Annotated in this window: 47 protein-coding genes and 3 pseudogenes (2 of these 50 running past the window's edge); 37 read left to right on the plus strand and 13 right to left on the minus strand. The window is 53.8% G+C overall.

The genetic code is table 11. The features are described from left to right. The 11 genes from HRQ63_RS22480 to HRQ63_RS22530 all read left to right on the plus strand — a co-directional run. Window positions 1-615 carry the 3' portion of a lantibiotic dehydratase C-terminal domain-containing protein gene (locus HRQ63_RS22480; protein ID WP_172247399.1) on the plus strand. The gene continues 219 nt to the left of window position 1, outside the view, so the window shows 615 of its 834 coding nt (coding positions 220-834); the start codon falls outside the window, past its left edge; it ends in the stop codon at window positions 613-615. Beyond that, window positions 602-1,333, plus strand: coding sequence for a SagB family peptide dehydrogenase (locus tag HRQ63_RS22485; protein ID WP_172247400.1), 732 nt, complete (start codon window positions 602-604; stop codon window positions 1,331-1,333). The genes HRQ63_RS22480 and HRQ63_RS22485 overlap by 14 nt, the downstream gene beginning before the upstream one ends. Continuing rightward, the gene (locus HRQ63_RS22490; protein ID WP_172247401.1) at window positions 1,334-2,152 is read left to right on the plus strand and encodes a hypothetical protein; all 819 of its coding nucleotides are present in this window, start codon (window positions 1,334-1,336) and stop codon (window positions 2,150-2,152) included. 19 nt (window positions 2,153-2,171) lie between these two features. Further along, window positions 2,172-3,071: an ABC transporter ATP-binding protein gene (locus HRQ63_RS22495; RefSeq protein WP_172247402.1), complete on the plus strand. Its 900-nt coding sequence runs from the start codon at window positions 2,172-2,174 to the stop codon at window positions 3,069-3,071. Then, on the plus strand, window positions 3,064-3,822 hold the full coding sequence (locus HRQ63_RS22500; protein WP_172247403.1) for an ABC transporter permease: 759 nt from the start codon (window positions 3,064-3,066) through the stop codon (window positions 3,820-3,822). The genes HRQ63_RS22495 and HRQ63_RS22500 overlap by 8 nt, the downstream gene beginning before the upstream one ends. 125 nt (window positions 3,823-3,947) lie before the next feature. After that, on the plus strand, window positions 3,948-4,118 hold the full coding sequence (locus HRQ63_RS22505) for a thiazolylpeptide-type bacteriocin (protein ID WP_172247404.1): 171 nt from the start codon (window positions 3,948-3,950) through the stop codon (window positions 4,116-4,118). A 67-nt stretch (window positions 4,119-4,185) separates the two neighbouring features. After that, window positions 4,186-4,356 carry a thiazolylpeptide-type bacteriocin gene (locus HRQ63_RS22510; RefSeq protein ID WP_172247404.1) on the plus strand — a complete coding sequence of 57 codons (171 nt, stop codon included), beginning with the start codon at window positions 4,186-4,188 and terminating at the stop codon, window positions 4,354-4,356. A gap of 60 nt (window positions 4,357-4,416) precedes the next feature. Further along, complete coding sequence (locus HRQ63_RS22515; protein ID WP_172247405.1) at window positions 4,417-4,875, plus strand: hypothetical protein; 459 nt, start codon at window positions 4,417-4,419, stop codon at window positions 4,873-4,875. A 316-nt stretch (window positions 4,876-5,191) separates the two neighbouring features. Further along, window positions 5,192-6,406: a Bcr/CflA family efflux MFS transporter gene (locus HRQ63_RS22520; protein WP_172247406.1), complete on the plus strand. Its 1,215-nt coding sequence runs from the start codon at window positions 5,192-5,194 to the stop codon at window positions 6,404-6,406. A 623-nt stretch (window positions 6,407-7,029) separates the two neighbouring features. Further along, window positions 7,030-8,412: an amino acid permease gene (locus HRQ63_RS22525; protein WP_172247407.1), complete on the plus strand. Its 1,383-nt coding sequence runs from the start codon at window positions 7,030-7,032 to the stop codon at window positions 8,410-8,412. A gap of 367 nt (window positions 8,413-8,779) precedes the next feature. Then, window positions 8,780-10,501: a methyl-accepting chemotaxis protein gene (locus tag HRQ63_RS22530; RefSeq protein ID WP_172247408.1), complete on the plus strand. Its 1,722-nt coding sequence runs from the start codon at window positions 8,780-8,782 to the stop codon at window positions 10,499-10,501. Window positions 10,502-11,029: 528 nt separating this feature from the next. Here the strand turns inward: HRQ63_RS22530 and HRQ63_RS22535 are convergent. Continuing rightward, entirely contained in the window at window positions 11,030-12,004 is a 975-nt protein-coding gene (locus HRQ63_RS22535; protein WP_172247409.1) for a hypothetical protein, read from the minus strand. Between the two features lie 389 nt (window positions 12,005-12,393). Here HRQ63_RS22535 and HRQ63_RS22540 point away from each other — a divergent pair, with 389 nt between their 5' ends. From HRQ63_RS22540 to HRQ63_RS22560, 5 genes are all read left to right on the plus strand, one after another. Beyond that, on the plus strand, window positions 12,394-13,035 hold the full coding sequence (locus HRQ63_RS22540) for a helix-turn-helix transcriptional regulator (protein ID WP_172247410.1): 642 nt from the start codon (window positions 12,394-12,396) through the stop codon (window positions 13,033-13,035). 18 nt (window positions 13,036-13,053) lie between these two features. Then, complete coding sequence (locus tag HRQ63_RS22545) at window positions 13,054-13,863, plus strand: pyruvate, water dikinase regulatory protein (protein WP_172247411.1); 810 nt, start codon at window positions 13,054-13,056, stop codon at window positions 13,861-13,863. Between the two features lie 164 nt (window positions 13,864-14,027). After that, window positions 14,028-15,032: a class II fructose-bisphosphatase gene (gene glpX, locus HRQ63_RS22550; RefSeq protein WP_172247412.1), complete on the plus strand. Its 1,005-nt coding sequence runs from the start codon at window positions 14,028-14,030 to the stop codon at window positions 15,030-15,032. Window positions 15,033-15,413: 381 nt separating this feature from the next. Beyond that, window positions 15,414-16,283 (plus strand): cation diffusion facilitator family transporter, encoded by an 870-nt coding sequence (locus HRQ63_RS22555; protein ID WP_172247413.1) that lies wholly within the window; start codon window positions 15,414-15,416, stop codon window positions 16,281-16,283. Between the two features lie 154 nt (window positions 16,284-16,437). Beyond that, window positions 16,438-17,673 carry an FAD-dependent monooxygenase gene (locus tag HRQ63_RS22560; RefSeq protein WP_172247414.1) on the plus strand — a complete coding sequence of 412 codons (1,236 nt, stop codon included), beginning with the start codon at window positions 16,438-16,440 and terminating at the stop codon, window positions 17,671-17,673. A gap of 168 nt (window positions 17,674-17,841) precedes the next feature. Here HRQ63_RS22560 and HRQ63_RS22565 read toward each other — a convergent pair whose 3' ends face one another. Together HRQ63_RS22565 and HRQ63_RS22570 are read right to left on the minus strand one after the other, a co-directional pair. Beyond that, complete coding sequence (locus HRQ63_RS22565) at window positions 17,842-19,074, minus strand: MFS transporter (RefSeq protein ID WP_172247415.1); 1,233 nt, start codon at window positions 19,072-19,074, stop codon at window positions 17,842-17,844. 36 nt (window positions 19,075-19,110) lie between these two features. Continuing rightward, window positions 19,111-19,707: a TetR/AcrR family transcriptional regulator gene (locus HRQ63_RS22570; RefSeq protein ID WP_172247416.1), complete on the minus strand. Its 597-nt coding sequence runs from the start codon at window positions 19,705-19,707 to the stop codon at window positions 19,111-19,113. Between the two features lie 288 nt (window positions 19,708-19,995). Here HRQ63_RS22570 and HRQ63_RS22575 point away from each other — a divergent pair, with 288 nt between their 5' ends. From HRQ63_RS22575 to HRQ63_RS22590, 4 genes are read left to right on the plus strand one after another with little or no spacing between them, the layout of a single operon-like run. Then, window positions 19,996-20,748 carry a spermidine synthase gene (locus HRQ63_RS22575; protein ID WP_244966351.1) on the plus strand — a complete coding sequence of 251 codons (753 nt, stop codon included), beginning with the start codon at window positions 19,996-19,998 and terminating at the stop codon, window positions 20,746-20,748. 13 nt (window positions 20,749-20,761) lie between these two features. Next, on the plus strand, window positions 20,762-21,406 hold the full coding sequence (locus HRQ63_RS22580) for a histidine phosphatase family protein (RefSeq protein WP_172247418.1): 645 nt from the start codon (window positions 20,762-20,764) through the stop codon (window positions 21,404-21,406). A 30-nt stretch (window positions 21,407-21,436) separates the two neighbouring features. Continuing rightward, entirely contained in the window at window positions 21,437-22,327 is an 891-nt protein-coding gene (locus HRQ63_RS22585; RefSeq protein ID WP_172247419.1) for a hypothetical protein, read from the plus strand. A gap of 39 nt (window positions 22,328-22,366) precedes the next feature. Continuing rightward, window positions 22,367-22,756 (plus strand): hypothetical protein, encoded by a 390-nt coding sequence (locus HRQ63_RS22590; protein WP_172247420.1) that lies wholly within the window; start codon window positions 22,367-22,369, stop codon window positions 22,754-22,756. Between the two features lie 121 nt (window positions 22,757-22,877). On the opposite strand, the gene sstT is transcribed toward HRQ63_RS22590, so the two are convergent. Beyond that, window positions 22,878-24,110 carry a serine/threonine transporter SstT gene (sstT, locus tag HRQ63_RS22595; RefSeq protein ID WP_172247421.1) on the minus strand — a complete coding sequence of 411 codons (1,233 nt, stop codon included), beginning with the start codon at window positions 24,108-24,110 and terminating at the stop codon, window positions 22,878-22,880. Between the two features lie 224 nt (window positions 24,111-24,334). Here sstT and HRQ63_RS22600 point away from each other — a divergent pair, with 224 nt between their 5' ends. After that, window positions 24,335-24,718 (plus strand): hypothetical protein, encoded by a 384-nt coding sequence (locus HRQ63_RS22600; RefSeq protein WP_172247422.1) that lies wholly within the window; start codon window positions 24,335-24,337, stop codon window positions 24,716-24,718. A 429-nt stretch (window positions 24,719-25,147) separates the two neighbouring features. Here HRQ63_RS22600 and HRQ63_RS22605 read toward each other — a convergent pair whose 3' ends face one another. Genes HRQ63_RS22605 through HRQ63_RS22620 form a run of 4 tightly spaced genes read right to left on the minus strand, consistent with a single transcriptional unit; the run spans window position 25,148 to window position 29,063 of the window. Next, window positions 25,148-25,900, minus strand: a complete 753-nt coding sequence (locus HRQ63_RS22605) for an iron ABC transporter ATP-binding protein (protein ID WP_172247423.1) — start codon at window positions 25,898-25,900, stop codon at window positions 25,148-25,150. Then, a complete protein-coding gene (locus HRQ63_RS22610; protein WP_229714162.1) occupies window positions 25,897-26,952 on the minus strand; it encodes an iron chelate uptake ABC transporter family permease subunit in 1,056 nt (351 codons plus the stop codon). Before HRQ63_RS22610 ends, HRQ63_RS22605 begins: the two co-directional genes overlap by 4 nt. Before the next feature lie 5 nt (window positions 26,953-26,957). Then, complete coding sequence (locus HRQ63_RS22615; RefSeq protein ID WP_172247425.1) at window positions 26,958-27,983, minus strand: ABC transporter permease; 1,026 nt, start codon at window positions 27,981-27,983, stop codon at window positions 26,958-26,960. Window positions 27,984-27,998: 15 nt separating this feature from the next. Continuing rightward, a complete protein-coding gene (locus HRQ63_RS22620) occupies window positions 27,999-29,063 on the minus strand; it encodes a siderophore ABC transporter substrate-binding protein (protein WP_172247426.1) in 1,065 nt (354 codons plus the stop codon). 409 nt (window positions 29,064-29,472) lie between these two features. Here HRQ63_RS22620 and HRQ63_RS22625 point away from each other — a divergent pair, with 409 nt between their 5' ends. Then, on the plus strand, window positions 29,473-33,126 hold the full coding sequence (locus HRQ63_RS22625; RefSeq protein WP_172247427.1) for an S-layer homology domain-containing protein: 3,654 nt from the start codon (window positions 29,473-29,475) through the stop codon (window positions 33,124-33,126). Between the two features lie 298 nt (window positions 33,127-33,424). Here HRQ63_RS22625 and HRQ63_RS22630 read toward each other — a convergent pair. Both HRQ63_RS22630 and HRQ63_RS22635 read right to left on the minus strand, forming a co-directional pair. Further along, window positions 33,425-34,161, minus strand: a pseudogene (locus HRQ63_RS22630) (DUF711 family protein); the annotation flags it as partial. 22 nt (window positions 34,162-34,183) lie between these two features. Then, window positions 34,184-34,420: an ACT domain-containing protein gene (locus HRQ63_RS22635; protein ID WP_172247428.1), complete on the minus strand. Its 237-nt coding sequence runs from the start codon at window positions 34,418-34,420 to the stop codon at window positions 34,184-34,186. A 490-nt stretch (window positions 34,421-34,910) separates the two neighbouring features. On the opposite strand from HRQ63_RS22635, the gene HRQ63_RS22640 reads away from it, so the two are divergent. Then, the gene (locus tag HRQ63_RS22640; protein ID WP_172247429.1) at window positions 34,911-39,707 is read left to right on the plus strand and encodes an S-layer homology domain-containing protein; all 4,797 of its coding nucleotides are present in this window, start codon (window positions 34,911-34,913) and stop codon (window positions 39,705-39,707) included. Between the two features lie 739 nt (window positions 39,708-40,446). Next, window positions 40,447-41,142 (plus strand): hypothetical protein, encoded by a 696-nt coding sequence (locus tag HRQ63_RS22645; RefSeq protein ID WP_172247430.1) that lies wholly within the window; start codon window positions 40,447-40,449, stop codon window positions 41,140-41,142. 107 nt (window positions 41,143-41,249) lie between these two features. Here the strand turns inward: HRQ63_RS22645 and HRQ63_RS22650 are convergent, their stop codons facing one another. After that, window positions 41,250-41,900 (minus strand): TetR/AcrR family transcriptional regulator, encoded by a 651-nt coding sequence (locus HRQ63_RS22650; RefSeq protein WP_172247431.1) that lies wholly within the window; start codon window positions 41,898-41,900, stop codon window positions 41,250-41,252. 188 nt (window positions 41,901-42,088) lie between these two features. On the opposite strand from HRQ63_RS22650, the gene HRQ63_RS22655 reads away from it, so the two are divergent. The 8 genes from HRQ63_RS22655 to HRQ63_RS22690 all read left to right on the plus strand — a co-directional run bounded on the left by HRQ63_RS22655 (window position 42,089) and on the right by HRQ63_RS22690 (window position 48,974). Next, window positions 42,089-42,847 carry an SDR family oxidoreductase gene (locus tag HRQ63_RS22655; protein ID WP_172247432.1) on the plus strand — a complete coding sequence of 253 codons (759 nt, stop codon included), beginning with the start codon at window positions 42,089-42,091 and terminating at the stop codon, window positions 42,845-42,847. Window positions 42,848-43,018: 171 nt separating this feature from the next. After that, the gene (locus tag HRQ63_RS22660) at window positions 43,019-43,501 is read left to right on the plus strand and encodes a DUF2975 domain-containing protein (protein WP_172247433.1); all 483 of its coding nucleotides are present in this window, start codon (window positions 43,019-43,021) and stop codon (window positions 43,499-43,501) included. Window positions 43,502-43,511: 10 nt separating this feature from the next. Then, window positions 43,512-43,736 carry a helix-turn-helix domain-containing protein gene (locus tag HRQ63_RS22665; RefSeq protein WP_172247434.1) on the plus strand — a complete coding sequence of 75 codons (225 nt, stop codon included), beginning with the start codon at window positions 43,512-43,514 and terminating at the stop codon, window positions 43,734-43,736. 178 nt (window positions 43,737-43,914) lie between these two features. Further along, on the plus strand, window positions 43,915-44,190 hold the full coding sequence (locus tag HRQ63_RS22670) for a DUF7660 family protein (RefSeq protein ID WP_172247435.1): 276 nt from the start codon (window positions 43,915-43,917) through the stop codon (window positions 44,188-44,190). Window positions 44,191-44,877: 687 nt separating this feature from the next. After that, window positions 44,878-46,398, plus strand: coding sequence for a 23S rRNA (uracil(1939)-C(5))-methyltransferase RlmD (gene rlmD / locus HRQ63_RS22675; protein ID WP_229714161.1), 1,521 nt, complete (start codon window positions 44,878-44,880; stop codon window positions 46,396-46,398). Between the two features lie 164 nt (window positions 46,399-46,562). Continuing rightward, a complete protein-coding gene (locus tag HRQ63_RS22680; protein ID WP_172247436.1) occupies window positions 46,563-47,561 on the plus strand; it encodes a tRNA dihydrouridine synthase in 999 nt (332 codons plus the stop codon). A gap of 125 nt (window positions 47,562-47,686) precedes the next feature. After that, window positions 47,687-48,241, plus strand: a complete 555-nt coding sequence (locus HRQ63_RS22685; protein ID WP_172247437.1) for a PadR family transcriptional regulator — start codon at window positions 47,687-47,689, stop codon at window positions 48,239-48,241. Between the two features lie 4 nt (window positions 48,242-48,245). After that, window positions 48,246-48,974, plus strand: a complete 729-nt coding sequence (locus HRQ63_RS22690; protein ID WP_229714138.1) for a CPBP family intramembrane glutamic endopeptidase — start codon at window positions 48,246-48,248, stop codon at window positions 48,972-48,974. 198 nt (window positions 48,975-49,172) lie between these two features. On the opposite strand, the gene HRQ63_RS26400 is transcribed toward HRQ63_RS22690, so the two are convergent. Further along, on the minus strand, window positions 49,173-49,256 hold the full coding sequence (locus HRQ63_RS26400; protein WP_371873213.1) for a putative holin-like toxin: 84 nt from the start codon (window positions 49,254-49,256) through the stop codon (window positions 49,173-49,175). Between the two features lie 256 nt (window positions 49,257-49,512). Here HRQ63_RS26400 and HRQ63_RS22695 point away from each other — a divergent pair, with 256 nt between their 5' ends. From HRQ63_RS22695 to HRQ63_RS22705, 4 genes and pseudogenes are all read left to right on the plus strand, one after another. Continuing rightward, complete coding sequence (locus HRQ63_RS22695; protein WP_172247525.1) at window positions 49,513-51,012, plus strand: DEAD/DEAH box helicase; 1,500 nt, start codon at window positions 49,513-49,515, stop codon at window positions 51,010-51,012. A 249-nt stretch (window positions 51,013-51,261) separates the two neighbouring features. After that, a pseudogene (locus HRQ63_RS26070) lies at window positions 51,262-53,127 on the plus strand (rhamnogalacturonan lyase); the annotation flags it as partial. Window positions 53,128-53,469: 342 nt separating this feature from the next. Further along, window positions 53,470-54,570 (plus strand): annotated as a pseudogene (locus HRQ63_RS26075) (cohesin domain-containing protein); the annotation flags it as partial. A gap of 135 nt (window positions 54,571-54,705) precedes the next feature. Further along, window positions 54,706-55,413: a DNA alkylation repair protein gene (locus HRQ63_RS22705; RefSeq protein ID WP_172247439.1), complete on the plus strand. Its 708-nt coding sequence runs from the start codon at window positions 54,706-54,708 to the stop codon at window positions 55,411-55,413. A gap of 288 nt (window positions 55,414-55,701) precedes the next feature. Here the strand turns inward: HRQ63_RS22705 and HRQ63_RS22710 are convergent, their stop codons facing one another. Then, window positions 55,702-56,595 carry a hypothetical protein gene (locus HRQ63_RS22710; protein WP_172247440.1) on the minus strand — a complete coding sequence of 298 codons (894 nt, stop codon included), beginning with the start codon at window positions 56,593-56,595 and terminating at the stop codon, window positions 55,702-55,704. 727 nt (window positions 56,596-57,322) lie between these two features. On the opposite strand from HRQ63_RS22710, the gene HRQ63_RS22715 reads away from it, so the two are divergent. After that, window positions 57,323-57,671: the 5' portion of a WD40 repeat domain-containing protein gene (locus tag HRQ63_RS22715; RefSeq protein WP_172247441.1), read on the plus strand. 272 nt of this gene lie beyond the right edge of the window; 349 of the gene's 621 nt are visible here — the first part of the coding sequence; it begins with the start codon at window positions 57,323-57,325; its stop codon lies off the right edge, out of view.

Below are 57,671 nucleotides of genomic sequence, written 5' to 3' on the forward strand. Positions count from 1 at the left end.
GGCTTTCTTGAAACGGAAACGGTTCGGCTGATCGATTATGAGCGGTTTTATACGCCGGAGATGCTGAAAGGCGAAGGGATCCGGCAAACCTACTGGAAGCGGCACGGCAGCGTCGAACATGTCCCTTACGAACCGGAAATCGAACGTTACGGCGGCGAAGGCCGCATGGAGCGTTCCGAAGAAGTCTTCTGTATAAGCAGTCAAATGGCGACGAAGCTCAATACGATGGCTTTTCCTTACCGGATTTTAGCTGCTGCCGAACTTCTGTATTGGACGGTTCGGTTGTTGAAACAAAAGGGCGAAGCCGCCGAGGATGATCATGCTCGATACGCGTGGTTATGGTCGGGTTACCGTCGGCAAGAGTCTTCGGCGATCGACGAAAGGCTTTGGCGCCATATCGAAAGCCGAACGGCTCAGGCGGCCGCTTCGGCAACGGCGCCGCAATTGTATCGCGAGTATTTGGATCATGTCGTTCAATTGGCTGATTTGCCTCAAGGCGTAATCTTTTCGCATATGCATATGACGAATAATCGAATCGGCGTTCATCCTGAACTCGAACATGAGCTGGCAGCGTTTTTGTCGAACTCGAAGGAGGTCTTGCATGGAGAAGGATGACCGCCTTGCAAGATATGAAGAGTCCTGGTGGCAGCCCGAGCCGGATCGATCAGAGCTGCGCAAAAAATTTCACCGGGTCAGCGTTTCCAGAAAGGATCGGACATCGGTTCAAATCAAAAAAGTGCGTTCGATCAAAAAATGGGAGCTGTTGGAGGGGATCGTTCTTCCCCGCGTCGAAGCGGACGGACAGACGGAGCGTCTTTTAGTAAGCCGCAGGACGCGCCGAATACGTTCCGAAGCGAAATTGGATCTGGATTTGTTGGCCAGGCTGCTGCAATTTTCCGTCGGCGTCACGGATGAAAACAACGGGTACTTCGCTTATCCTTCTCCCGGCGCCCTGTATCCTTGCACGTTGTTCGTAGCCGCCGATCTTCCGGGACTCGAAGGCGATGTGTATCGCTACAATCCGTATCGACATATGCTGGAGCGATATTCGAAAGACCCGAGCAAGCATTTGGATGCCGCGGTGATCGACCCCGGATTGGCCGAATTTCCGATCAAATTGTTTTTCGCCAGCGACTACCAATTGTTGGAAGAAAAATACGGAGAATTATCCTATCGGCTGCTCAATCAGGAAATCGGACATATGGCTCAAAACTTGTCGCTATGCGCCGAACTCATGGGTTTGAACTCGGTATGCATCGGAGGATTCTATGAAGAAGAATTCCAACGGGCGGTAAGCGATTACGACTTACTTTACGTGATGGTGGTGGGATAAATGATCTGTGCTTTGCGGGCCGAAAATCGGCTGGTGCGCGACAGGCAAGAACTTTACATGGAGCACATTTTCGACAAAAGCATCATTCAAGTAAGACTTGGAGATCAAGTGGATTACAATCGGCTGCAAAATATGCTCTATGAAGGGATCGATCTTGATCGGGCAAAGCCGGGCAGATCGGAAGAAACGAAGCTGCTGCTCGGCCTGCTCAAGTCGGCGCCGGAAAAGTTTCTGTTGTCGAAAAACAGGGAATCGCTGAACAAGGAATTGAATGTACGAAACGTGTTTCATTTATGCGAACGTACCGGAACCCCGAACGAAGAATTGGCACGATATCGGCAGGCGCTGGATCAAACGAATATTCGCGTATTGGGAGACGTGAACGGCGTCTTGACCGCACTGCTGATCAACAACGGGTTTCAGGTAAACGGCATGGAAGATGCGGCAGCCGTCGATCCTGCGCGCCGAACCATCGTTGTAGCGGAAAGGCTGTATCTGAATCGTGAGGATTCGATCCCCGATTGCAGCTGCATCCTCCCTTATTCGGTAGACGAAATGACGCTCGGCCCCTGCGCCTTTTCGAAGCAAGAGCAAATCGACCTAACCGGGTATTCGGCAGTTGTCCATTCCGGTTCGGATACGCCGACGCGGCCGTCTTATGCCAATCTGCTCACGGTTTACTCTTTGTTAGTCAATAATCTGTTGTTTTTGATCAACGATACCCATCGCAAATTATACGTAGACGCAGCCTTATCGATCAACCGCATATTCCGCTTTACTTTGCCGGAGATGAAAATGACGGCCAGCCAAGCTTTTTGAATGAAAAGGAGGGATTCGCATGAGCATGATTAAATTGGATCGGTTAACGAAAACGTACGGCAGCAAAAAGGCACTCCGGAATGTAAGTTTCAATGTTGAACGCGGAAGCATAGTGGCCGTATTGGGCCATAACGGTGCCGGAAAAACAACGTTGATTAATTCGATCATGAATATCGTGAAGTACGAAGGTCATATCGAATACGGATTCGATCGCAAGCTGCTGTACCGCAAAGTCGGATATCAGATGCAATCTTCGTCTTACGAGAGCGAGGCCAAAGTATACGAAGTATGCAAACTGTACCGTAAAATCTTGAAAAGTTCGGCCGATCTCGATCAACTGCTGCAAGACTTCGGCTTGGCTGAATTCAAAGGAGCTTATGTCAAAAGCCTATCGGGAGGACAACGCCAAAAATTATCGATTCTGCTGACGTTGATCGGAGAACCCGAACTGATCATTTTCGACGAATTGTCTACGGGATTGGATTCGATGGCGCGTCGGCAAATCTGGGATTACGTGAAGCGATTGAACGAGGAAAAAGGAGTCACCATTATTTTGACCAGCCATTTCCTTGACGAAGTCGAGTACCTGGCCGACGAGGTCGTCATTTTGGACAAAGGAGAAATCAGCCGAATCGGCAAAGTGTCCGCAATCATTCGCGAAGAATTCGAAAGCACGAAGAAAATCGAATTCCGAACGGATGACAAAGAAGCGTTCGGCAGCTGTTTCGGCAGCAAGCTCTCGAATCACGGAGGCGTGCTGTGCGTCAGTTACCAAGAAGACTCGGAAGAAGAAATCTATCGCAAAGTCAAAGGATTGGGCGGTTACGATATCGCCATTAAAAACTATACGTTCGAGGACGCTTTCCTGAAAATGCTTGGTTATACCTTAGTGAAGAATGGAGAGATCTCACATGGATAATTTAATCGCCCTGTCGGGCTACCAGATCAAATTGCTGATGCGCAATGCCAAAAGCTTGATTCTTGGCTTCTCGCTGCCGATCGCCATGTTCTTCATTTTCAGCAATCTGCTTGCAGGTTACAAGGTAGACGGAAACATTCCGCTTACCGATCTGCTCGTGCCGGCGTATATCCCGATCATTATCGTCAACGGCGTATTGGTGATCTACGGTCAGACCTTCATGCTGTACAAAGAACAAGGCAATTTGTTGAAATTCAAGCTGCTGGGCATTTCCGGATTAACCGTATCGTCCGGATTATATATCGCGACTTTCCTGTTCCAAATCGCAGCCTCCATGCTGCTGATGGCTTTTGCCGCAGTCGCGAAAGGCGTGGTCATCCCGTACGAAAGCCTGCCGAACATCGCTGCCGCTTTCTTGCTGATCAACGTGTACCAATTTGCGCTCACCTACTTCCTGACCTCGCTCATCAACAAAAGCGTCACGTATCAAGGCGTCTCCCAGCTCGTGTTTTATTACCAGATTTTCCTGGGCGGCCTCACGTTTCCGCCGGAAATGTTCCCGAGTTTTCTGCGCGAATTCGTGTACATCTTCAATCCGATCGTGTATGGGCTTGAGATGATGCGCGGACTGTGGTCGGGCACGGGGAATCTGCTCGATTACGGAAAAGAAGCCGCTATCCTGATCGTCGTTTCGGCAGTATTTGTCGGAGCCGGCATCATGGTCCAGAAGAAGTTCGGGAAAATCGCCTAGTAGCTTGTCTGAAATAGCTGCCGGTTCTTTTAAATTCGATAATGTTCGGCTGCGGAATCTGCGCCATAAATCTTGCACCCGTGCCGCTCATCATAAATCACTAGATGCCAAAGGAGCGAATGAACATGGAAAAAGCAAACAACAAGCTGGTCGAGGAACTGTTTTCGGATATCGAGGATTTGGATTTCGTGGAGATCAGCGAAGCGACGGCTTTGCCGGAAACGGCAGCGACCAGCGGATCGATGATCAGCAACGGCTGCTCGACGTGCGGTTCCAGCTCGTGCTGCTCGTCGTAATCGCTCCGCATTCTTGACGGAAGCAACTCCAGTAAAAAATAAAACAAAATCAAAGGAGACGTTAAACATGGAAAAAGCAAACAATAAGCTGGTCGAGGAACTGTTTTCGGATATCGAGGATTTGGATTTCGTGGAAATCAGCGAAGCAACCGCTTTGCCGGAAACGGCAGCGACCAGCGGATCGATGATCAGCAACGGCTGCTCGACGTGCGGTTCCAGCTCGTGCTGCTCGTCGTAATTTCTGACATAACATCCTTTAGATCAAATACTTTTACAAACGTGAAGGGAGGAACTGGCGGTGGAAGAGTTGTTGGGTAAAAAGTTGGCTAAATTGGATTTGAATTTCTTAGAACGTCTTAGTCGGGAAGCTTGTACGGACGACACGCTATATTTATTGTTCGAAGCGGAGGCTGAGCACAACTTGCGGTACCCGGGCGAAACATTGCTGCGTTTCTTATTCTTTAACGAAGGTAAAGTGTTTGTTCGATCGGATACCAGCAAGGATATCCATATCTATGAAAACGAACAATTCGCTATACCTGCCGACACGTCGCAGTGCATCCTTTTACTCGGGGCTGACGGGGCCGAATCGCGCCGAGAAGAAGTCGAACAGCTATACGACAAACTATTAAAAGTGTTAAATCGCAAACGCGTCGAGTATCGAACAATGGAACAAAGCGCATTTTCCGGCAGAAGTCGCCGCCTGCACGTATTGCGTGCCGCGTCAGTCAGAATCGGAGCGAATACAGTATTGTGAACTTGGAATGAAGGAACTTCTCTTTTATAGAGAGGTTCCTTTTTACGCTTTCACGCAGAGCAAAGGAAACACTTCGCATTCGTTCATTCAATGCCTGGTCAACGAACGAGCAAATGCTCGGCATTTATAACCACGCGCGGCGAAATCGGCTTCGGCTGCAACCGCGCGGACGATATCCCGGCATCCGAGGTGTTGGCAGACGGCTAATTAATTTTTTTTTGAAAAGGACATGCGTCGTTGACACCCTTTTCCGTGGCTTATACAATTCCTTCTATGAATATACATCGCTTGTACGGAAAAGGAGAACCATTCAACCATGCTGCATAACCCCACGGGCCGCGAGCGGCTCGGACTTGCGCTGCTTCTGTCCACGCTCGGCATTCTCGGTCCGCTCAACATCGACATGTACCTGCCCAGCTTCCCCGGGATCGCTTCCGATCTGGGCGCGCAAGCTTCGCTCGTGCAGCTCAGTCTCACCGCCTGCCTGATCGGCCTTGCGATCGGCCAGATCATCGTCGGTCCGATCAGCGACGCCCGCGGCCGGCGGGGGCCGCTGCTGATCTCGCTGCTTCTGTTCGCCGCATCTTCGGTCATGTGCGCGCTGTCGACCAGCATCGAGATGCTGATCGCGGCCCGTTTCCTGCAAGGCCTGACCGCTTCGGGCGGCATCGTGCTGTCCCGAGCCGTCGTGCGCGACGTGTTCAGCGGCCGCGAACTGACGCAGTTCTTCTCGCTGCTGATGGTCATCAACGCCGTCGCGCCGCTGCTCGCCCCGATCATCGGCGGAGCCGTGCTGCTGCTGCCGGGTTCGAGCTGGCACACCATTTTCTACGTGCTCGGATTGCTCGGCTTCATCATTTTGCTGATCGTCGGCTTCCGGCTTAAGGAGACTTTGCCGCCGGAAAAAAGACAGCCGAGCTCGATCGGTCATTCTCTACGCACGATGGGCAGCCTGATGAAAGACCGTTCGTTCATGGGCTATGCCCTGACGCTCGGATTTATCCACGGCGGCAGCTTCGCTTATGTATCCGGTACGCCGTTCGTGTATCAGGATATTTACGGCGTATCGCCGCAGGCATTCAGTATCCTGTTCGGCATCAACGGCATCGCGATCATTCTGGGCAGCTTCATCATCGGGCGTTTCAGCAGCTTCGTGCCCGAGCGAAATCTGCTTCGGATCGGCGTCGTTACGGCAGCGAGCGCCACGCTTGTGCTGCTGATATCTTCGATCATTCAAGGGCCTTTGTACACGATCGTCGTTCCGCTATTCGTCTACATGATCACGATCGGGATCACGGCAACCAGTACGTTCACGCTCGCCATCGCGCGCCAAGGCCATCGGGCCGGCAGCGCCAGCGCGGTGCTGGGATTGTTCCCGCTGCTGATCGGCTCGATCGTATCGCCGCTCGTCGGATTGGACGAGAGTACGCCGGTCCCGATGGGCGCGATCTTGTTCGTGACGGCTTTGCTCGGCGCGACAGCTTTCTTTATGATGACGCGCCCCGAGAAAGAAGAATCGGTCAAATCGTAAGAACGATCCTATTTAAAACTCCTGCACGGACTTAGGTCCAGACAGGAGTTTTGTTTTTTATCCCGGAATCTCGTGCGGGATAACGATATTTAATTTTCCTTTCCTTCCCGCCCTAGAAAAATCCGGATTGGATTTAGGCGCATTAGCGGAGGGAGAAATTCAGTGAAAGACGCCTTTGAAGTCGTAAAGCTGAAAGCTTTATGACTGAGACAGCATCTTGTGAAGCATTTCGAAGAAATGCACTTCGGAAGCATATGCTGGTAATTTCTCCCGCAGCGCCTCAAGCGCCTAATCCTTCCCCGATCCGACTTTTTCACAAAAATTCATAATCTTTTTTTGTCCTTTTTAACGAGACATCTGCTCTGAACGCTTTTGCCCGGATGCCTGATTCTTTTTCTTTCCGAATGAATGTTTGTCCTTCATAGGCGTACTACAGTCCCCCTAACATACCGTAACCGTGTCAGAGCCGTGAGATTTCCTGTTGTTTTTTCAAAACGATTGGCATAGAATTTGCTGGTGCGATTCTGCGACGCTTTAACGTACGATGAAATTAACTTTTCATGCACAGCAGAGCCGATTCATGCGAAAAATAAGAAACAGTGAGAATTTTGGAGGCGTTGGTTGTGGAAGAGAAACAATTAAGCCGGGGGCTTAAAGCCCGGCATATCGAGCTGATCGCGCTGGGGGGAACCATCGGAGTCGGCCTGTTCATGGGGTCCTCAAGCACGATACAATGGGCGGGACCGTCGGTGCTGCTGGCGTACATGCTGGCGGGACTCGTGATGTTCCTTGTCATGCGAATTATGGGAGAGATGCTGATTGCCGAGCCGGTCACGGGATCTTTCGCCACGTTCGCGCATAAATATATCCATCCGGTCGCGGGTTATTTGACGGCTTGGAGCTATTGGTTCCTGTGGGTAACGGTCGGCATGTCCGAAGTGACGGCGATCGGGATCTACTTCGGTTACTGGTATCCGGATATCCCGCAGTGGATTCCGGCTCTGGTCGGTGTCGGAATTATCGCGGCAGCCAATATGGCGGCAGTGAAATTCTACGGCGAATTCGAATTCTGGTTCGCCATGATCAAAGTCGTCGCGATCGTGGCCATGCTGATTCTCGGTACGGGCCTGATCTTTTTCGGATGGGGCAACGGCGGCGTTCCGATCGGCTTCGCGAATCTGTATGAACACGGCGGATTTTTCGCGGGCGGGCTGAAAGGCTTCCTGTTCGCGCTCTGTATCGTCACCGCCGCTTACCAGGGCATCGAGATGATCGGGATCACGGCGGGCGAAGCGGAGAATCCGAAAGTGACGCTGCGAAGAGCGATCAAAAACATCGTGTGGCGGATTCTCGTGTTCTACGTCGGCGCGATCTTCGTGATCGTGACTATCTATCCGTGGAACGAAGTCGGCGTGACGGGCAGTCCCTTCGTATTGACCTTCGCCAAGGTCGGCATCGTCGCGGCGGCGGGCATCATCAACTTCGTCGTATTGACGGCGGCGATGTCCGGCTGCAACAGCGGCATTTACAGCGCGGGACGCATGCTGTTCACGCTGGCGGAGAACGGTCAAGCGCCGAAGTTCTTCGGGAAAATTTCCAAAAGCGGCGTGCCGCGCAACAGTATCATGACGACGATCGCTTTGCTGCTGATTGGCGTGCTGCTCAACTATCTGATGCCGGATTCCAAGCTGTTCTTGTATATCTACAGCGCGAGTATCCTGCCGGGCATGGTGCCGTGGTTCGCAATGGCGATCGGCCAATTCCGGTTCCGCCGCGAGCATGCGAGCGAGATGGACAGCCATCCGTTCAAGTCTTTGTTCTTCCCGGCGGCGAATTACTTCGTAATCGTCTTCCTGCTGCTGGTGCTGGTCGGCATGGTCATCAATGCGGATACGCGCATCCCGCTCGGCGTGGGCGCTGCGTTCATTCTGATTATGTTCGCGGTCTATTATCTGTTCGGGATCGGGAAAAAGTCGACGAACGCGCACGGAGATTCCTCCAAGTAAAAGGCTGTCTCGAAAGCTTGAACCGGAAAGTCTTTTCAACGAAAAATCGAAAAAAGCGAAACTGCGCTTCGGCGTCGGTTTCGCTTTTTTGCTATATTCAAGGCGTTCGTCCATATTGCTGTCACGGCATTGTATTTGCGCAAGCCATATGAATCCGGGAAGTTCGTGAAGGGCATGGGGTTGGTTGTGAACGGAGGTTGAACGAGTAACTAAAAAGAGCTTTTGGGAGTCGATAAATGTCGAAATTATAATCAATCAACCGATATATTTCGAGAAAAATAGAAATTTCCGGAAAAAGTCCTATTCACAATTGTCGGAAAATGCCGATAAGTAGAAATAAGATCTTTTACCGGGAAGGATGATCCATATGTTCAAATGGATGCGCTTTAACAATGTGCCTCTTAGCTTCAAGATGCTGCTGCCGCTGGTGCCGCCGTTGATCGCGCTTGTTCTGCTCTCCTCGCTTTCGGTCAACCTGGTTTCCCGATTGTCTGAGCGATTGATCGAACGTCTGTATAACGAAGCGCACCAAAGCATCACTTGGCTGCTGAACGCCGATCGCGACTTTTATCAGGCGCTGACGGAGCAGCAGAGCATGGCAGCGGCTTCGGGACAAGCGCTGACCGACCTCAAAGCCGACTTTGACGAAAACGTCGCGCAGACGGAAGAACGCGTGTTGAAAGCCGAGACGATCATGAAGGCGCATCCGGAACGTATTGAAGGTTATAAACATCCGGATTCCGGCAAAACCGCGTTTGAATTGTTTGACGACTTCAAGATTCAATTCGCCGCGTGGAAAGCGGACGCACAAGGCGGAACGATGGAACAATTCGATGCCGCGCGCGATGATATCAATCAGATCGAAGAAATTCTCGATACGTACAGCAACGATATCATCGCCGACAGCTTGGCCTACCAGCTTCAAATTCAACGCACGCTGTGGATCGGCTTGGCCGCGGCGCTTGCCGTGTCCGCCGTGGTCGGCGCAATCGTTATTCGCAATGTACGCCAACGTACGCAGGTTGCGGTCAGTTTGATTCGAAAGACGGCTGAACTGGATCTGAAGTATGACCCGACGTACGAGCGGTTTTTGGAGGAAAAAGACGAGTTTGCTCTGCTGATCCGTTCGGAAGCCGAAGCTCGCAAAGAATTCCGGGTCATCATCGAGGATGTGCAGCGCGAAAGTCACGGTATTGAACAAGTCATGGATAGCGTAGCGGGCCGGATGGCCGAGCTTGACGATAGCGTGCAGGACATTTCCGCCACGACCGAGCAGTTGTCGGCGGGAATGGAGGAGACTTCGTCTTCGACGCTGAGCATGAGCGAGACGTCGGCCGAGATCGGTCGAGCACTCGAATCGATCGCCATGAAAGCGCAGGAAGGCGCGCGTTCGTCGGAACGCCTCAGCATTCGCGCAGCCGAGTTGAAATCCACGTTCCAACAGTCGTATCGCGAAGGCACGGCTTCTTATGAAGAGGTCAAAGGCAATCTGGAGCTGGCGATGGAAGAGTCCCGCGCGGTTGAACGCATCACATTGCTCGCCGAATCCATTCTCCAAATCACGGCACAAACCAATCTGCTGTCGCTTAATGCTTCGATCGAAGCGGCAAGAGCAGGCGAAGCAGGACGAGGCTTTGCGGTAGTTGCTGCCGAGATTCGCAAGCTTGCGGAAGATTCCAAGCAAGCCGCCGACGAAATTCAGGAAGTAACAGGAGCCGTGCTGCGTTCCGTGGGAAGCCTGAAGACCAATTCGGAGAGCTTGCTGGAGTTCTTTGCAGGCAGCGTGCAAGGCGATTACGCATTGATGCTCAAAGCCTCCGAGGAGTACGCGGAAGGCGCCGGAGATACCGAAGCCTTGTCGACTGACTTGAGCGCAACTACGGAAGAGCTGCTCGCTTCGATGGAAACCCTGGTCAAGTCCACCGACGAGATCGCGATGTCCGCCGGAGAAGGCGCAAGCGGAACGGGAACCATCGCGGAAAAAGCCAGCCTGGCTGCCGAAAATGCTTCCGACGTACTCAGCGGAGTGCGCTCTTCGAAGCAAGGCATCGAGACCTTGGCCAGCTCGGTCAAGAAGTTCAAACTGTAAGAGAAGCCGTTCACATTGTCGAGAAGACTTCGAGACAAATTGCCAGCATATGCTTCCGAAGTGCATGTCTTCGAAATGCTTCACAAGATGCTGTCTCACTCGGAAAAACGGATTGGATTTAAATAAAGATTTTTTCCGAGTTCAAAGGCATCCTTCACTGAATTTTTCTGTCTGTCTTCTCGCTTCCAGAGTTTCGAGAAACCCAGTCTCCATACAGAGACTGGGTTTCTTTTGAATGAGAGGTCTATGTTTAATCGATAAACGAAAAATCAATGTATCGAAGGGGACAAAGAAAGACTGTCGAGAAGCTCAAACGTGCCTGGAAGCGAGAAGACGGAGAGAAAAATTCAGGTCAAGACGCCTTTGAACTTGGAAAACTTCAACTCAAACTTTCAATCGACTTTTCCAAGTGAGACAGCGAATTGAACGAATTTTTCTCGCAGTCTTCTCACTTCCCCGCCAACGTAACTTCCTCGAGAACAACAAAAAAGGAGCGCCATAATCGCGCTCCTTCCTTTTTACGAGCGATCAGAACCCGCCAATCACCCGCTGAAAACCATCAGCCAGCTGCGAAGAGAAGCTGCCCAAGATAATCGCAACCGCGACCACTTGAATCGCAACCGTCAATACCAGGAACAGGGAAACCCGCTCTTCCGGAATGCGGAACATCCGAATCGCCGCATACTGCGTGAACACGAAGGCGAGCAGAATCGTTCCGGTCAGCAGCAGCATGGAAAGGGACGGGGAAACAAAGACCAGCAGGGCGCTGACGAGGAATACGGCCCCCGCGAACAACTGCACGCCTCCAAGACTGACGATGCCGTCGCGCGAAGACTGTTTTTCTTGTCCGCGCCAATTCCCGAGAAGGTAAGCCACAGCAAGCAAGATTACGACCGAAACGATAGAAGCGGCGAATAAAGGGCCCACGATCGTAATGCGACTGCTTAACGTGCCCGATAACGCTCCGAGATCGTCACCGAAAAATCCGATATCCGACAATCCGCCGGCAACGCTGTTCACGATACTGCGTTTCAACGCCCAAGCCCAGATCAGGAAGCCGAGGATCGGCGACACGATTCCGAAGATGCCGAGCATAAGATCCGAATCTCCGCGCAAACGAAGAGCGGACAACGGATTTTTCAACAAACCGAGCAGCTTGCCCGTGTCCAGCTTGTTCCACTCGCCTTTCGCTGCTTCGGCAAAACGCGAAGCTGTCGCAGAAGCCGCGCTGGATTGTCCGGGTTGACCCGGCTGCCTTGCATGTCCGGAGGGACCTTCGGTTACGGGTTGGGCAACCGCCGGTAACGGTGCAGGTATTGCGGGTGCGGCATGGGGTGCGAGGAACGGTTGAGCCGCTTCTTCCTTAGGCCCTTCCGCTGAATGTTTTCCAAGCGATACTCCACCTATGTTTTCTTCCGATGTGCGAGATTCTTTCGGATCAAGCGGGCAGACGTGAATTTCTCCGGTCTGAATCTCCGTCCCGCAGTTCGTACAATAAGCCATTTCAAAATTCCTCCTGTTTCATTACGCATCGCTTGGCATCTTGCGGTTCCGAGTTTGCGTTTCTTTCTGTTATGTATAGAGAGCTACCGACTATTAGGGTAACATTTCCATTCACGGTATGCTATGTATTTTTGAACATGTCATCTAAAAATAATAAACCGAAAACGTTATAAAGTATGTCATAATAGAAATCGTGAAGACATAAATAGACGTTTTTTCGCTTATAAACGTTACTTAGCACGTCTATAAGCAAAAATAATGGTTAAATAGTACGTCATATATGTTTCATTTTTATGATTAGTGTCGTATTATATGTTTACGCAGAAGGAGACGCCAAACGCGAATTTATAAATCTTCTTGAAGCGTAAGCAAGAAATCGGAGGGTAACCTTGATCGAATTAACGGCAAGACAATTGAAGATCGTGGATATCGTGAAAAAGCAGGCGCCGATCACCGGAGAACAGATTGCCGAGAACCTGGGGCTTTCCAGGCCGACGATCCGTTCGGATCTCTCGCTGTTGGTCATGCTGGAATACGTGGATGCCAAGCCGAAGGTCGGCTACTTTCCCGGCCGCAAGTCGGCGGGCGGAGACAACGGCAGCGACCGGATGCGCGAAGCGAAGGTGCGCGATATTCAGAACGTGCCGATTATCATCCGCGAGACGACGACCATTCAAGATGCGGTGGTGACGTTGTTTTTGCAGGATGTCGGTACGCTGATTATTTGCGACGGCGAAGGCAAACTGGCCGGAGTCGCGTCGCGCAAAGACTTTTTAAAAGTAACGTTAGGCAATCCGGGTTCGGCTTCGATGCCCGTCAGCATGGTCATGACCCGCATTCCGAAGGTCATCACGACATCGCCTGACGAATCGGTATTGGAAGCCGCGCACAAGATGATTATGCACGAGGTAGACAGTTTGCCGGTGATCGATGCCGATCCGGAAGAAACGGGAGGCAAGCCGGCTATCGTGGGACGATTGACGAAGACGGCCATCGTTCAGCTTCTCCTCGACATTGAAACGACAGGATAACGGGAGGACACGCAGACGATGGAACAAAGCACGCCATTCATTACCATTTGTTCGGATTCGGTCGGCGATACGGCGGAAGCGGTCGTACAAGCCGTCATTCACCAATTCGAGCATCGGGAAGTTTCGATTAAGCGTTACGGCAACGTGCGGCATGAAGACGAGCTGCGCAAGTTGATGGAAGAAGCCGCCGAGCATAAAGGCTTCGTCGCCTATACGCTCGTTCAGCCGGAACTTCGCGAGACCATTCGCGAGGAAGCCGTGCGCTTGGATGTGCGGGTCGTCGATATTATGGGGCCCATGATGCAGGCGTTCATCGACACGTTCAGCGGAGCGCCGCCAACCCGGAGACCGGGCGTGCTGCGCAAGATGGACGAGAATTACTTCCGCCGCATGGAGGCGATCGAGTTTACCGTAGCCAGCGACGACGGGCGCGATCTTGGAGCGATGCTCGAAGCGGATATCGTGCTGATGGGCATCTCGAGAACGTCGAAGACGCCGCTGGGCATTTTTCTCGCTCATCGGGGGAAGAAGGTCGTCAATTATCCCGTCGTGCCCGAAATCGCGCCGCCTCAGCAGCTGCTCAGCCTGCCCAAAGAACGGTTGGTCGGCCTGACGATTGCGCCGGAGGCGATGCTCAAGATCCGTTCCGAACGGCTCCGCTCGCTGGGACTTCCGGTAGGTTCGCAATACGACAGCCTGGAGCGGATCAAGGAAGAATTGGACTATGCCGAGACGCTGTATGCGCGGTTGGGCTGCCTGGTCGTGGATATTACGGATCGAGCGATCGAAGAGACGTCCGGCTTAATCTTGAACGGATTGCAACTTTGACGAAGGAAATACGAAGACGCCAGTAAACAAGATCGACTTACAGCGTTCTTCTTTACTTAATAGCTTTAACGCGGAACCCTTGCAATTCATGAAAGTATCGCGATAACGGATACCCGAATGAATGGATCAAAAGGCATCCGACGAATCGAATGGAGGGATTGACCATGGAACGCGAATTGACCCTGGAGATTGTGCGAGTGACGGAGTTAGGTGCATTGGCAGCGGCGAAATGGATCGGCAGAGGGGACAAAAATGCGGCGGACGGCGCGGCCACGACCGCGATCCGCTCCATGTTCGATTCCGTTTCGATTAACGGCACGGTCGTGATCGGCGAAGGCGAGATGGACGACGCCCCGATGCTGTACATCGGCGAACAGGTCGGAACGAAAGAAGGCCCCGAAGTCGATGTGGCGGTCGATCCGCTCGAAGGGACCGAAGTCGTCGCGGCCGGTTTGCACAATGCGCAGGCCGTGATCGCGATCGCGGAAAAAGGCAGTTTGCTGCATGCGCCGGATATCTATATGGAGAAACTGGCCTGCGGCCCGGAGCTTGCGGGCAAGCTGAGCCTGAACGATCCGGTCGAGCTGACCCTGCAAAAGGCCGCTCATTACACGGGCCGCGCGCTTTCCGACCTGACCGTCATGGTGCTGGAGCGCGAGCGCCACGAAGAACTGATCTCCCGGCTGCGCGGAGCGGGCGTGCGCATCAAGCTGCTCGGTCACGGCGACGTGGCGGGCGCGATCGCCGCGGCGCTGCCGGACAGCGGCGTCGATCTGTATCTCGGTTCCGGCGGTGCGCCGGAAGGCGTGTTGGCTGCCGCGGCCATGCGCTGCCTCGGCGGCGATATGCAGGGACGCCTGCTGCCGGACGGCCCGTTCGAGAAGCAGCGCTGCATCTCGATGGGCATCGAAGATCCTTCCCGCGTGCTGACGCTGGAAGACATGGCGGGCACCGGCGACGTGCTGTTCGCGGCGACGGGCGTGACGAGCGGCGAGTTTCTGGACGGCGTTCGCATGATCGGCAAAGACCGCGCCGAGACTCACTCCGTCATCATGCGCGCCAGCAGCCGTACCGTGCGCTACATCCGCAGCATGCACTACTTGCCGCTGAAGCAGTTCCCGACGGGGCTTGCGGAAGTGCCGGTGATCGGCAAAGTCGCTTCGCTGTAATCCAGTCATCGAATCGCATTCTTCCGTTCTTTAGGGTTAGCCTTGCTTTTCGCTTTCGTTTTGATTTTCGATTCTCTGTTTCCTTGCTCGCTCCGCGATTCTGCGGGCGAGTCTTTTTTTGTTTTTAGGCAAGTTGCCGTTCGGGCCGTTTTTCAAATTACAGGTTAACATTGGCTTTTCGACTTCCATCGACGGCTGCAAACCGGACAGGAAGCGGGGTCGCCTCACTCTTGCCCAAGGTCAACAAAGTTTGGCGGCTATCAGACTATTTCGCGGGGCTTACAACGTTCCCCTGCGGCTATAATGTTTCTGTAGACCCACTGCAAACCTGCTTGTTATGATGGACATCGTTCAGGAAATAAGGGGTTTGGGGGCAGCAAAATGGTTGATGTCTACGAAAAAATCAAAGAAGGCGAGCGGGGAGCCTGGGTCAGCATTATTGCGTATCTGATCCTGTCCGCGCTTAAGCTGACTGTCGGATACGTATTCCTGTCCAGCGCGCTGCAAGCGGACGGATTGAATAACTTGACGGATATCGTGGCTTCGATCGCGGTATTGATCGGGCTGCGCATTTCGCAAAAGCCGCCGGATAAAGACCACGCCTACGGCCATTTTCGCGCGGAAACGGTGGCGGCGCTCGTAGCTTCGGTGATTATGGCTTTCGTCGGACTGGAAGTGCTGGTCGGGGCGGGGCAGTCGATCGCGAGAGGCACGGGAGAAGCGCCTCAGGCCTGGGTAGCGGCCGTGGCGTTACTTTGCGCGGTGGCGATGTATGGCGTCTATCGGTACAACCGCGATCTGTCGATCAAGACGGGAAGCCAGGCGCTGATGGCTGCCGCAAAAGACAATCTGTCCGACGCCTTGGTCAGTATCGGCGCCGCGATCGGCATCCTCGGTTCGCAATTCGGCATGCCGTGGTTGGACGTGGTGACGGCATTCGTCGTAGGCTTGATCATTTGCAAAACGGCCTGGGAAATTTTGCGCGACTCCTTGCACCGTCTAACCGATGGGTTTGATGAAAAGGAACTGACCGAAATTCGCGAAGCGATCGCGCAGGTCGAGGGCGTCGAATATGTACGCGAGCTGAAGGCGCGCGTTAACGGAAGCCAGACGGTACTGGATGTCACCATTGAAGTTCCGCGCGACTTGAGCATCGTCGAAGGCCATGATATCGCGGACCGGGTCGAGCATGAAATGAAAGAAAACCATGCGATTTATTTTGTCAGCGTCCATGTGGAACCGAAAGAATAGTCCTGTCAAGCAACTACCGAAGGAACCGAAGCCCCTAACAGCCGAGGTTCTTTTTTGCGATCGGAAAATATATGGCGCACCGAGGTTGTCGCTGTGTATTCGGGGGTAAAAAGAAGCAGCAAGCCATCATCGACTTCCGAGAGGGGAACATCATATGGGCAATCCGAAAGCGCTGATTTCCGGGGCGAGCATCGCCGGTTTGAGCACCGCGTTTTGGCTGGGCAAAGCAGGCTGGGACGTGACCGTGATCGAACGCGCCGAGGCTTTTCGCGACGGCGGGCAAAATATCGACGTGCGGGGCGCAGCGCGGGAAGTGCTGCGCAAAATGGGGTTGGAAGATCAGGTTCGCGCCCGGACGACGACCGAAAAAGGCACCGCATTCGTGAACGGTCAGGGAGAGGTCGTCGGCGCTTTCCCGGTCGAAGGTTCCGACGGGCTGACGGCGGAACTGGAGATTTTGCGCGGCGATCTGGCACGAATCGTATTGGACGCCCTTCCGGCCGGCGTGAATATCCGCTACGGCGAACGGATCGAAAGCGTGTCCGATCCGGGCGATTATGTGCAGGTCGCTTTGCGCTCGGGAGCGACGGAAACCTATGATCTGTTGATTATCGCGGAAGGCGTGCGATCCAAAACGCGCGAGCTGGTTTTCGCGGAGGAAGTCTCGCGGCGCGAGCTTCAGCTCAATATCGCTTACGGCACGATCGCGCGGACGCCGGAAGACGACGATTGGTGGCGTTGGTATACCGCCACGGAAAAGCGCCAAGTCTGCTTGCGTCCCGACAATCAGGGGACGATCCGCGCGATGCTCGCTTACGGCAGCGAGCGCAGCATCGCCGATCTGTCGCCCGATCAGGCGCGCTCTGAACTGCGCGATATTTTCGCGGGCGCCGGATGGCAAACGGATCGCGTGATCGAAGGCTTTTCGACTTCGCAGGACGTATATTTCGACTATCTGACGCAGATCAAGATGCCGGACTGGTCGAAAAAAAGAGTCTGCGTCACCGGCGACGCAGCTTGGTGCGTGACGCCGCTGGGCGGAGGCGGATCGTCGCTCGCGCTGATCGGCGGATACGTGCTGGCGGCTTTCTTGTCGCAGTCCTCGGACGAATCTTCGACGTCAACGCAAAAAGCCGACAATCTCAATATCAGCGAAGCGTTGGATCGCTACGAAAAGTGGATGCGGCCGATCGTGGACGACGCGCAAAAGCTGCCGCCCGGCACGCCGGACCTGTTTTATCCGCGAACCAAAATGGGCGTCGGCACGATCCGGACCGTGATCCGGATCGCCAGCTTCGGGCCGCTTCGCAAAGTCGCGTCCCGCATGGGGCATGTCGCCCGGACCAAGCGGGAGCTTCCGGAGATCCGATTGGTTCAAACGAAAAGCTGACAAGCGCCGGATGCTTCGTTTGCAGCAAGTTGCACCTGGAAGAATAAGCGAATCTGCTTATTCTTCTTGCGTATTCTTGATTCAATCGGATCGCAAATCAAAAAAGGACTTGGCCTTTCCGCCTTCAAGCGGAAAAACCAAGTCCTTTTTCGTCTGCGTTTTTTCGATTTACGAATGTTCGACTGATTGCGTGCCTGTAAGCTTTTCCGCTCGTTTTTGGTCGCTGCGTCCGACTCCCAGCACCAGCAGGAAACACAGGAATAACACGATCGCCGCCGACACGTACGGATAGTTGATGTTGACGTCGAACAACGATCCGGCCACGATCGGCCCCGCGATATTGCCCAGGCTGCTGTACGCGGAGTTGAGTCCGGCCGCAAATCCTTGCTGTTCGCCTGCGCGGCGCGAGATTTGCGTGCCGATCGCCGGACGAAGGATGTCGATCGACAGGAACACGATGAACGTGACCGTCACGATCAACCAGTATTCATGCACGAACAGCGTCATCAATACAAAGATTGCGGCTGCCGCCAGACAGATCGAGATCACGCGCTGCTCGCCGAAGCGGTTCAACAGCCACCCGAAGATCGTCGCCTGCACGACGGCGCCGGCGATCGAACCGAAGGTGATGATGATCGCGATATCGCGAGCCGTAAAGCCGAACTTGTGGTCCACGAACAGTCCGAATACCGTCTCGTAGTTCGCCAGGCCGAAAGCGCTGACGAATACGATAATCAGGCTGAGGAAATACGGCGTCCGGTACGAAGTGATCAGCTGCTTGAACAGGCTGTCGCGCTTGCCGACGTTCGCGGCCGCGATCTCGGCGCGGCGCTCGACGCTGAGCGATTCCGGCAGCACGAGCAGCGTGACCACGCCCGAGATCAGTGCGGCAATGCCGGCTGCGAAGAACGGCACGCGAATACCGAATTCGGCCAGGAAGCCGCCGATGCCGGGACCGATAATGAATCCGGTGGTAATGGCCGCATTGATGAAGCCCATGCCTTTCGCGCGCTCTTCGTCAGTCGTGATATCCGCCGTATAGGCCATGACGGCCGGCATGATCAGGGCCGCGCCGATGCCGCCGAGAATACGCGACACGAACAGCAGCCACGGCGCGTTCGCCAGACCGAACAGGAACTCCGATACGGCGAAGATGGCCATGCCGATAATAATGACCCGTTTGCGTCCGAGACGGTCGGAAATCCGGCCGCCGATCGGCGAACAGATCAATTGGGAGACGGAGAAAGTCGCGGTCAGCAGGCCTACGACACTGCCGCCGATATGCAGCGTATTCATGTAGGTCGGCATGATCGGAACGACCAGCCCGATGCCGGTGAAAACAAGGAAAATATTGAACATGAGCAGCAGCAGCGCCGCCCGATTGCGAAGCATCAAAGCCATGGTGACATCCTCCAAAGTTCTTTCGTTATTCTTTTTTTATTTATTTTGTACAATGCCATGCAGAAATACTTGAATCGCCAACCGATACGTTTCCAATGCCTGCGTAAGATTGGCGCGCCTCGACACCTGACTCAGCCCGATGACGAGCGCCTCCAGCACGAGAGCCAAGCCCTGGACATCATTCTCGCGGAATTCGCCGCTGTCGATTCCCTGCTGGATCAGCATGCGGTTGAACGACAGATGCTCGGCGACCATCTCGGCCAACCGATCCTCGACTTCGCAGGTTTTATCATCGCCGATAAAAAATTCGTCAGCCGCTTTGGTCAGCGGGTGATTCAAGTCTTCCCGTACCATCTGCTCCGCGAAGCCGTACATTTTTTCCGTCGCGGTCGTATGCAGATGTTCTTTTTCTCTCCATTTGGCGATCCAGTCCCGGTCCCATTCATCCAGCAGATACAAGAATAGACCTTCTTTGCTTTTAAAATGGTAGTAGAGATTGCCTTTGCTGCTGCCTGTCGCCGCCGTGATCTCTTCGATCGACGTCGCTTTATAGCCTTTTTGCACGAACAAATGGCGCGCGGCGTCCGCGATCTTTTTGCGGGTCTGCTCGCTTTGGATTTGTTTCTTGTTCACATGTCCTCACCCTGGCTTTCTTATAAAAAGCTCCCGTTCCGGAATGTTCGCTAACGTTTTCCGGACGGGCGCTTGATTGTACGGGATATAAAAAGTATCGGTTTTATACTGAACGTTCGGTCAATATCTTACCAAATTCAAGCCGAAGTCGCAATAAAGAAATTAGGTAAGCGATACGGTTCGAAGCAAAAAGCCTGTTTGAGCTGCATTGTCCGCATCCTTTATAATGAATAAAAACGCGATTTCAAGCAGATAAGGGTCGAAGCGATGAACATTCAGGAAAAGGTTTTGGCACGAATCCAAGAACACGGCAGCGAAATTACGGTAACGGATACGAATGTTTTATATGAAGAAAAAGGAAGGTTCAGGGTGCTGGGCTTCGCCGACGGCGACGTGCAGGGAGCGATGGATTTGGATGATCCGCGACGGATCGTGCTTGAATATCCGAGGGCGATCATTTACCTGATGGAGCATAACGAACCTGGTTTCGAGCGGGCTTTTATCATCGGGCACGGAATCGGAACGATTGCCGGATATTTTGCGGATCGCGATATGCGGACAGCCGAGATCAGCCCGGCGATCGCGTCGATCAGCCGGACTTATTTCGGATATGCGGGACCGGAAGTGAACGTGGGCGACGGCCGACAATTACTGAATCAGGAAGCGGATGGATCACTGGATTATATCGTTTTGGATGCTTTTACGGAAAAGGGAACGCCTTGGCATCTGTTTACGCGGGAGTTTTGGAGTTTGGCCGACCTGAAGCTGAACGAACGAGGCGCGGTTCTGCTGAACGTGTTCGGTCGGGGACAGAGGGATTCGTTTATCGACGCGGTGTGGGCCGGGTTGTCGGAAGCTTTTGCTCATATCCGAGGATTTGCGTTGCCTCCCGACGATCCGCGCGATACCACCAATCGGATTCTGATCGGAGGTAAGCGCGCCGCTCAAGCCAAGCTGGGGCAAATGGCAGGATTTCAACCCGCAGAGCCTGAACGCGGAACCGTATTGGAAGACGAGATGTTCGGTTATCGGCAAGAATGAGGAGGTCTGCATAATGAAGGAACAGCACAGCAAGGCACCTATCGTAACGACATTATACCTAACGCGTCACGGTCAAACGGAATGGAATCTGGAGGGCCGACTGCAAGGACGCAAAGACTCGCCGTTGACGGAAAAAGGAGAACGGCATGCGGGTTGGCTCGGCGAATCGCTTGCGGACGTGCCGCTCGATGCCATCTATAGCAGCTCAAGCCCGCGCGCGGTACGGACGGCGGAAATTTTGCGAGGCAAAAGGCCGATTCAACTTCATGCGGTAAAGGATCTGCAGGAAGTGGACATGGGGCATTGGGAAGGTCGAACCGGAGCGGATATCGCAGCCGGATCGCCGGATGAATACGAGGCATTTTGGAAGGAACCGCATCGGTATGAGCCGACGAACGGCGGGGAGTCCTTTGTGCAATTGGGGAATCGGGTCGTTCCGGCCATCGAGCGTATTCTGAACGAAAACCACGGACGCAGCATTTTGGTCGTCACTCATGCCGCCGTGCTGAATCTGCTTATGACGGCGTTCAACGGGCAGGCAATCTCGGAAATGTGGAAGCCGCCGATCTTGGAATCGACCTGCCTGTGCAAAGTGGTGTACGGGCCGGGCGGAATGAACGTGGAGCTGCACGGGGACGTCTCGCATTATCGGACTTAGGACGCGTCGCGAACGAGGAGGAGGGGGAAAATGCTGGAGTTGAACGATCCGGTCTGGAGCCGTCTGACTACCGCTTACGGAGACGGGGAAGAGGCTGCACGGCTGCTGTGTCGCTTGGTTCAAGCCGCGGAAGACGCGGAGCTGAGACAGGAGCTATTTGAGCTGCTGCTGCATCAGGGCACGATCTATACGACCACATTGGCGGCTATGCCTTATTTGGCCGAAATGGCCGAGCGGACCGAAGATACGGAGACTTTGGCGGATTTGTATATCGTTTGCGGTTGGATGGAGAGCGGGCGCGAGCAGGGTGCGGACCGACTGAATATCGCATCCTCCGGCGAGTTTCGCAGAGAGCGCCAGCCCAAGCTTCCGGACGAGGCGATCGCAAGCATTGCCGAAGGTTATCGAACCGGGTTGGAGCGTCTGAGTCGGCTGCATGAACGGGCTGCGGGATTGGCGTTAAAAGGCATCGAACAGTCAAGCGACGAAGCTTCAATCGTGATCCGCGAATCGGATGAAAACGAAAATCCCGAAGCCGTCTATCTGCTGGCAGCATGGGCGGCTTATGCGGGAGAGATCGAAGCGGCGCGATTGTTGTTCCGTTTTCCGGAAGGCGACGAATACAGCGGAGCATGCCCGAGCTGTCAGGCGGATTGGTACGTGTGGCCGAAAGAAGACGAAGCGGGGATCCTAGTCGTGTACACGGATGATCCCGTGACGGTGCAAAAAGAGAATCGTGCTTCGGCAACCGTGCAAGCGACAGCTGCGACTGCACTGCGGACGGAGCTGCAAACGCTGGCTCGCGAAGCGAGACGTATCGGCGCACGCCGTTTGGCCGCAGCGATTCCTTCGCTGGATGGACAGGCAATCTGCCCGGAATGCGGGGCTGAGGTGTCGGTCTGGGAAGCTTTGGTCGGTTAAAAAAGGAGGAGAGGTCAAATCGATACGGATAAGAAGTTTTTGAGCAAAGAAAGATTGGCTGCGGTTGCGCTGATCCTGTATATATTTCCGTACGCGTCATTTCTTATGGAGGCGCACTATCGGGGCTCATTGCTTGTAGGAGGTTTGTTAGTCGTAGCCGGAACGGTTTTATTGGCAACGGCGGCCCGGGTTTACGGTTCGATCTATCTGGTACTGCTCGGCAACGTGATCTCGGCATTTATTTCTTATCTTTTTATCCGGGATTGGTCGGGAACGACGGCTAAGATCTTATTTTTCGAGCCGTTGTCCATCCTTCAAGCCATGTTTGCATACGCGGGCTTTTTGTGGGTCGTGCAGGCGATTACAATGATCGTCATCGAGATTGTACGCCGCCGTAAAGGTACAAAGACCGTATCTAACGAAACATGAAACTTGGAAAAGAACGAAATCAAAAAACCTCTCCGTCCCGAGAAAACAAGGACGGAGAGGTTTTGACGTATGTGCGCACGCAAACTCGATATTGCTATCCAAGTTTGCGAAAAGGTTCGAATTATCCGTTTTTCAAAACGGTCGAACCGCCTTCTTTGCGTTTAAGGGCCTGATCGGCAGCGGCCGTGAACAATACGTCCGACGAAGAATTGAGCGCGGTCTCGCAGGAATCTTGCACGACGCCGATAATGAAGCCGACACCGACGACTTGAATCGCGATTTCGTTCGGGATGCCGAATAGGCTGCATGCCATCGGGATCAACAGCAGGGAACCGCCGGCGACGCCGGAAGCACCGGCCGCCGCGACCGCGGACAACACGCTGAGCAGCAGCGCCGTGCCGAAGTCTACCTGAATGTTCAAAGTATGGACCGCAGCCAACGTCAATACGGAAATAGTGACGGCCGCTCCGGCCATATTGATGGTCGCGCCCAAAGGAACGGATACGGAATACGTTTCTTTGTCGAGTCCCAGTTTTTCGCAAAGCCGCATATTCACCGGAATGTTGGCGGCCGAGCTGCGGGTGAAGAAAGCCGTGATGCCGCTCTCTCTCAAACAGCGCAAAACCAGCGGGTACGGGTTGCTGCGAATTTTGACGTAAACGATCAGTGGATTGACGACCAAAGCGATAAACAGCATGCATCCGACCAATATGGCAAGCAGCATTCCGTAAGTTTGCAAAGACGAAATACCGTTGGTCGTGATCGAATCGAACACCAATCCGAGAATGCCGATCGGCGCGAAGCTGATTACCCAGCCCACGATACGCGTTAACGCATCCGACACGTTTTCGATGACTTCCTTGGTTCCGTCTTTGGCGTGACGCAGCGCGGCACCCAATACGATCGCCCAAGCCAAAATCCCGATATAATTGGCGTTCATCAAAGCACTGACCGGGTTATCGACGATATTAAGCAGCAAGGTGCGCAGCACTTCGACGATGCCTTGAGGCGGACTCAGTTCTTCCGAAGCGGAAACGAGCGACAAGATGACCGGAAAAGCGAAGCTGGCGAGCACTGCGGTCAATCCCGCCGAAAAAGTTCCGATCGCATACAAGGCGATAATCGATTTCATATTGGTTTTTTGGCCCTGGCGATGCCTGGAGACCGCTGCCGCGACCAAGAACAAGACGAGAATAGGAGCTACGCCTTTGAGCGCTCCGACGAAAAGCGTTCCGAACAACGCGATCCCTGTTGCTCCCGGAAGAGCCAAAGCCAGCAAAATTCCGAGAACCAGACCGGCCAGGATTCGTTTGACCAGACTGATTTGATTCCATTTGACCAACCACGCATACATATGAATACTCCTCCGCTACCGAATGATGCAATGCAAGCCCTCTGCCTATGCATCGAGTTACATTTGTGACAGTTTACTACGCAAAAGCGTCAATGTCTGTATGCAATTTGAGTTTTTAAGAAAATGGACAACTATTCGAGAGAAAAAAGCGTTTATGGAACTGTACGAAACCTTTCGTTTAAAAAATAAGCCAAGCAAAGGAGTCTCATAATGGGAAGATATCCATGGAGCGTATTGATCGTTATCGTCTATGCTTTGCCTTTTGCTTATTTCGGCATGCAGCAGGATTACAGTCATCAATCGGTTACGTCGCAATGGTCGCGGCGATGGGCCTACTGGCCTTTGCCAGCATCAAGTTAGGCTCGGTCTACGCACTTTTGATCGGCAACATCGCTTCATTCGCCGTGTCCTTTTATTTCGTCGGCAACATGCATGGAGACACGCTCGCCGCTTTTTTTAAACCGTTGTCCTCCGAGCAAACCCTCATTTTCCTGAGCGTCCTGATGCTGATTCTTCAAGCCGTCGTGGCCGGTATTACGTACTGGATCATTCTTAGAAAAAGGCGTGCCATGAATCCTTATCGCATGGCTTCGCGATCTGTTAAATAAAGACGCGTATGCAAAAACGCACCTTGTTGGGGTGCGTCAGTCTGCCGATGAAGTTACGTTAGTGGGGGAAACGAGAAGACTGCGAGAAAAATTCGTTCAGTCCGCTGTCTCACTTGGAAAAGTCGATTGAAGTTTTTAGTTGAAGTTTTCCAAGTTCAAAGGCGTCTTGAACTGAATTTTTCTCTCCGTCTTCTCGTTTCCAGCTACGTTGGGCTTTTTCAATACTATCGATACTTTCGAAGCGCCCTAAAAAGGCGCTTTTTTTAGTACCTATAAATATCTTCATCCTTCAAGGAAGCTTTAGCGGAGGGAGAAATTCAGGTCAAAACGCCTTTGAACTTATAAAGCCGTAGGCTTTATAAGTGAGACAGCGGCTTGAACGAATTTATCCCGCAGCGCCCGAGCTTCCTTTTCCTTTCCCCACACATCTTAATAGATCGCGATCGGCCCGTACGGTCCCTGAATAATCTCGATCTTCGTTTCGAAAATGTCGGTAAGAATATCCGGGTCCATGACTTCCGCTACCGTTCCGAAAGCCGCGATCTGACCGTTTTTCATGGCGCAGATCCGGTCCGAATATTTGGCCGCGAAATTGATATCGTGCATGACGGTCAGGATCGTTCTTCCGAATTCATAGGCTGCGTGGCGCAAATGTTCCATCATTTGCACCGAACGCGCCACGTCGAGATTGTTCAGCGGTTCGTCCAGCAGCACGTATTCCGTCTCTTGGCACAGCACCATCGCGACGTAAGCCCGCTGACGCTGCCCGCCGGAAAGCTCGTCCAGATAGCGATTCTCCAAAGTCGTCAGGTCGAGGAAGTCGATGTACTTGGAAATGATGTCTTCGTCTTCGTCCGTCAGTCTTCCTTTCGAATAAGGAAAGCGTCCGAATCCGGCTAGCTGCCTTACCGTCAGCCTCGTCACGAAATGGTTCTCCTGCCGCAGCAGCGTGATGATTTTGGCGAGATCGCTCGACTTCGACTTGGAAACGTCCATGTCGGCAACGGTAATTTGGCCTTCGTCCAGGTCCAGCAGCCTGCCGATCATCAGCAGCGTCGTCGATTTGCCCGCGCCGTTGGGACCGATCAGCGAAGTCAGGCCGGCTTTGGGAATACTGATATTCAACGGACCGATCTCGACTTCGTCCGCGTAGGATTTTTTTACGTTATTGATTTCGATCATAGGGAACCCTTCCTTAAAATCACGATCAAAAATGTCAGGCCGCCGACCAGCTCGATAATGATCGAAACGACGCCTTGAGCATGGAAGACATGATTCATGATGAAGTAAGCACTTGTGAGGATGACGAACCCGATCGCCAGAGCCATAGGAAATACATAGCGGTGATCATACGTCTGCGCCGCCTGGTAACTCAACGTCGCGACCAAAAATCCGTAGAACGTCAGCGGTCCCACCAGCGCCGTCGAGATCGCCATCAGAACCGATACCAGCACGAGCGTGTAGATCACGCCGGCGTTATGCTTGGTTCCCAGCGCCGTCGAGACGTCTTTGCCGAGCGCCAGTACATTCAACCTTTTGGCATTGATTAGCAGCAGACCCGCGACGACGATGACGATCGGAATAGCGATAGGGAAATACGCGGAATCCGAGTTGTTGACGGAAGCGAACAGCCGGGCCTGCAAAATATCGAACTCGGACGGCGCCAGCATTCTTCGCATGAACGAGGACACCGACCGTAAACCCGTTCCGATGATAATGCCGACCAGGAGCAGAAGCTGCAAGTTGCCGTATTTTCCCGATAACAGCCATCCGTACAGGATCAGGCACATCACGACCATTGCGGCGACTTGGTACAAGAACGAATCGACGCCGCTGAAATTCACGAACGCGGCCGCGCCGAGGAAAAAGATCGTGCTGGTGTGAATCGTCGAATAGATCGCTTCAAAGCCGAGCAGCGACGGCGTGATGATCCGGTTGTTCGTGATGGACTGAAAAGCGACCGTCGATAAACTTTGACAGACCGCCGCAACCAGCATGGAAACCAGCGCCACGACTCTTCGTTCCACCACGGGGATAAAAGACGGCGAGGTCACCGGCACCGGATTGTTATAAACCAGTAAACCAAAAGAAGACAGAAGGCCGACCCCGAATAACGAGATCAGCAGAACCCAGTAATTCCGCTCTTCGCGCTTGGTCCGAAAAGCTCTCGCCGATCTTTTTCGAGACGGACGACGGGGATCGGTATTGACCGGTAATGAAGGGGTACTTGTCATTTCGCTCATCTTGATATCCTTTTCGATCTCTTTTGTTTAAGCAAAATCATAATGAATACGACAGAACCTACCGTGCCCAGAATCATGGAAACCGGGATTTCGAACGGCATGATGATGACCCGGGACAGAATGTCGCAAGCCATGATCGTGCCCATGCCGAGTACGCAGACCCAAGGCAGATTGCTTCTCAGATCGTCGCCCCTGAACATGGATACGATATTCGGAACGATCAGGCCGAGGAAAGGCAGATTGCCGATCACCGCCGCCACGATGCCTACCGCCAACGAAATCAGCGCCGTACCCAACAGGATGATCCGGTTATAATTCGCGCCCAAGCTTGTGGCCACATCTTCGCCCAATCCGGCCAACGTCAGTCGATCCGCGTAAATAAAAATCAAAATCGTGACCAATATAATGATCCATAAATATTCGTACCGACCCGTCTGCACGGAAGAAAAGGAACCGATAAACCAGTTTTCGATGTTTTGCGTCGCCTGAAACACCAGTCCGATAAACGTGGAAAAGGCCGAAATGACCGCCCCCAGCATCATTCCGATGATCGGAACGACCAGAGAGGAGCGAAGTTTGACCTTTTTCAAAAACATGAAGAATACCATCGTTCCGATAAAGGAAAACACGATGGCACCCGTCATGCGCAGCAATAGGGACGGAGCAGGGAAAAGCAGGTACACGAACAACAATCCCAGTCCCGACCATTCGATGGTTCCGGTCGTCGTCGGTTCGACCAGCCGGTTTTGCGTGATCAGCTGCATGACCAGTCCGGCCATCGCCATAGCGGCTCCCGTCAGCATAAGGGCCATCGTTCTCGGAACGCGGGTGATGAAAAACATCTCCATGCCGTCCGCTTGTCCGCGAATGTCATAGACGCCGGTGAGCAGGGAGGCCGTGCCCAAAATCATTGTCGCGACAATTGCCAGGATAAAAGGAACGGTCCAGAGCTTTTTTTGCTTATGACGCTGGGGTTGAGCATGCTCAACCCCAGCCGGTTTCGGTATGAAATTTTTGAACACAGCTTCAGGCTCCTTTTATTTCTTGGACAAAGCTTGCGTCAGGTTGTTGACCAGTTCCGTGAAGGTTTCAATAGATTCATTCGTGTAGGTATCGTTCGGCGCGTACACGATTTGACCTTTCGTAACGGCCGTCGTGTTTTGCAGCGCCGGCGCGTTGTCGATCACGTCTTGAGCAGGAACGGCTTTTTCGTCGGAAGAAATAGCGGCGTCCCGATCCAGCACGAAGATCCAATCCGGATTGCTTTGCGCGATCGCTTCCACGGAGATATCGTCGCCTTGGTGGTCGGTAGACGAATTTTGAACTTCAAGCGAAGGAACCCAGCCGAAGATTTCATACAGAGGTCCCCATACGCGTCCGGAGTGCGGAGCCGAGAAACCGATGTCGCCGCCGGAGACGATAACGCTCATCACCGTATCCGTCCCGTTATAGGCGGCTTTGGCTTCTTCAATGGCTTTGTCGAAGTCGGCAATGAGTTGATCGGCTTCCGTCTGCTTTTCGAAAATTTTACCCAGATTCGTTGTCGCGTTTTTAAATCCTTTGATCAGATTCTCGCCAGGCGAGCCTTCTTCTCCGGACACGTCGAGTTCGAAATCAACGACGGCCGCGTTCGGAACCAATTTTTTGATTTCGTCATAATAGCCGGTAAAGCGCTGACCCACGATGACCAGGTCAGGATCGGCAGCCGCTAAAATTTCCAAGTTCGGTTCGCGGTGGTTGCCGATATTTTGTATGGAATCGTCGCTGACGTAAGGCGAGTCGGGAGGCATGACGTCTTTCGGCGCAGCTACCAGCTTAACGCCCCAATCGGACAGCGTTTCGAACGTACGGTTGTCCAGCGCTACGACCTTGCTCGGATTCACGGGCACGGTAACCGTTCCGTGAGCGTCCGTGATTTCCACGGTCGCGGGAGTGCTGGCGGCAGCGGCGGAATCAGCCGTGTCGCTCGTCGTTGCGGCGGCAGTGGAGCTTGCAGCATTGGAAGTCGCCGCTTCATTGTTTGTATTGGAGCATGCGCTTAGAGCCAAAGAGAAAGCAGCCAGACCGACAACCATGAATTTCGAAAACTTGAATTTGTTCATTTGAACCCCCTGATATGATGTAAAAGTGACTTGCGGGCGAAACTGAGGATGGATCCGGATTCCGGTTAATTGATAGTGATTATCAATATCAATAATTGAGATTATATCAACGGACAGGGAATTTTCAACTAGTTACTCCATGTAAACTGTGTCTAAACATTGAACGGTAAACAGGTGAACAAAAATATCGTCGGATGTTAACGCAAAGGATCAAAGACGGGATATATCCGCTTTAGGTTTATGGCGGATTGGGGAGAGGGTTCAAATAGAAGTTCGACGGAGGCAAAAACATGATAGAAATCGGAGTCTCGTTCAGAATTTGTTCAGAACGGATTGGTATAGTTGATTTTGTGGTCTAAAGTCAGTTGTCAATCAAGCATTTCACAGACAGAGGGGAAGAATGTGAATTATGAGAAAACGATTGAAATCTTCGCAGTTTAACAGCAAGAGTACGGCTAATTTTATCAAGAAGACGGCAATTGGTTCGTTGATCGGGGTTATCGCATTGGGGACGCTCCCGGCTACGATCGGCACGACTTTCGCGGCTCCTGAACAGGTAGAAGCGCCGTTGGTTATCAAAGGCGGCTGGCAGCCGGCTTTGGAAAAGATTCAAATGATTCAGTTGGACTTAAATTCGAATTCAAGCAATCCTTCTATGTTGCAGCCTGAAAGACCGATGGGATTGATTGCGCGACATGCTCCTGTTAACCCGTTGAACCCGCAGAGCGAAGAAGGCGCCGCAATCCTTTCGTTCAGCGATTATGACATGAAAAGCTTATACTTTGGAATAGAGGCGCAAGCTCAAGCCGTCTTCGGTGGCGGTCCTGTTATTTATGCGGAAGAGCCGATCGCGGTGAATGATATCGCCTTAGGTACTTTTACGCAAAGCGAATCGACTCCTGCCGCTTTCGGCACGGGAGAAGGTAATAATGATCTTGGACCTAACGTTTATCGGCTCTTCTTGCCGGACCTGACATCGAAATATGTTCAAGCCAAACCGTTGATCGAAGAAGGAACCATCGAGGATCCTCAAGGAATCGACATGTTGGATGATACCGGCGAGACTTTGTACGTAGCCGGCGGGCAAGACGGCCGCATTTGGAAACTGACTAAAATTTATGAGATTGACAGCGTGAACGAACCGGTTGACGTGATCGAGAACGATACCGATGCGGACCAAAACAGCGTCAGCGAGGACGTCTACGGAAACAACGAATTTTCCGACGGCGATATCGGCTTGATGGATGCCGGATACGAGTATTCGGCCGAGATTTTTGCGACGTTCGAACAAGGATCCGATCTGACCGACGTGGTTTACGATGACGGCGAACTGTACGTGGCGGATGCCGGGTTAAATCGCGTCGTCAAGATCGATTTGGACGCGCCGGAGCAAGCACAACCTGTCGCTACGGGCCTGAATGAACCGCAAGCGATCGCCTTGGACGGCGAAAACAACGTCTATATCGCGGACACGGGTAACAACCAAGTCAAAAAAGTGAACGCGGCCAACGGGCAGATCGAGATTTTGGCCGGCACGGGCGAAGCATCGCAAAGCTACGAAGGCGTTCCTGCGGTTCAATCCTCGCTGACGGAGCCGAAAGGCATCGCGGTCGATCAAGCGTCGGGAATCGTATACGTGGCCGACGTCGGACGCGTGCAAAAGTTGGTCGACAAGTTCTTCTACCAACAGGTTCGCGACGAAAACGGAGAGGTCTGGAACCTGGTCGAAAATGCCGAAGGTCTGGATCGCATGCGCGACGACGTGTGGGCGAATTATAAACTGACGAACGACATCTCCAAAACAGCTTTGGAGGAATATCTGATCGGCAAAAACGAAAGTTCCGATTGGACGCCGATCGGCGATGAACGCGGATTTACAGGGAAGTTTGACGGCGGCGGCCATTCGATCGGAGGTTTGAAGATCCGCGACCAATACGGCGGCCTTTTCACGGCCGTTTATAAAGCGACGGTCGAAAACGTCCGATTGACCGATGTGGACATCGAAAATTATATGAGCACGGGCGGACTCGCGGCTCGCGCTTACAGCTCGGATATTTCCAAAGTATCGGTCGAAGGAACGATCAGAGGCAGCGATTTCGTGGGCGGCCTGATCGGTAATCTGGAAGACTCGCGCCTCGCGCAAAGCTTTTTCAACGGTTCGGTCAGCGGCAACGGTAACGTCGGCGGGCTGATCGGGCAGGCGGATTTCGAGAACGGATACGAATCGGCTCCGATTCACGACAATTACGTGTGGGGAGAAGTATCGCAGCTCGTTTACACGAGACTGCAGTCCAACACGGTGACTACGGCCAACTTCCGCAGCGACCGCTTCGGAGGATTCGTAGGTAACGTTTACTATGAGCCTTCTATCGAAGAAACGGACTCGTCCGTCATTTTCAAAAACAACTACGCGTCCGTCAAGCTTGACGGAACGAACGGCAACCTCAGTTGGATGGAGACGTTCGCTTTCGGCGGCTCCGACGAAACGATTCCGTCGGTATCCAACTACTGGAATACAAAATCCAACAGCGGCAAAGAAAACGAACTCATCAATGCCAAAGCTTTGAACGACGAGGAAATGAAACGTCAGGCAAGCTTCGTCGATTGGGACTTCCAAAACATTTGGAGCATGGACCCGGTCAGCGGCTATCCGGTCTTCAAAGGCATCAAAGAAGAGCCGACCACGCCTCCGGTCACGCCGCCGACGACTCCTTCGACTCCGTCGACGGGCGGCGGCACATCGTCTCCGATCGTAACATCGCCGATACCTGCGTCGAACACGACGGTCATTAACGTCAACGTGCAAAACGATAAGACCGCCAACGGTTCGGTCGTTTCGACATTGGCGATTACCCGCACCAAAGGTACGGACGGCACGATAAAAGACGCGCTTCAACTGACTCCGGCGAAAGCGACGGAAATCATCAACTTGTTGAAAACATCCGGTTCTAAAACGGCGGCAATCGTGCTTCCGGATACGAGCGACGAAGTCTCGCAGTGGGACTTGACGGTTCCGGGCGCGGCATCCAAACTGCTGACGGACGAAGGCATCGAACTGGTGATCCTGAATCCGAACGTGCGCATCACGGTTGCGGCTTCCTCGATGACAGGGCTGACGGAAGATCTGTACTTCCGCTTGATTCCGGTGAAGAGCACGGCAACGAGTGCCGAGATTCAAGCAAGGGCGCTGGCGAACCAACAGATTGTCACCGCAGCGAACGGCGGCGATATCACGGTGGTCGGCCGTCCGATGACCATTGAGACGAATCTGCAAAGCCGTCCGGTGACACTTACTCTGCCGCTTCCGGCAAATAGCAGCTTCACGGCAGCAGCGCAGAAAAAGCTGGGCGTCTATATCGAGCACAGCGACGGCACGAAACAGTTGGTTCCGGGCAAAGTCGTCACGCAAGAAGGCGGGAAGCTGGGCATCGAAATCACGGTCAACCACTTCAGTACGTTCACGATTGTGAACGTCAGCAATTGGGGCAGCATGTTGATCGCGTCGCCTTACATCATGGGCTACGCGAACGGCAGCTTCAAACCGGCGCAAAACATTACGCGCGCCGAGCTGGCTGCGATCGTCGGCCGGATCACGGGCGTAACGGAAGGAACGGCAACGTTCAGCGACGTCAAAAACGGAAGCTGGGCTTCGACGGTCGTCGGACCGGCTGCGGCATCCGGCATCATGACGGGCTACGGTGACGGTACGTTCAAGCCGAACGCTTCGATCACGCGCGGCGAGCTGGCTGCGGCTTTGTCGAAGCTGCTGCCGCAAAGCGGACTGGACGCGAGCGGTCAAGCAGCCGGATTCAGCGACCTGGCAGCGAGCCACTGGGCAGCAACGGCTGCGTCGCAATTGCAAGCGGCAGGCGTAGTGACGGGTTATGCGGACGGCAGCTTCAAGCCGGAGCAGAACGTGACGCGTGCCGAGGCGGTGGCGATGATTAACCGTTTGATCGGGCTGGACGGTTCGACGGCTCTGCCGGGTGCAGCGTCGTGGAATGACGTAGCAGATACGTATTGGGCTTACGATGCGGTTCGCGCGGCTTCGATGAAGCGGTAAGAGGAAAAGTGACGCAAATAAAGGATACGACGAAATGTATTTTCGAAATGATTGATTTATGTATTGCAATCCAAAAAAGAATTGAATGTTCAGCCTCAGCATCCGAAAGGGTGCTTTTTTTATGCCCGTAAAATTCTCTTAGTTCGATTAGTCCGCGAAACCCGTAAACAAGACGAAAACCTGAACATCAAAAAAAGCCCGTGACGAGAAGTGTAGTCGCGGGCTGAAGAAGATACCGATCAGTTTTTAAAACTATGAATCGGCGCCGGTACGCGGCCGCCGCGATTGATAAACGGCGCGCAATCGTGCCCGGCGCGCCGGCTTCTTCCAGGCCCATCACCCGGAAGATTTTCGCGATGGAATCCCCGACTGCAGGCGTCGGAGCGAGCGAGAGGTCGATGCTACCGAACGGCACGCCGAGGCGCTTTGCCGCTTCCTGCGCGACGAATTGGCTGGCACGCGTTACCTTGAATGCGGTGCGCTTGATCGTCTCGCACAGCGTTTCGAGATCGACGTCCTTGACGTCTTCGAGCGCTCTTTTCACGACGCCGGGGCCGCTGACGCCCGGCCATGAACGGATTATCCTCGACCGCATTGCAGAATACGACCAGCTTGGAACAGCCCAGCGAATCGCGGTCGGCGGTCAGCTCGGCCGTCTGCCGGATGATCTCGCCCATCTTTTTGACCGCGTCCATGTTGATGCCGCTGCGCGACGAGCCGATATTGACGGAAGAGCAGACGCGTTAGGTCACGGCCAGCGCTTCCGGCATGCTGTCGATGAGGATGCGGTTGCTGTTGGTATAGCCTTTCTGCACCAGCGCGGAGAAGCCGCCGAGGAAATTGACGCTCCAGATCTTCGCCCGTTTTGACGAGATGCTCGGCCAAACGGGTGATTTTGTCGTACACCTTTTGATTGAATGTCTTCAGATCCGGGTGTCCGCAGTCCATCAGGCTGATGCCCATCGTGATGGTCCGCACGTCGAGCTTCATTTCGGAAATCATGGTGTTCGTTTCTTGAACTTCGAATTTCGAGATCATGGGTCATCAGCCTCCTTTCCTAAATTCGGTGCATGCTGTTGAAAATGTCTTCGTGCTGAAGCTTGATTTCGACTCCGATGGTCAGGCCCAAGTCGTGCAGATCCGTGATCAGATTCTCGAACGCTTTTGCCGGGCTGGAGATGTCCACGATCATCATCATGTTGAAGTAGTCCTGCACGATCGTTTGCGAGATATCGAGAATGTTGACGTTTTGTTCCGCGAGGCAGGTGCAGACTTTGGCAATGATGCCTTTCATCGTGAAATTCCCCTTGTTGACATGCGCTGGCGACTATGAGATGCAGCTGGTTTATCGGCATTCGGTAATGCGTCAGCGCGTTAAGTTATGAGTTGTTATGTCAAATCGGGAGGGAGGGTGAAAATGGAGATTTGATGGGAGTGGGGATCTATATATCTAGAGCTATTATGACCGAAACAAGCAAGCTTGTTTAGAATTTGTTTAGAGCCAGTTGATATAGTGTTTTGGTACAAATACGGGAGTGAGCTTCCAAAGATCAACATAGAGGGGATGATGAAGTTTGAGGCAACATAGATCAAATCGATTTGTTGAAATTGCCGGAGGCCGATGGTGGAAAAAAAGCAGCATCGCCGTACTTGCAAGTGTGATGGTATTGGGGAGTACCGTTCCTTTGATAGGGGCTAAAAAAGCCGAGGCATCTTCGGTTTCGTCTGATGTAGAAAAGGTCTTGGTAAAAGTATATGGAGCCGATGTTTCTGGAGATTCTTCCTTGTTGAAGAAGCCCGCTGCTTTAAGTTATATCGAAGTGAATGGGATGACGACGCTGGTTGCCAACGATCCCGATAATCAAAAAGTTTTTCTTTTCGGCAAGCAAAGTTCTTCCTCGGATCAATCGATTGAAGCGTTGATTGACTCTGTGGAAATTCGGAATGAAGAGCAGGAACTTGTTTCGGTAAATGATGTCACGATGAATCCGAATTTGTCACGACTTCCTTTCTTCACGTCCACGGTTCCGGATCCGGGACTGTTTATTCCTTTCCAGACGGAGCAACCGGAATCCGGAGTCACAACATATAAAGCGCAAACGGTAGTAGACTCGGTTTACCTTCAACAACCAGAGGGCGTAGCTTTCGCTCCAGGTTCGAACGAGGTTTATATTGCCGATCAAGCCGCGAATCAAATTGTAAAATCGACGTTGACTCCAGGCAATGGGGATGCGTTCCTTTCGGAAACTGTGGTGTTTTTGGATCATATGGACGTGAACGGGCCCAAAGATGTTGATTTTGCGGATGGAACTTTATATATATCCGAGACATCGACAGGGAACATCTTGAAAAGCGATGAATCGGGTAATGTGACATTGCTGGCTACGGGTCTTCGTCGTCCTACAGCAATAGCGGCAGACGGTCAAGGCGGATTATACGTAGCCGAAACCGGACGTCATCGAATCGTGAAAATCGATACCGATCTTGGACTTGATGGATCGATAGAAGTTGTTGCCGGAACCAATAATGAAGGAATGGGAGCCGCAGGAGGAAGTCCTTTGCAAACAGCGTTGGATGCTCCGGAAGGCGTAGCCGTTGCCGCGGACGGAACTCTATACATTTCAGATACGGGAAACCATCGGATTTTGAAGATGGTAGATAAATCCGTATATACGTACGACACGTATACAGACAAAGACGGGGTTGAGTGGAATATGATCCGAACTGCCACTGATCTGGATCATATTCGTGACAACTTGAATGGTAACTATCGATTGGCCAATGACGTATCCATTGCTGATTTAAGTGCGTGGGTGCCGGTCGGTACAAACGATACTCCGTTTAAAGGGCGGTTCGACGGAAACCATTACGCGATTAAAGATTTAAATATTCAGACGAATGATTCTGTGCGAAATATGGGATTGTTCGGAAGCTTGAACGAAGCTGAAATCCAAAAGGTAAACTTGTTGGATGTGAATATCAAGGCCGGAAATTACGTTGGAGCTTTGGCGGGAGAATCCAGATATTCCGTAATCAAAGAAGTAACCGTTCAAGGCGAAGTATGGGGAACCCGGACAACCGGATTGTTGGTCGGCGACTCCAGACAAACGCTTTATACCCAAAATAATGTCACGGGCGTTGTCCATGCACGTCTTCGTACGAGCGGCTCTTCCGTATTCGATTTCGGCGGGTTAATTGGTGATAGCGAGCGGGATCAAATTCTTTATAATTCCGTTAATGTTAAAGTCACGACAGCTGAAAATCCGAATAATGATTCAATCGGAGGGTTAGCAGGTAGCGTATACAGTGGTGAAATCAGGCAAAATGCAGTACAAGGATCGGTCGAAGGGAATTATAAAATCGGCGGGTTTATCGGAGAGCTTAGTTTGGTTCCGGGGACCGTCATTTCCGACAACTACACATGGAGCAATGTCAAATCGCTTCCAATCATTCCTGGCACAAATTACGATACAGAGGTTGACAGTGTCGGAGGATTTATCGGAGCAACCTATAGCGGAAACGACTCCGATGACCTAGTCACTAACTTTACGGTTCAACACAACTACAGCTCCAATATTGTGGATTTGACGGCCGGAAATTCAGTGCAAATTGATCGAATCGGAGCGTTTCTGGGATACGTCAATCCGAGCTATATTGATGTACTGAGTTTCAAAGCGAACTATTGGAATAAAACTAAAAATTTCCTCATCGATGAATACCCGTTTGCATTTGCTTTGAGCGAAAACGAGATGAGATCGGATAGCGCTTTTAAAAGCAGCGGTTGGGATTTTGAGAACATTTGGACGCTGAATACGCAGCAGTCTTTATATCCGACGTTGAGACCTTACGCCGAAGAAGTGACGCTGCCTCCTGTTCGTCCGGAAAATGTACAGGCAGTTGCTTCAGATTCAAAGGCTGAAGTAAGCTGGACCGCTTCTCCGGAAGCGGACAGTTATAACGTTTATCGATTCGAAGGCATTTATCCACCAGAAGATTTGAACCTGTGGGTTGAAATTGCACAGAATGTAACTTCGACGACTTATACCGCGACTAATCTTACAAACGACAAGTCGTATATGTTTGCTGTAAAAGCGGTCGGTACTGCCGGGGCATCCGGATTCTCTCGTGCGTCAAACGTAGTGGTACCGAAGGGAACGCTTCAATACGAGTACGAGAAAAAAGAGATTGACGGTGTCGTCTGGAATGTGATGAAAACACCAGCCGATCTCGACCATATTCGTGACGATCTGCAAGGAAACTATATATTGACTCAAGATATTTCCAAAGATCAACTGGATCAATATCTGTCTACTCAAGACCGTACTTCCTGGAAACCGATCGGGAATGACCTTGAACTTTTCGGGGGGTCTTTTGATGGCGGTGGACATACGATTGATGGATTGAAAGTTGGCGGAGGAGAAGACGAGGCTTTAGTAGGTGGTCTCTTTGAGGCTTTGAACCAGGCAACGGTTCGGAACCTTCGCCTTACGAACGTAGATATTGCACCTTCGCAGGTTGCGGGTGGTTTGGCAGCAACTGCTACTGAGTCTGTAATTGAAAAAGTTGCAGTCGAAGGTTCTGTCCGCGGCAATCAATATGTAGGCGGCCTTCTTGGGCAGGTACTGAGCAGTACGGTAAGCGAAAGCTATTTCCGCGGCAAGGTGGAAGGATACGGAGTATTGGGCGGTTTGGTTGGTTCTATTTATATGAATGAAGCATCAGGTGTTCATTCGATTTCCAACAACTACGCTTGGGCAAAAGTGACACCGGACATGCCACGTTTTTCTGCACGAGGCATTGCAGCCGTATCAGCAGGGTTTGCAGGCGAAGTCATCTACAAGTCTGTACAACTTAATGAAGTTACAAACTCGGAAAGCCCGATTGTTTTCCAAAACAACTATAGCTCTTCCGAGATTACGGCAATCATGTTTGCGGATAGCCATGACGTAATTGTTAATGACATTGGTATTTTTGCTGATGCTTGGCCGTTTGAAGGGCCGAGCTTTGAATCCGACCCTATATCGGGCATTTCGAATTACTGGGATGGTACGTATGACATGCCGTTGAACGAAACTTCAGCATTGGCTCAAAAACTTTCGACGGCAGAAATGAAAACTCGATCAAGCTTTAAAGACTGGGACTTCCAAAATATCTGGTCAATGGATACCGTTAGCGGTTATCCGATTCTGAAAGCGTTCATGGAACAGCCAACGAATCCGACCAACCCGACAAATCCATCGACAGGCGGCGGGGGAACGTCGACCCCGGTTGTGACAACACCGACGCCACAACCGACGACAACAACGATTAATGTCAATGTACAAAATGACAAAGCGGCAAATGGTGCAGTTGTGTCGACGCTGACGATCACGCGTACGAAAGCAGCAGACGGTACCGTGAAGGACCAACTGCAATTCACGCCAGCGAAAGCAAGAGAAATTATCGAATTGTTGAAAGCATCCGGTTCCAAAACAGCAGCAATCGTGCTTCCGGATGCGATTGACGAAGTGTCCGAATGGAATCTGAATGTACCGAAGGATGCAGCGAAACTGCTGACGGATGAAGGCGTCGAGCTGGTCATCCTGAACCCGAACGTACGCATTACAGTTCCGGCTTCGTCGCTGACAGGATTGACGGACGATCTGTACTTCCGTCTGATTCCGGTGAAGAGCACGGCGACAAGCGAAGAAATTCAAGCACGGGCACTGGCGAATCAAGAGATTGTGGCGACCGCGAACGGCGGCGATATTACGGTGGTCGGTCGCCCTATGACGATCGAAACGAACCTGCAAAGCCGTCCGGTGACGCTGACTCTGCCGCTTCCGGCAAACAGCAGCTTCACGGCGGCGCAACGTCAAAAGCTGGGCGTGTACATTGAGCACAGCGACGGAACGAAGCAGTTGGTTCGCGGCACGGTCGTGACTCAAGAAGACGGCAAACTGGGCATTGAGATTACGGTGAATCACTTCAGTACCTTCACCGTTGTGAACGTCAGCAATTGGGGCAGCACGCTGATCGCGTCGCCTTACATCATGGGCTACGCGAACGGCAGCTTCAAACCGGCGCAGAACATCACGCGCGCCGAGCTGGCGGCAATCGTCGGCCGGATCACGGGCGTGACGGAAGGCACGGCGGCATTCGGCGACGTGAAAAACGGAAGCTGGGCTTCGACGGTCGTCGGACCGGCTGCGGCATTGGGTATCATGACGGGCTACGGCGACGGCACGTTCAAGCCGAATGCGTCGATCACGCGCGGCGAATTGGCTGCGGCTTTGGCGAAGCTGCTCCCGCAAAGCGGATTGGACGCAAACATTCAAGCGGCCGGATTCAGCGACCTGGCAGCAAGCCATTGGGCAGCTGCTCCGGCAGCGGAGCTGCAAGCGGCAGGCGTGGTAACGGGGTATGCGGATGGCAGCTTCAAGCCGGAGCAAAACGTAACGCGCGCCGAAGCGGTCACGATGATTAACCGTTTGATCGGGCTGGACGGTTCGACGGCGCTGCCGGGTGCAGCGTCGTGGAATGACGTGGCGGATACGTATTGGGCTTACGATGCGGTTCGCGCGGCTTCGATGCAGCGGTAAGAGCAATACGAATAGAGAATGAGAGACCGGGCTTCGGCCTGGTCTCTTTTTTATGCGGAGTGACATAGTCATCGACCGAAAATAGTCGCTTATCGCGCCCCTTAACTTTTTATCGGCACACAGTGATGGACCAAAAAAAGGGTCGCTTATCGCGGGAACTCATTTTCATCAGGACGGAGTCATCGACCGAAAGTAGTCGCTTATCGCGCCCCTCAACTTTTTATCCGCACACAGTGATGGACCAAAAAAGGGTCGCTTATCGCGGGAACTCATTTTCATCAGGACGGAGTCATCGACCGAAAATAGTCGCTTATCGCGCCCCTCAACTTTTTATCCGTACACAGTGATGGACCAAAAAAAGGGTCGCTTATCGCGGGAACTCATTTTCATCAGGACGTAGCCATCGACCGAAAATGAGTTCCTTGTTCAGAAAATGTTCAGAACCGTGTGCTATATTGATTTCGTTGCAACCCGGCAGAGAACCCCAACTCTCTCCGCCGGTAACCCCGCCGAAACCACCCCCCGATTCCAGGTTTCGAGCAAGACCGAAGCACTCGCGCTACCCTCCTCTGCGCGAGTGTTTTTTCGTTTTTTTCCTTCATTTATTTCATCTTTTTTGTAATGCTTGCTTGCCAGGATGGGACGTTTCGGGTAATAAAGGGGAAGGAGCCGCTTCAGAAGGAAGCAGGTCTCCATTTCGGCTCCCTGCGCCCATTTCCCATAGAAAGGTGTGACCGCCATGACCCGCATCTCCCGCGTGCTGCTGCTCGTCGTATGGCTGGCCTTCATCGTGTACGCGCTGTTTTTCGCGCCCGGAGCGGGCGGCGGGGAGGACCCGTGGTTGAGACCGCTGCTGACGCTTCAAGCGGATGAGCCGTCGTTGCTTGCCATGTTTAGCTTGCTCGGACTGTTCCCGCTGGCGTTTGCTTGCATGCTGCTCAGACATGACGATCGCGCCGTTCCGGCTTGGCCGTTCGTGATCTTGTCTTTCGGATTGGGTGCGTTCGCTTTACTGCCTTACTATATTCTTACTTCGAATACGCATGCCGGCTCGCATGATCTGCGCCATCCGCAAGGACTGCGCAAAGCGACGGAATCTTCGATCACGCACGGCATCCTGTTTACCGTTACGCTGCTTGTGATGGGATGGGGGCTTCTGCTGGGCGATCTCGGCGTATACAGGGAAGCGTTCGGCACATCGATGCTCGTCAACGTCATGACTTTGGACTTCTTGCTGCTGACGTTATTGTCCGTATATGCGATCTATACCGGATCTCGAAGACGCTCGTTGCCTCAGGCGATGGCGTTATTGGGGCTGATTCCGATCCTCGGATTGCTGATTTACATTTGGATGACCCGCATGGATCAGAGCGTGTCGCCGTATATCCCTTCCCAAACCCAATCCAAAATGAGACGCAGAGCGGGAACCGGCTAGCCTTTTTCTCGAAATTCCCCTATGCTCTTGTATAAAAAAAACAATCCCCGCCGACCGTTGTCGCTGCGGGGATTTTTGCGCACTCGAGGAATCTTCTCCGTTTAATTCTACGTCTTTTTCCGATCGCTGCGATACACGACGTCGGGGCCCGCCGGACGACTGCGGATATACTCCAGCAGCTGGTTCGCCATATATTCCGGGGTATGCGCGTAACCGCCTTTGATCCACTCCAAAATCATCCCCCAGATCGCGTAAGCCTGATAGCCGGCGTACAAGCCGCGATCGATCCGGGGATTGACGTCGGCGGCCTCCAGGTCGTGCAGGCTGAGTTCTTTGATCACGCCGCAAATTCGGTCGGGAAATCCCGGCAGGGCTTGCGATTCGACGATTAGCGCGTAAAAAGAAGCGTGCCGATGCACATGCTCGAAAATGGTGATCCCGGAAGCGGTCAGTTTGCGAATATCGAAGTAATCCGTGTGGGCGTAAGGTTCGCGGAACGAAGCAATCAGGTCGGTCATCGCGTCGTCTACCGCTTCCGCCAGCAGCTCTTCTTTGTCCCGATAATGTTTGTAAAAGGTACCTCGGTTCAGATCGGCGCCGTGCACGAGGTCGGTGATCGAGATGTCTTTGAACTCGCGTTCGCGCATCAGGGCAATCAGCGTTTCTTTGAGCGCCTTTTTGGAGCGTCGAATACGGCGGTCGACATGCGACAAAGACTCCGGCGCAGCCGTCTCAGACTCAGGATGGGGATGGGTCATCTGGAAGCCCTCCTTTTTCACAGTAAAATGACTTAATGAACAGCAAAGCAAGCAGGTGATTATTAATGAACAAAAGGAGCCTCTTTTACCGATTGAATGCGCTGTCTATGATTGATTATACTAAATTCAGCAGTAGATAATGAACATTTGTTGACGAAAATACATTCATTGATACGGAGGACGCAAACATGAAACTTCAGGGCAAAACGGCGATCGTAACGGGAGCGGCATCGGGCATGGGACGCAGCATCGCGATTTTGTATGCGGCGGAAGGCGCGAAGGTTGCGGTATCGGACATTAATCTGGAAGCGGCGGAAAAGGTAGCCCAAGAGATCAAAGATGCGGGCGGCCAAGCGTTCGCGATCAAAACGAATGTTGCGTCCGAAGACGATATCCAAGCGCTCGTCAACGGCACGGTCGCAAAATACGGCACGCTCGATATTCTTGTCAACAACGCGGGCATTATGGACGCCTTTACGCCGGCTGGCGATCTGACGGACGAGCTGTGGGAGCGCGTTTTCGCGATCAACACGACCGGCCCGATGCGCGCGATTCGCAAAGCCCTCCCGATCTTCCTGGAAAAAGGGCAGGGCGTCATCGTCAACGTGGCTTCGGCAGGCGGTCTGAACGGTTCGCGCGCAGGCGCGGCTTACACGGCATCCAAGCACGCGGTGGTCGGCCTGACGAAAAACGTCGGCTTCCAATACGCGGTAAAAGGCATTCGCTGCAACGCGATCGCGCCGGGCGGCGTGGCTACGAATATCTCCGCTTCGATGGGCCAGCCGAACGAATTCGGCGCGCAGCGCGCGATGGCCGGCATGAACCTGAATCCTCGCGTCGGCGAACCGGACGAGATCGCGAAAGTGGCGCTGTTCCTCGGCTCCGACGATTCCAGCTTCGTTAACGGCGTGACGCTGGCGGCAGACGCGGGCTGGACCGCTTACTGATCGCATCGAACCGGTTAAATTTGCGAATCTTAAACTCTTTCGGCTTAGGCCGAAGGAGTTTTTTTATTGATTAAAAGAATTTAATTATCATTTATCATCATTTATTTATTGCAAAACGATAAATTATGCGCTAGAATCTAAGCAAATCCACAGACAAGCGAGGGAAAAAGCATGGAACGAGGCACGACACTTTTTTTGAAGGCGGCGGTTGTCCTGATCGGGCTTCCGATTTTGGCGATCTACATTTTCGTGGTGCCGAATATCGGAAACTTTGCGGCGGAGCTGTACCCGGAGTATACTTCGATTCGGATATGGGTGTGGATCGATTTGTACGCGACGGCGATTCCTTTTTACTTCGCGCTGGTGCAGGCGTTCAAGCTGCTGGTTCATATCGAGCACAAGCGCGCGTTTTCGGATCTGGCCGTGCAGGCGTTGAAAAAGATCAAATACTGCGGCATCGGGGTAGGCGGGCTATTCGCGATCGGAATGCCGTTGTTTTACCTGATGGCCGAACGCGACGACGCGCCGGGGATTATCGTGATCGGCATGGTTATCATTTTCGCCTGCCTGGTCATCGCCGTGTTCGCCGCGGTGCTTCAGAAGCTGCTTCAAGAAGCGATCGCGATCCAACTTGAAAACGAACTGACGGTGTGAGGAGGATTCCATGGCAATCATCATTAATATCGACGTGATGCTGGCGAAGCGGAAAATGAGCGTGACCGAACTGTCCGAACGGATCGGCATCACGATGGCGAACCTGTCGATTCTCAAAAACGGCAAAGCCAAAGCGGTCCGGCTGTCCACGCTTGAAGCGATCTGCAAAGCGCTGGATTGTCAGCCGGGCGATTTGTTGGAATATCGACCGGATATCGAAAACGCGGAGGAATAAGCCGGGATTTCGAAAACGGGAAAATACGCGATTATAAATAACCTGCCTGAATAAGGTAGGTTATTTGTTTTATAATAGAGAGGACTTTTCACCAAAAAGCCTTTTTTCTCTACGCAACATCCGATTTTTATCCGATAAAGTGATGTGGAAGCAAGCAGAAGAGACGGGGGAATCGGCAATGAATATTCATGAGGAATTGACGAAAGTAACGGGAAGAGACGAATTTATCGCGTTTGTCCATCGACTGACGGAGGATTTGGAGACCAATCGGGAAGAATGGGAAAACGTTACCTTAAAAGATTATTTGCTCAGCATCGCCGCCTGGGTCGAGGACGGCGCGCACGAGCAGGACGAGAAAGAAGGCCGTTTGCCGGGAGCCGCGGTTTCGCGCCGGGCCGACGTGGAGTGGGAACGGCTGGCGTTTTTGCTGTTCGCGGCCGGACGGTACGAGTAAGAAATCAGGCTTCACGCTCATCCGAGGGAACTTTTTCGTTCGGGCGTATGCGCGCGGGAATCGACCAGCCTGAAAAGGGCGAAGAGACTCCGCGGCTGCGCGCAGCTCGTAACGAAGAGGTTCTTTTTTCGCGGTAAAATGGTATAGTGAACACGGAAACAATGCGGACGGACGTTGGATGGACGAGTGCGAGCAGTATCCAATTTTAATATAGATGGAGAGTTAACGAACATGAGCGAGCAAAAAGGCAAGTCAGAAGGAATCAGCCGCAAGGAGCGCAAGCTTCAGACGGCCAAAGAAGAGAAAAAGAAAAACAGGCCTTCAGGTAAAAAGAAGCCGGGCGTGAAACGCAGCGCGATGCCGGGCAAAGAAGTCGGCGGCGAACAGGCGGCGTCTGCTCTGCCTGCCGCGCAGAGCGAGCGAAAACCCGCTCCGCGCAAAGAACGGAGCGAACGCGGAGCTTCGGCAGGACGAGGCCGTGCTTCGGCATCGGCGCGCCCGGCCGAATCGAACGATCAAGCGGAACGCCTGAGCCCGAGCGAGCGTTACGAGAAGCGTCAAAGCGAACGGGCGAGCGCCGAGGCGGCCAAGCAAGCATCCGGACAAAAGAAAACAAAGGCCAAGCGCGAGACTTCGGCTTCGCGCCAGCCTTACGCGGGCAGCAAAGCGCCGGTATCGGGCACCGATATGGGCAAAACGCAAAGCGGCCGCGTGCAGCGCGATCCTGCGGCAGCGGGCAAAAATCCGTACCCGAACGGCAATGCGGCAGCAGGCAAACTGACGGCTGCTCCGGCGGACGCCGAGCAGGTCAAAGTCGGCGACCGCATCGTCGTGACGATCAAGCGGATCGGCATCAACGGCGAAGGCGTCGGTTATTTCCGCCGCAAAGCGGTGTTTGTCGACGGCGCGATCACCAACGAAGTCGTCAAAGCCGAAGTTTTGGAAACCCAAGCGAAGTTTATCAAAGCCAAGCTGATCGAGATCGAAAAGAAATCGAAACACCGGGTCGAGCCTCCTTGCCCGGTATACGGAATCTGCGGCGGCTGCCAACTTCAGCATATTTCGTACGAAGGCCAACTGATCGCGAAGCTGGAGATCGTGCGCGAAGCGTTCAGCCGTTATGCGAACCTCAGCGATCTGAAGATCAAGCCGACGCTCGGCATGGATCGCCCGTGGGATTACCGCAACAAGGCGCAGCTTCAAGTGGAGCGCCGCGACGTTAAGGGCGCGAAAAGCGAAGTCATCGCCGGCCTGTACGAGATCGGCAGCCATGAGATCGTCGATATCAGCGGCTGCCCGATCCAGCATCCGCAGGTCAACCGCGCGATCGACCGCGTCAAGGCCGTGCTCGGCGACCTGAACATTCCGCTGTCCAAAGGCGACAGCCGCGGCGGACGCGGCGATATCAAAGATAGCGGGACGCGCAAAGGCGTGCGTACCATCGTCGTGCGCAACGGCTTCCAGTCCGGCGAGATCCAAGTGACGCTCGTTACCGAGACGGCGGACCTGCCGCGTCAGGAAGATCTGATCGAACGCCTGCGTCTGGAACTCCCGGAAATGAGCGGCTTGTCGGTCAACGTGAATCCGTTCAAAACGCCGCTGGTCTTCGGCGAGCGCACGATCGGCCTGTGGGGCAACGAAGCGATGAACGAGTCGCTCGGCGATCTGAACTTCACGTTGTCGCCGCGCGCCTTCTTCCAGTTGAACCCGGAGCAGACGATCAAGCTGTACGAGACGGTCAAAGCCGGGGCTGCGCTGACGGGCAAAGAAACGGTCGTCGACGCTTACTGCGGCACGGGCACGATCGGTCTGTGGTTGGCTCCTTACGCGGCCGAAGTCCGCGGCATCGAAGTGATCCCGGAAGCGGTCGAAGACGCGCGTCGCAACGCCGAGCGCAATGGCCGCGACAATGCGGACTTCTTCGAAGGCGAAGCGGAAGACCTGCTGCCGCGCTGGGCGAAGGAAGGCTACAGCCCTGACGTGATCGTCGCCGACCCGCCGCGCGTGGGACTGGATCGCAAGTTCCTGGAGACGGTGCTGCGCACGAAGCCTCAGAAATTCGTGTACGTGTCGTGCAATCCGTCGACGCTGGCGAAAGACTGCAAAGTGCTGCTGGACGGCGGGTACGAGATCCAATCGGTACAGCCGCTGGATATGTTCCCGCAGACGAGTCAGGTGGAGTGCGTGACGGTGTTGGTGAAGAAATAAAATACAGCCGTGCAGTTATCAGCCCGAACTTAAACGTTCGGGCTTTGTTTATAGGTTCCCGCTATTAAAAACTTGGCATTTGATGCCGAATCAACTTACGATAGAAGTATTCGAATTAAGCTAAGTGCATAAGCAAACGATCACAAGATAGAGAGGTTTTGAACATGACACCAAACTTTTGGCAGGAACTGCCGAAACCCTTTTTCATACTGGCGCCGATGGAGGACGTTACTGACGTCGTGTTCCGCCATGTCGTAAGCGCGGCGGCGAAGCCGGACGTCTTTTTCACCGAGTTCGCGAACAGCGAGAGCTACTGCCATCCGGAAGGGCATCACAGCGTGCGCAGACGCTTGATGTTTACCGAAGACGAGCAGCCGATCGTGGCGCATATTTGGGGCGATAAGCCGGAATTCTTCCGCCGGATGAGCATCGGCATGGCGGAAGCAGGCTTCAAAGGCATCGATATCAACATGGGCTGTCCTGTACCGAACGTGGCGGATAACGGCAAAGGCAGCGGACTGATCTGCCGTCCGGAGCTTGCGGCAGAGATCGTGCAGGCGGCTAAAGCCGGCGGGCTTCCGGTCAGCGTCAAAACGCGTCTCGGCTTCACCGAGATCGACGAATGGCGCGATTGGCTGACGCATATCCTGAAGCAGGATATCGCAAACCTGTCGATCCATCTGCGGACGCGGGAAGAAATGAGCAAAGTCGATGCGCACTGGGAGTTGATTCCGGCGATCAAACAGCTGCGGGACGAGATCGCGCCGCAGACGCTGCTGACGATCAACGGCGATATTCCCGACCGGGAAAAAGGGCTGGAGCTTGCGGAAAAATACGGCGTCGACGGAATCATGATCGGTCGCGGCATCTTCCACAATCCGTTCGCGTTCGAGCTGGAGAAAAAGGACCACGGCAGCGAAGAGCTGCTGAACCTGCTCAAGCTGCACTTGGATCTGCACGAGCAGCATTCGTCCGATGCGGACCCGCGCCCGTTCAAAGCGCTGCCGCGCTTTTTCAAAATCTACGTCCGCGGCTTCCGGGGAGCGAACGAGCTGAGAACGAAACTGATGGAAGCCCGATCGCTGGAGGAAGTCAGAGCGGGATTGGCGGAGTTCGAAAGCCGGCTTCGCGCCGAAGAGACGGTCAAGCCTTCCGTGAATTAAAAAACGAATGATGCCATGAAAAGACCTTCGAATCGAAGGTCTTTTTTTTGTTGCGATTTATCGAAAATCGATTTATGATAGCCTTATAATATATCCGAAAGATATATAGAATGAAGGAGGAAGCCATGAAGCGAATCAATACCACCCACTTCGCCATTCTCGGCCTTCTGCGGATCAAGCCGATGAGCGCCTACGAACTCGTGAAGTTTTCCAAAGAAAGCATCGGCTTGTTCTGGAACGAATCTTACGGGCATATCCACAAAAGCATCAAGAACCTGGAAACGGACGGCGATGTGGAAGTGGTGGAAGAATCGGCGACGGGACGCAAAAAAATCGTGTACGGCGTGACGGATCAAGGGCGGGAGCGTCTGGATTCCTGGTTGACGCTTCCTCCCGAAGAATCCGTGATGCGCAACGAGCTGCTGATGAAGATTTTCGTATCCGAAGAGCATCAAATTCCGCAGCTGATCGACTTTCTCCAAGCGGAGTTGGCGTCTGCCGAAGAGATTACGGCGATGCTCGCGGGCATCAAATCAAGCATTCCGGCGGGAGCCGACCGGCAGTCGCGTCTTTGGCTGCTGACGCTGGATTACGGCGAGCGTTATTTGCAGATGACGATCGACTGGTGCCGGCATGCGCTAGATACGTTAAACCAACCGAACGAAGAGGGGCGGGAATAACGAGATGATGATGAGCGAAAAAAGGGTCGGCGGCGCGTTTCCCATCGTATGGATCACGATCGCGGCGGCTGCCTGCGCGCCTCTTCTGCTCTGGTTACGAAGCCGCCCGCTGCTGTCGCCGGATGTATTCGATCATGCAAGGTACAATGCCGAATTGGGATATCAGCTTACGACGCTGGCTCTGGCCGCCGTCATGATCGCCCTTGTTTATGCCATGACCGGCAGGGAAGGGCTGTCCTACTTGAGCTTGAAAAAGCGTGACGGCTCGATCCGGCCCGAACCGTGGATCGGGATCAAACCGAAAGCGGGCGAGACGTGGAGACACCTCGGGTTGAATTTCGCGGTCGTGATCACGTTGGTGACGGCGATCGTGATCTACTTCCAGATCGTGCACGGGAAAAGCGTCAGCTTCGATCTGTTCCCCGGCATCCCGCTCATTCTCGCCTTCGCGCTCGTCAACGCGTTTTGCGAAGAGATCCTGTTCCGTTTTTCGTTCGTCGCGGTCGTAAGCCGCAGCGGATACTCTCCGTACCTCGCGCAAGGATTGGGAGCCGCCGTGTTCGGCATCGTGCATTACTTCGGCAATCCCGGCGGCATAGTAGGCGTATTGATGGCGGCATTCATTGGATGGTTTTTGGCCAAGTCGATGTTGGAAACGAAAGGGTTCTTCTGGGCGCTGACTATTCACTTTTTGCAGGATGTGGTAATTTTTAGCGCTTTGTTCATGGAGTGAAAAATCAAGGCAAATCGTTGAGCGGACAACGATTTGAATTGAATTTGCTCCTGGTCACTGCTATAATCGAAGAACAAAGAACGCAACGCAAAAGGAGCCGTGCGCTAACACGACTCCCGATGCAATAGCCGCTTTTAAGGGCGGTTGGCTTTTGGAATAGGGCCACATGAATAGACCGCTACCTTTGCACAGGGCGGTCTATTTCTTTTTGTGGAAAGAAAGAATCAGAATCACCAACGTTGCGAACGAGATCATCAACATCAGAGTTTGATAGATTTCCACTTGGCATCACCTCCTTTGCAGGAGATTAGCCGACCGCCCATATTAGCCTTTCTATTGCTTGATCAGTATATCACGTATGCATAAAAAAGGGATACGTATATTACTGATTTGCGCTATTTTGAAATAACCTTTCATAAAAACGCCAGTCCTCTTTTCCTCCGATTTATGTTACGCTTATCCGATATCCGCACAGCACCAGGCGAGACCGAAGGAGTTAACTCATATCATGAACGAGAACCAACCGATTCAAGAAAATATGAACGACAACGATACAGCAAATACGAATAAACAAGCCGCATTTGCGGAATCCTCGTCAACCTCTTTTTCCGACTATAATCTCAGCCCCGAAATCACCCGCGCCCTCGACACGTTAGGCTACAAATCACCGACCCCCGTCCAACAGCAGGTCATCCCGCAAGCCCTTGCAGGCCGCGACGTTACCGTCAAATCCCGTACCGGCAGCGGCAAAACGGCGGCTTACGGCATTCCGCTCTGCCAACTGCTCGACTGGGAAGAAAGCCGTCCGCAGGCGCTGATCTTGACGCCGACGCGGGAACTGGCCGATCAGGTCAAGGAAGACATCATGAACGTCGGCCGTTTCAAACGGATCAAAGCGGCGGCGATCTACGGCAAGCAGCCGTTCGACCGGCAAAAACGCGAGCTGATGCAGCGCAACCACGTAATCGTCGGCACGCCGGGCCGCGTCATGGATCATATCGAAAAAGACACGATCGACCTCGAACGCATCCAATACCTCGTGATCGACGAAGCCGACGAGATGCTGAGCATGGGCTTTATCGAGCAGTTGGAGAAGATCATCCGCGAGCTGCCGACGGAGCGCGTCACGATGCTGTTCTCCGCCACGCTGCCGCAGGACGTCGAACGCCTGTGCCACCGGTACATGAACGACCCCGTCGATATCGAGATCGGTTCGCCCGGCGACAAGCGTCAGACGCAGATTCAGCACAGATTGTACCGGGTCGGCGAAAAATCCAAACCGGCGTTGCTGCAAAAAGTGACGGTGGTCGAGAATCCGGACAGCTGCATTATTTTCTGCCGGACCAAAGACAACGTGGACGCCGTGGCGAACCAGCTTGAGCGTCTCGGCTATCCGGCGAACAAAATTCACGGCGGCATGGAGCAGGACGACCGCAACCGCGTGATGAACGAATTCCGCGCCGGGAAGTTCCGTTATCTGGTCGCGACCGACGTCGCCGCGCGCGGCATCGACATCGATCGCATCACGCACGTGATCAACTACGATCTGCCGATGGAAAAAGAAAGCTACGTGCACCGTACGGGACGTACCGGACGCGCGGGTCAAAGCGGCATCGCGATCACGTTCGCCACGCCGTTCGAAGACAAATTCCTCGGTCATATCGAAAGCTATATCGGGTTCGAACTGCCGATCGCCGAAGAGCCGTCCGCTTACGCGGTATCCGAAGCGCAGGCCGACTTCGACCGCAAGCTGCGCGACCGTCCGGCTGCGAAAAAGACCAAAGGCGAAGAACTGAACGCGGATATCATGAAGCTGTATTTCAACGGCGGGAAAAAGAAAAAGCTGCGTCCTGTCGACTTCGTCGGCACGATCGCCCGGATCGAAGGCATCACGGCCGAAGATATCGGAATCATCAGCGTGCAGGAGACGGTCACCTACGTGGATATCCTGAACGGCAAAGGCGCGAAGGTGCTGAACGCGATGCAGGAAACGACGGTCAAAGGCAAGCTGCTGAAAGTGCAAAAAGCTCGGATCTAAAGGTCTGATCCAAAATGCTCGGGAGGATCCGGTAACGGAGAACCCCGGGCATTTTTTTGTTTTCCAAGCTGACGACCAAGCAGAAAATTTCCAGAAAACTACTTAATTCTAGTTGTGGAAAAGTTTGATATCGGATAAGATGCCTGTGAGGGATGTGGTTTTCAAAGAATTAAAAGTCTGTTTTTGATTAAATCATGAGGAGGTTTGATCGATTTGGGACGTTTTAAAAGAAAATTGAGAAAAAGCGCGATGGTATTCGGAGCGGCAGTGCTGGGGGTAGCGCTTGTCGGCCCGGCACAATCGCCGATTGCTGCTGCCGAAGCACAAGAGAGCGGGCTGCGGCAGATGGAGTATCTGGAGCGCGGCGTGGTCGCCGTCAACACCGATGAAGGCGTGTTCGTCAGCTGGCGGCTGCTAGGCACGGACCCGGAAGGAACGACGTTCAACCTTTACCGCAACGGGCGCAAAGTCAACGCGGAGCCGATCTCGTCGAGCACCAATTATCTGGACGCTGCGGGAAAAGCAAGTTCGAACTATTCTGTAAGCGCTATCTTGAATGGGAAAGAAGTAGATCGTTCGGTTAAAGCGGAGACTTGGAAAAACGAATACAAATCGATCCCGCTGCAAAAGCCGGCCGACGCCGTGCTGCCCAGCGGAGACACGATCGAGTACGTCGCGAACGACGCGAGCGTCGGCGATCTGGACGGAGACGGCGAGTACGAGCTGATCTTGAAATGGAGCGCGGGCGAGCAGGACAACTCCCGTTCCGGCTACACCGGGGAAGTGCTGATCGATGCTTACAAACTCGACGGCACGAGACTGTGGCGGATCGGCTTGGGGCCGAATATTCGCGCGGGCGCGCATTACACCCAAATCATGGTGTACGATCTGGACGGCGACGGCAAAGCGGAAGTGGCGATGCGAACGGCAGACGGAGCCAAAGACGCGGCGGGGACTGTGATCGGAGATCCCGATGCCGATTACCGCAACGGTAACGGATACATTTTGCAAGGGCCCGAATACTTAACGATTTTCGAAGGGGAAACAGGCCGGGAGTTGGTCAGCACCGACTTTTCCCCGCCGCGCGGCAATATGGGCGATTGGGGCGATACGTACGGCAACCGCGGCGACCGTTTCCTGGCGGGCATCGCGTACCTGGACGGGCAGCGGCCGAGCCTGGTCATGACGCGCGGCTACTATGAAAAAACGATGCTGACCGCTTATGATTTCCGGAACGGAGAGTTGACGGAGCGTTGGACGTTCGATACCGACGACAGCAACCCGCAGTACGAAGGGCAAGGCAACCACAGCTTGAGCATCGCGGACGTGGACGGCGACGGCCTGGACGAGATCGTGTTCGGCGCCTCGGTCATCGACCACGACGGCACCGGCTTGTATTCCACGGGCTGGAATCACGGCGATGCGATGCACGTCGGCAATCTGGACCCGAACCGGCCGGGACTCGAAGTGTTCCAGGTGCACGAGTGGGGCGAGTACGGATTCACCATGCGCGACGCCGCGACGGGCGAACTGCTGTGGGGGCACCCTACGGGCGAAGACACCGGACGCGGACTGGCGGCGGACGTCGATCCGAGATATCCGGGCGCGGAAGCGTGGGCGATCTCCGGGGAATGGAACAGCAGGGTCGGCGGCATGTATACGGCGGACGGCCAAAAGATCGGCGAAAACATTCCGAGTTCCAACTTCGCGATCTGGTGGGACGGCGACCTGTCGCGCGAGCTGCTGGACCATGACTGGACCGACTACGAGATCGGCATCGGAACGCCGCGCATCGACAAATGGGATTACGAGAACGGCGAACTGGTCAATCTGTTGAAGATGGAAGGCACGACGTCGAACAACGGTACCAAAGGCACCCCGGCGCTGCAGGCCGATCTGCTCGGCGACTGGCGAGAGGAAGTGATCGTGCGCAGCCTGGACAGCACCGAGCTGCGATTGTACACCACGACCGACCCGACCGAGCACCGCATTCCGACGCTGATGCACGATCCCGTTTACCGATTGGGCATCGCTTGGCAAAACGTGGCGTACAACCAACCTCCGCATACGAGTTACTTCTTGGGGAACGGCATGGACGCGCCTCCTCCGTCGAACGCCGATTATATCGTGCCTTCGTCGGTGGATATCGACCCGCACGTATTGGCCGGCAAGTTGAGCGGCAGCGTGAAGATCGGCGTTCGTATCCCGGATCAAGCAGCCGGATTGGCAGGGAATGCGACCGCGCTTACGATCAACGGACGGACCGTGGCGGCGGAGATCAAATCCGTGAGCAAAGGCTATGACGTCAAAGCGGATCGCAGAGCGTTCGTCGAGGCGCTCGGCGGACAGACCGGAGACGTGAACGTCAAAGTAGGCATCGTCTCCGACACGGGCAACCGATTCGTCGGCACGGATGCGGTCATTCTCAAAACGGAAGCGTTAAGTTTGTCCGTCCAAGGCGAGGACCGCGTCAAAGCGGGCGACGAATTCGAGCTGACTTACGCGCTCGGCGGCGCCGGGGACGGCGTGCGCCAGTTGAGCTTGAACCTGGCTTACGATCCGGAGGTGTTGGAGTTCGTATCAGCGAAGTCGCCGGTGAAGGCGCTGAATTTCTCCGCCGAAGCGCAGCAGCCGGGAACCGTCGCCGTGACGGCGAGCGGAACGTCCAATCGTTTGTTTAACGGATCGGAACTGTTCACGGTACGCATGAAGGCCAAAGAAACGGAAGCGGCGGCAAGCGAGGTCGCGGCCCGAGACATCCTCTACTTCAATACGCAAAAAGAAAGCTTCGCGATCGCGGACGCGGTGCATCGGATCGCTTTGTTCGGGGAAGTGGGCGAAATCGCGGTGAGCGGCGAAGGAGGCGTGTCCGCGATCGACTACAACCGCGGCACGCTTCAGCTTCTTGCGCAGATCAAGCCGGCCAACTCGAACGTTTCGGTCTCCTGGTCGGTGACGGACCTGGACGGAGCGGCGACGGAATTGGCTTCGATCACGCCGGACGGACTGCTGTCCGGCAATTCGAAAGGACTTAACGGCCAGGTCAAAGTCATTGCCGAAGCATCGGACGGAAGCGGCAAAACGGGCGAACGGATCGTGGACATCTCCAACCAGCTTCAAGCCGTCACGGGCACGGCGTTCGGAGCCGAACCGTCATGGTCGGCCGGCAGCGAGTACGGCAAAGCTTTCGACGGAGACGTCAACACCTTCTTCGATTACAAAGAAGCCGAAGGCGGCTACGTCGGAATCGACGTCGGCGAAGGGCAGGCGGCCGTTCTAGGCCAAGTCAGGTTCCATCCGCGAAAAGGCATGGAATCCCGCATGACCGGAGGCAAAATCCAGGGGTCCAACGTATCGCCGACGGAAGGCTTCGTCGATCTGCATACGATCGGCGAACAACCTGCGGCGGGCTGGAATTCGGTCGACGTCGCGGCCGGCGAATCTTACCGTTACCTGCGTTATTACGGCCCTGCGGGAGGCAACGGGAACATCGCCGAGCTGGAGTTTTACGCGGCGAATTCATCTCAGGACCTGAACGAAGCACCCGCAGCCGAATAAGCAAGGCAGGAGAAACGGACCGCTTCCGCAATCGGAGCGGCCTGTTTCTTTTTCGCGCGAATCCGAGTATGCTCTTCGTAAACGCAGACAAAGCGGATATCGCGATGCTTGCAAAAAGGAAAGCGAGGGAAGTCCATGAATCGGGAAGACGTCATGAACGAACTGCAATCGCTCGGTACGGAACGCACGAAAAAACGGTATGCGTCGAGCGGCGCGCGCGAGCCGGTATTCGGCGTGGCGACCGGAGCCATGAAGCCCATGTCGAAAGCGATCAAGAAAGATCAGGCGCTTGCCGAGGAGCTGTACGCGACCGGCAATTACGACGCCATGTATTTCGCCGGCGTGATCGCCGATCCGGAGAAGATGACGGAACAAGACTTCGACCGCTGGATCGACGAGGCTTATTTTTACATGATCTCCGATTACGTCGTGGCCGTGACGCTGTCGGAAACGGATATCGCGCAGAGCGTGGCGGACAAATGGATCGACAGCGAAGAAGAACTTCGGATGTCGGCAGGCTGGAGCTGTTATTGTTGGCTGCTCTGGAGCCGGAAAGACGACGAATTCGAGACGGAGAAGCTGGATCGGATGTTGAAGGGAGTCGAGCGTACCATTCACGAAGCGCCGGAACGCGCCAAATACGCGATGGCCAACTTCGTGTACACGGTCGCCGTCTCCTATGCGCCGCTGCATGAACGGGCCGTCGAAACGGCACAGGCAATGGAACCGCTGCAAGTCGGACAGGCAGCGGGCAAAACCAAAGAGCTGCATACTTCGGAAAACATCCGTAAATTCGTCGAGAAAAATCGGATAGGCTTTAAGAGAAGGCATGTGCGGTGTTAGCGTTTCAAGCCGGATAAGGCGAAGCAAAAAGACCGCCTCTATGGAGCGCGGTCTTTAATGTGTCGAGAAACCTCAACATAGCTGGAATAAAGAAGGCGGAGAAAGAAATTCAGTGAAAGACGCCTTTGAACTCGGAAAACTCCTTATTTAAGTTCAATCCATTTTCCGAGTGAGACAGCGTCTTGAACGAATTTCTTTCGCAGCTTTCTTTATTCACTCGCAGCCGTAACTTTCCCGACAGCCTGAAGACCGCTTCTACAAAGAGCGGTCTTTTTGCTTCGCGACGTGCTACCTGTTCACCGAGGCTTTCAGCTCCCGACTTAATTGTTCCGACGTTTCCCCGATTCTCGGCAGGGCTTCCAGCAGCCCGAACGTCTCGCCGCCCCATTCGCCTTCCGGGTCCCAGACCTGACGTCCGATCCGTATGTTTTCCCCGTCCGAATAATCGGCGACACGCGCCAGCGCTTGTTCGACGAATCCGTCCGGCAGCGGCTTCCCTCGTTTTTGCGACCATTCCGTCACAAAAGATAACCCCCGCAGCAGGTCATATTCGAAAAATCTCGGGAAACACGGCTTCAGCCATGCTCCGTTAATCACTTCGCCGCTCCTTTTCGAACAGACCAGCCGATGCTCGATCAAGTAGCGCGCGCCTCCGTCCAAAAATGCTTTTTCCCGCTCCGTAAACGGTCGATGCGTGTGCCGCAGTATCGCTTCGAGCGGCGGCAGAGTGGAGACGATCGAGCTTTTGCGGGAATGTAAGTAAGCGTCGGGGTCGCAGTTCAATCCGCCGTCCGGCAGTTGATTCTTCAGCAGCCATTCGCGGATCCACGGCATTTCCGTATCGACGTCGCAGCCGTAGGCGGCAAGAATCTGATAAAAAACAGCGAGTTCGCAGTGGCAGCAGTCCCAGCGGTCCAGGTCTTCTTCGCGTGCGGGCGCATCGCTGTCTCGAATGACGAACACGGGCCATACGCGCGTCCGAAGCAAATGTTTCGCCTGAACAATCGCAGACTCCGGGATGCGCCGGACCTCGCCTATTTCATATAAAGCGGCCATATGCCGCCAGGCTCCGTCCCATTTGTTGCGGCTGTTTTCGTCATGCCCGCGTTCGAAATGGGAGGTGTTTTCAAGGAATGCGATCGAAGCTTCGATCTCGGCCGTAACGGCGCGTCGGGTAGGCATAACCATTCTCCTTTGCAAAAATCCATTACTTGCAGTATAGCTGACGCGCGACTTTTGCCCAAGACGAAACGTCCGTTATATGATGGTTGTATCCCGATTTTTCGCGGAAACGGAGTGAATATAATCATGAGCCAGGACGTCAGAATCGGCGCTTTGCCGGATTATGCCGATACGAAAACGTTAGAGGAGTGCCGGCTGCTGCTTGAAGGCTTTCCGGTTTTGAAAAAAGTCTCGGAGCGCCAGTGGCTCTACGAGTCGGACGGCCGCTGGATGAGTATCGACCTGTCGCATATCGATGCGGAAGGAGACGCGGACGGAGAAGCGGGCTGCAACGTGCTGGAGACGCATGTGCCGTGGAACGATCTGCGAGGACGCGGGGCGATGTGGGCGTATACGCAGCTTCGGCTTCGTCTTGCGGCCGTGTTCGGATGGAGGGCAATGGATCTGCAAAGCGGCGATATCTACAGCCCGCTGCCTCCCGAGAATGCTGCGCCGCTTTATAAGCTATCCGATACGGCGGCCAAAGGGACGGTGCCGGTTCATCTGATTGCTTGGAACGAGGGAATTTCGGCGGTGCGTTACCGGAAAAAAGAACGGCTGGTCGCCAAGTCCGAACCTCGGGCTTCTTACTCGGCGCTGATTGCGTTGGACGATGATCGGCTGCTGCACGGTTACAAAGGAGGTTCCTGTATCTCCAGCGTTCCCGGCATCCAGCTTCGCAGCGGCGATGCGCTGGACTGTACGGGCGAACAAACCGGCGGCGCACCACCTGATCGAAGTCGACTATCGGGCGCGAAGCTGGCGCCCAGTCATCTCGCAGGAGGAATTCGCGGACGCGTTCGGATCGTACGAAGGCTCGGCGATCGACGAATTGGAAGTTTCGCCCGACGGACGAAAGCTGTACGGATCGGACGGTTATTTCACGGCGGCCTGCTTCGATCGCGCGGAAGAAAAGTTCGTTTGGAAAAGAAACCTGCACGACAGCATGCGCGTCTACGCGCTCGCGCTCAGTCCGTGCGGCCGTTACCTGGCCGTCGGGGGACTGGCCGACGACCTGCACGACCCGGAATCGTTCG

Source organism: Saccharibacillus endophyticus (assembly GCF_013185185.1).
Taxonomy (GTDB): domain Bacteria; phylum Bacillota; class Bacilli; order Paenibacillales; family Paenibacillaceae; genus Saccharibacillus; species Saccharibacillus endophyticus.

Coding starts and splice junctions, on each gene's coding strand:
- HRQ63_RS22485 (WP_172247400.1), top strand. CDS start 602: ATGGAGAAGGATGACCGCCTTGCAAGATATGAAGAGTCCTGGTGGCAG.
- HRQ63_RS22490 (WP_172247401.1), top strand. CDS start 1,334: ATGATCTGTGCTTTGCGGGCCGAAAATCGGCTGGTGCGCGACAGGCAA.
- HRQ63_RS22495 (WP_172247402.1), top strand. CDS start 2,172: ATGAGCATGATTAAATTGGATCGGTTAACGAAAACGTACGGCAGCAAA.
- HRQ63_RS22500 (WP_172247403.1), top strand. CDS start 3,064: ATGGATAATTTAATCGCCCTGTCGGGCTACCAGATCAAATTGCTGATG.
- HRQ63_RS22505 (WP_172247404.1), top strand. CDS start 3,948: ATGGAAAAAGCAAACAACAAGCTGGTCGAGGAACTGTTTTCGGATATC.
- HRQ63_RS22510 (WP_172247404.1), top strand. CDS start 4,186: ATGGAAAAAGCAAACAATAAGCTGGTCGAGGAACTGTTTTCGGATATC.
- HRQ63_RS22520 (WP_172247406.1), top strand. CDS start 5,192: ATGCTGCATAACCCCACGGGCCGCGAGCGGCTCGGACTTGCGCTGCTT.
- HRQ63_RS22530 (WP_172247408.1), top strand. CDS start 8,780: ATGTTCAAATGGATGCGCTTTAACAATGTGCCTCTTAGCTTCAAGATG.
- HRQ63_RS22535 (WP_172247409.1), bottom strand. CDS start 12,004: ATGGCTTATTGTACGAACTGCGGGACGGAGATTCAGACCGGAGAAATT.
- HRQ63_RS22545 (WP_172247411.1), top strand. CDS start 13,054: ATGGAACAAAGCACGCCATTCATTACCATTTGTTCGGATTCGGTCGGC.
- glpX (WP_172247412.1), top strand. CDS start 14,028: ATGGAACGCGAATTGACCCTGGAGATTGTGCGAGTGACGGAGTTAGGT.
- HRQ63_RS22555 (WP_172247413.1), top strand. CDS start 15,414: ATGGTTGATGTCTACGAAAAAATCAAAGAAGGCGAGCGGGGAGCCTGG.
- HRQ63_RS22560 (WP_172247414.1), top strand. CDS start 16,438: ATGGGCAATCCGAAAGCGCTGATTTCCGGGGCGAGCATCGCCGGTTTG.
- HRQ63_RS22565 (WP_172247415.1), bottom strand. CDS start 19,074: ATGGCTTTGATGCTTCGCAATCGGGCGGCGCTGCTGCTGCTCATGTTC.
- HRQ63_RS22580 (WP_172247418.1), top strand. CDS start 20,762: ATGAAGGAACAGCACAGCAAGGCACCTATCGTAACGACATTATACCTA.
- HRQ63_RS22585 (WP_172247419.1), top strand. CDS start 21,437: ATGCTGGAGTTGAACGATCCGGTCTGGAGCCGTCTGACTACCGCTTAC.
- sstT (WP_172247421.1), bottom strand. CDS start 24,110: ATGTATGCGTGGTTGGTCAAATGGAATCAAATCAGTCTGGTCAAACGA.
- HRQ63_RS22600 (WP_172247422.1), top strand. CDS start 24,335: ATGGAGCGTATTGATCGTTATCGTCTATGCTTTGCCTTTTGCTTATTT.
- HRQ63_RS22605 (WP_172247423.1), bottom strand. CDS start 25,900: ATGATCGAAATCAATAACGTAAAAAAATCCTACGCGGACGAAGTCGAG.
- HRQ63_RS22610 (WP_229714162.1), bottom strand. CDS start 26,952: ATGACAAGTACCCCTTCATTACCGGTCAATACCGATCCCCGTCGTCCG.
- HRQ63_RS22620 (WP_172247426.1), bottom strand. CDS start 29,063: ATGAACAAATTCAAGTTTTCGAAATTCATGGTTGTCGGTCTGGCTGCT.
- HRQ63_RS22625 (WP_172247427.1), top strand. CDS start 29,473: ATGAGAAAACGATTGAAATCTTCGCAGTTTAACAGCAAGAGTACGGCT.
- HRQ63_RS22635 (WP_172247428.1), bottom strand. CDS start 34,420: ATGAAAGGCATCATTGCCAAAGTCTGCACCTGCCTCGCGGAACAAAAC.
- HRQ63_RS22645 (WP_172247430.1), top strand. CDS start 40,447: ATGACCCGCATCTCCCGCGTGCTGCTGCTCGTCGTATGGCTGGCCTTC.
- HRQ63_RS22650 (WP_172247431.1), bottom strand. CDS start 41,900: ATGACCCATCCCCATCCTGAGTCTGAGACGGCTGCGCCGGAGTCTTTG.
- HRQ63_RS22655 (WP_172247432.1), top strand. CDS start 42,089: ATGAAACTTCAGGGCAAAACGGCGATCGTAACGGGAGCGGCATCGGGC.
- HRQ63_RS22660 (WP_172247433.1), top strand. CDS start 43,019: ATGGAACGAGGCACGACACTTTTTTTGAAGGCGGCGGTTGTCCTGATC.
- HRQ63_RS22665 (WP_172247434.1), top strand. CDS start 43,512: ATGGCAATCATCATTAATATCGACGTGATGCTGGCGAAGCGGAAAATG.
- HRQ63_RS22670 (WP_172247435.1), top strand. CDS start 43,915: ATGAATATTCATGAGGAATTGACGAAAGTAACGGGAAGAGACGAATTT.
- rlmD (WP_229714161.1), top strand. CDS start 44,878: ATGGGCAAAACGCAAAGCGGCCGCGTGCAGCGCGATCCTGCGGCAGCG.
- HRQ63_RS22680 (WP_172247436.1), top strand. CDS start 46,563: ATGACACCAAACTTTTGGCAGGAACTGCCGAAACCCTTTTTCATACTG.
- HRQ63_RS22685 (WP_172247437.1), top strand. CDS start 47,687: ATGAAGCGAATCAATACCACCCACTTCGCCATTCTCGGCCTTCTGCGG.
- HRQ63_RS22690 (WP_229714138.1), top strand. CDS start 48,246: ATGATGATGAGCGAAAAAAGGGTCGGCGGCGCGTTTCCCATCGTATGG.
- HRQ63_RS22695 (WP_172247525.1), top strand. CDS start 49,513: ATGAACGACAACGATACAGCAAATACGAATAAACAAGCCGCATTTGCG.
- HRQ63_RS22705 (WP_172247439.1), top strand. CDS start 54,706: ATGAATCGGGAAGACGTCATGAACGAACTGCAATCGCTCGGTACGGAA.
- HRQ63_RS22710 (WP_172247440.1), bottom strand. CDS start 56,595: ATGCCTACCCGACGCGCCGTTACGGCCGAGATCGAAGCTTCGATCGCA.